Origin of the sequence: Brachybacterium sp. GCM10030252 (assembly GCF_042666535.1) — a bacterium.
Taxonomy (GTDB): domain Bacteria; phylum Actinomycetota; class Actinomycetes; order Actinomycetales; family Dermabacteraceae; genus Brachybacterium.
In genome coordinates, this window is the sequence record NZ_JBHTDM010000003.1 from 166,718 (window position 1) to 222,979 (window position 56,262).

Genomic DNA, 56,262 nt, shown 5'->3' on the forward strand with positions numbered 1-56,262 from the left:
GCCGGGCGCTTCCCGGAGGCAGGTGGTGGTGGCGCGCGCTCGTGCTCGGCACACTCAACATCGGAGCGTTCTTCCCGCTGCTGTTCCTGGCCGCCTACCTCCTGCCGGGAGGGGTGGCAGGGGTCTTCGGCGCCACGGGGCCGCTGCTGGTCGCGGTTCTCGCGGCGCTGGTGCTCGGCGAGCGGCTGTCGGCGAAGCGGGTGGTCTGGGGCGTCCTCGCTGTCATCGGAGTCGCCGGTATGGTGCTCGGACCCGAGGATGCACTGAACCCCCTGGGCGTCCTGGCCGCCGCCGGCGGCGCCGGCTCGATGGCGCTGGGCACCGTGCTGAGCAAGCGGTGGAGCCCGCCCGTCGGCCCCGTCGCGTTCGCCGGCTGGCAGCTCACTGCGGGTGGCGTGCTCATGGTGCCGCTCGCACTGGCCACGGAGGGATCCCCACCGTCTCTCGACGGGTCCGTCCTGCTCGGATATTTCTGGCTCGCTCTCGTAGGCGGACTGCTCGCTTACGTGCTGTGGTTCCGCGGACTCGGGCGCATGCCCGCCGGTGTCGCTGCGTTCCTGCCGGTGCTGTCGCCGCTGGTGGCCGCACTCATCGGACTCGCCGTCGGTGAGCGATTCACGGCGCTCCAAGTGCTGGGCTTCGCTCTGGCACTCGTCGCCGTCGTAGCGGCACAGCATCCCGGCCGGCGGGACGGCGTGGCATGAGGATCCTCGTCATCGGAGGAACCGGGGCGGCTGGTTCGCGGATCGCCGCCGAGGCGCGGCGTCGCGGACATGTGGTCACTGTCGCCTCTCGCAACCCTGCTGTCGAACGCGAACGTGTCGCGCTGGGCGATCGCCGTGACCCCTTCGACGCCGGGTCCCCCCGTGCAGGGCACGCGCCGACGGGGAGCGTGCGTGTCGACGCCGCGGATCCCGAGGCGGTCGCGGCGTACGCGGTCGAGGCCGACGTGCTCCTCTCCGCCACCCGCCCCGCGATCGGCACGGAGGAGGACGTCTCCGCCGTGACCCGAGCGCTGGCCTTCGCCGCGGCAGCCGCAGATACTCGCCTGCTGGTCGTCGGTGGTGCCGCCCCTCTGCGGTCCCCCGCAACCGGGCAGACGGTCCTGGACGATCCGCAGTGGGTGCCGACAGCGATTCGTCCGTTCGCGGCGGCCAGCACGCGTCAGCTCGCGATCCTTCGCGAGGCACCGGCAGAGGTCGCGTGGACCTACCTCGCTCCTGCCGCTGACTTCGCCCCCCGCGAGGCCCGGGGCACGTATCGCCACGACGCAGGAAGCAGGAGCGTGCCGGACCTCGTGATCGGGGCCGATGGGACGTCGAGGATCTCGATGGAGGATTTCGCGCTCGCCGCGTGCGACGAGGCCGAGCATGCCCGTGTGCGGCGAGGTGTGATCGCGGTCGGCTGGTGACGGCTCATGCCCCGCGGAGACACAATCCCTCGCCTCGTTGCGCCGGGGGCGCAGGCGGCGACTGAGCAGGGCTCGACCTCTCGGCCGCGTAGTGGAGGACGAAACTCAGGGGATATCCCGGCGGCTGCACCGTGAGCGAGCGGTGACGCTGGGGGCGTGAGAGCTTCCACGCGACCCGGTGCCCTCGGACTCTGCATTTCCTTGGAGGTGCTGCGCTTCCTCGTCATCCTCGCAGCTCTGGCGATCGCGCCGTTGTTCGGGATCACCGGCTGGTACATGGGCCTGTTCGCCAACGTCCTGTGCGTGGTCTACGCGATCGTGATCGTCAGCGTGCTGGGCCTGTGGCGCGACCAGGGCGTGCTACGGCTGTGGCGGTCGCCGTGGGCGGCGCTGTGGCTGTTGCCATTCGTGGTCGAGGCACTGATCTGGCTGGTCCACCCCGGCGGCTTCTCGATGCAGCCGCCGGGCATTCTCCTGTGGTCGCTCACTCGGCTGTTCGTGGGCGTCAACGAGGAGCTCGTCAATCGCGTCGCCGTCCTCGGCACTCTGCGACGGGCCTTCTCACCAGTGCCCTCCGCGGTGCTCTCCGGCGCGCTGTTCGGGCTGGCGCACCTCTCGCTGCTGGTGACCACGCCGGGGCGCGCCACTGATGACGTACTGCTGAACGTGCTGGCCTCTGCCACGTACGGCTTCGCGCTCGCCGCGTCCCAGCTGCGGTTCCGCTGGTTGCTCCCTCTGGTGTTCATCCATGCCACGGCGGACATGACGGTGATCATGACCGGCGGGCAGGTCCCGCTGTGGACGGACATCGCTATCCACGGCGGCTTCGTGGTGCTCGGAGTGCTCTTGCTGCGGTCTCCCGGGCATGGGGTCGATCCGGCTCCCGACGCCGCCGCGGCCAATGCCGGGCAGCGCTGACACGTACTCAGGCGGGGAGTGCCTTGGGATTCACCGTGTCTCCACGCCCACCTCGGGCCAGGCATCCGACGGCCCATCCAGCAGAGGCGCCGCCTCATCCTTCAGGGTGCGGTCGAAGAAGGCCCGGCTCCACGTGGTCACGAGCGCCGCGCCGCGTTCGGGGTCGATGGGCCCGGCCAGTCCTCGCCACCGGAACAGCGGCGACCACAAGGGCAGGTCGGACCAGTTGAGGTGGTGGAAGTCGTTGAGCGTGAGGTACCACGCCGGGCCGGTCGAGTTCGCGAACAGGCCGCGCTGAGCTGTCACGGTCTGTCGGATCTCCGCCTCCGGCCAGCCGCCGGCACGGTCGCGCTCGCGCCGCATCGACGACGCCTCCCGCGTCATGACCATCAGCGGCTGCTCGATGCCGTCGGTGGCGACGGGAGCCGTCTGGCCGGCGTCGGCCTCCAGGCAGGCGCGGAAGCGGGTGTCCTGGCGGCAGGTCTCCGGGGCCGTGTATCCGCCCAGTGACAACCCGAACACCCCGGCTCGGTCCGTCGCCAGGTGGCCGGCCAGGGGGCCGTCGCCCGCATCGAGTGCCTCCGCCCGATCGAGGGCGAACCGCGCGTCCCGGGCGAGGAAGGGCACGATGCCGCCGGGCAGCTCCTCACCGTTGACCACCGGTGCGGGGTCATCCTCCGTCACGGACTCCGGCATCAGCGGGCCCAGCTCGTCCCGGGAGATGGCCGTGACGGCATCGCCGCTCGGCAGAATCGTGCGGGCGGCGGTGCCGGGCTGATCGAGGCTGATCACCACGTAGCCGTGGGAGGCGAGGTCCTCGAACCAGGCCTGCGCCTCGCCACGGAAGCTCTGGAAACCGGAGAGATGGATCAGGACGGGGAATCGCCCGTCGGCTGCCGACGCATCCGGGTGCGCATGGGTCGTGGCACCGGGAACGCGGGTCAGAAGCGCAGCGGGCACGCCGAGGACGTCAGCGAGCCCGACCGCGGTTCCGCGATTCATGTACGGCGCTGTGGGAGCATCCGGTGCCGGTCGAGCCGGATACCAGATCTGGGCGATGACGGACCGGTGGTCGTCGGGATCACTGGTGAACGGTTCGGGCCGGGAGGAGTCACTCCACGTGCGGGTCGTGGTCCCGACGTCATAGGGACCGGTGGGCTCGGGCAGCCGGGGCCGCGGCGCTACGGCGATGACGGCGACGCTCGCGAGAAGTCCTGCCGCGATGACCGCCGCCAGCGCGCCGCCCAGTGCTCGCCGGCGCGACGGCCGACCCGTCAGCGCGTCGCGGTGTTCGAGATGGTCCGACGGGGATCCAGTGCTGGGTGCTGGCATGCGTCCAGGCTGGGGCGGACCCGACCGGATGGCCAGGGGGATGTCCCCCGAGTTCGTCGGGGGACGGCCCTGGGCGAGAGGATGGGTCCGTGAACTCGCAGCATCCATCCCCGAAGGACCGCTCCCACCAGGGGCATCCGTCGTCTCCGCGTCGCCTGCTATCCCGTGACGATCGGTCGCAGCGCACCGATCGTCTCCTCCTCGACGTCCCCACCATGGAGGACATCGAGCCCCTGCATGAGATCTACGCGGACCCGCGCGTGTGGACGCACTTCCCCTCCCTGCGCCATACGGAACCGTCCACGACGGGCGCGATGCTGGGTCGCTGGATCACAGCGTGGGAAAGCGACGGCCTTGGTCCGTGGATGGTGCGGGAGGCGGAGAGCCGCACCTTCCTCGGGCACGCCGGCTGCCGCCTGCTGGGCGCGCCTGCCGCGGGTGCCTTCTGGAACCTCGGCTATCGCTTCGCGCCGGAGGCCCATGGACATGGGTACGCCACGGAGGTATCGCGGGCAGCGCTGGAGGCGGCGAGGGCGCATCGCCCCGAGATCCCGGTGGTGGCATACCTGCTCGAGCACAACACGGCCTCGCGCCGGGTGGCCGAGAACGTCGGCCTCACGCTGCGCCATCGTGCGCCGGACGCCGGGAACCCGGATCCGGACGCTATCCGCCTCGTGCTGGCCGACCGCGAGCTGACGGCGGCACAGCTCGCCGAGACCCTGCGCTGAGTCAGGAAGCCTTCTTCTTCGAACTCTTCGACGAGCCCTTGGAGCCGGAACTCTTGGAGCCGGAGCTCTTCGATGTGGACTTCTTGGACGTCGAGCTCGAGTCCGACTTCTTCGAGCTGGAGCTGGAGCTGTTAGATCCGGACTTCCTGCTGCCGGAACTCTTGGATCCCGAACTCTTGCTGCTCGAGCTCTTGTCCCCAGAGCTCTTGCTCCCAGAGCTCTTGCTGCTCGAGCGCTTCCGGCCCCGGCTGGAGGAGCCCTTGCTCTCGTCGGAGTCGGCGCCGTCCTTATCGTCTCCGGCCTCATCACCCGAGTCCTCGCCGGCCGTCCCGCCGCCGCGTCGCTTCTGCACGCTGCGCTCCAGAGCGTCCATGAGGGAGAGGACCTTCCCGTCCTCCTTCTCCTCCTGCTGCGCGCGCTCCTCACCGAAGGTCTCGTCAGTATCGACGGTGTCGCCCTCCTCGAGCTTGGCGTCCACCAGCTCCTGCAGCTGAGCCTGGTACTCGTCGGTGAACTGCTCGGGCTCGAAGTCGCCGCTGAACTGCTCGACCAACGCGGCGGACATCGTCTTCTCCTTCTTGCTGACCTTCGACTTCGAGGGGCCGAAATCCGCCTCGCGCAGGTCCTCCGGCCAGCGCAGCGTCTGCAGCACCAGCAGGTCATCGCGAATACGCAGCACTCCCAGGCGCGTCCGGGTGCGCAGCGTGAACGTCACCACCGCGGTGCGCTCGGTGTCCTCGAGCGTGCTGTGCAGCAGCACGTAGGCCTTCGATGAGCGGCCGACGGGCTCGAGGAAGTAGGAGGTGCCCAGCAGGATGGGATCGATCTGCTCGTCGGGCACGAACTGGACCACGTCGATCTCGTCGTTGTCCTCGGCCGGCAGGGAATCCAGCTCCTCGTCGGTGAGGATCACGGTCTTGTCGCCGTCGTCGTAGGCCTTCTCGATGTGGTCGTAGTCGATCTCGCGGCCGCACACCTCGCACACCCGCTTGTAGCGGATCCGGCCGTGGTCCTCATCGTGAACCTGGTGCAGGGAGACGTCGTGCGACCGGGTCGCTCCATACAGCTTCACCGGCACGTTCACGAGCCCGAACGTGATCTCACCGCTCCATATCGCGCGCATACTCCATCACACCACGACGTCGGCGCACCGGACCAGTGACGGTCGGTAGGTCGGCCGAGGCCATCAGTCCTCCGCCCGGGGCGTCTGCCTCGCCCAGCGGCTGCTTGCCGCTGCCTGCTGCCCGACGATCGCTTGCCAGGCCCATCGATAAACGATAGATTGTTGCCGTCGTCCGATAAGGGAGGTGTCATGGGCACGATCAGCGTCCAGGTCCTACGGGTCATCATCTGGCTCGCGCTCGCCGGAGCGCTCGCGGTCCAGTTCGTCATCGTGCCGCTGCTGTGGCGGGACATGACCGGATCGGGGGTCTCCGCGCTCACGGCGACGCTCCTGACCGGGATCGCCGTGCTGGCCGTGCTCGCGCTGCAGGTCGTAGGCGTGAGCATCCTGCGGCTGCTGACACTGGTGCGCCGCGGCCGGGTCTTCTCCCGCCGCTCGTTCCGCTACGTCGACCTCATCATCGGCGCCATCGCCGTCGAGGCACTCTTCCCGTTCGCGATCGCGGTGATCGCCGCCGTCGCCAACCGCACCACGCCCGGGGACGAGGTGGCTCCCGGCCTCGTGGGCCTCCTGTGCGGCGCGTCCCTGGTGATCGCCGGGGTCGCGCTGGTGGTCTACGTCCAGCGCCAGCTGCTGGCCCAGGCCACCGAGACCCTCGCCAGGGCGCGGAATCTGCAGTCCGAGCTCGACGAGGTCATCTGATGGCGATCGTCGTCGACATCGACGTGATGCTCGCGCGCCGCAAGATGTCCGTCGGGCACCTCGCCGAGCGCATCGGCATCACCCCCGCCAATCTCGCCGTGCTCAAGAACGGCCGCGCCAAGGCGGTGCGCTTCTCCACGCTGGAGGCGCTGTGCGAGGTGCTTCAGTGCCAGCCCGGGGATCTGCTGCGATGGGAGCCCGGGCCCGAGGAGCCGGCCGACGCGGACTCGTGAGCGGGCAGTTCGCCGGGGATCTTCGTGACGGATCGCATGACCTGCGGCACAGTGTCCCCATGGCTACCGGAGAACAGCGGGTCGAGGTCGAGGGGCGCGAGCTGCGCCTGTCCAATCTCGACAAGGTCTTCTATCCCTCCACGGGCACCACCAAGGGCGAGGTGATCGACTACTACCGGCGCGTCGCCCCGGTGCTGATCCCGCAGGCCACGCGGCGTCCGGCGACCCGCAAGCGATGGGTCGACGGGGTCGGCACCGAGGACGATCCCGGCAAGGTCTTCTTCCGCAAGGACCTGGAGGACTTCGCGCCCGACTGGATGCCGCGGGCGGATATCGAGCACAGCGACGGGCCCTCGACCTACCCCTTGGTCGACGAGACCGCGGTGCTGGTCTGGCTCGCCCAGCTGGCCGCCCTGGAGATCCACACCCCGCAGTGGCGCTTCGACGACGACCTCGAACCGGCAAACCCCGACCGCCTGGTGCTCGACCTCGATCCCGGCAAGGGCGCGGAGCTGGCCGACTGCGCGCGGGTGGCCCAGTGGTGCCGCGAGATCCTCACCGACATGGGCCTGGACGCCTTCCCGGTCACCTCCGGGTCCAAGGGCATCCACCTGTACGCGCCCCTGGATGGCGCCAGCACCTCCGAGGAGGTCTCCGACGTCGCCCACCAGCTGGCCCGCGCCCTGGAGGCGGATCATCCCGACCACGTCGTCAGCGACATGAAGAAGTCCCTGCGCGAGGGCAAGGTGCTGGTGGACTGGTCCCAGAACAACGGCAAGAAGACCACCGTGTGCCCCTACTCCCTGCGCGGGCGACTGCGGCCGACGGTCGCCGCGCCGCGCACCTGGGAGGAGATCGAGGACCCGGACCTCGACCACCTCGAGTTCGAGGAGGTGCTCGAGCGCGTCGAGGACGGCCTCGACCCGATCGCCCCGCTGGGCTACGGCGAGGACGCCGGCGACGACGGGTCCGGCGAGGACGACTCCCCGTCGGCCGATCGCGCCCGGGACCGGCTGGAGGTCTACCGCTCCAAGCGGGACCCGGACAAGACGCCCGAGCCCGTGCCCGAGGCGAGTCCGGGCGCCTCCGAGGATGCCCAGGACGCTCTGGATGCCGACGAGCCGATGTTCGTCATCCAGGAGCATCACGCCTCCCGCCTGCACTGGGACTTCCGTCTTCAGCACGAGGGCGTGCTGGTCTCCTGGGCGGTGCCCAAGGGTCCGCCGCTCGAGGTCGACGTGAACCGTCTCGCCGTCCAGACGGAGGACCACCCCCTGGAGTACGGCACCTTCGAGGGCACGATCCCGAAGGACGAGTACGGCGGGGGAGAGGTCACGATCTGGGATGCCGGCACCATCGAGATCGAGAAGTGGCGCGAGGGCAAGGAGGTCATCGCGATCTGCCACGGCCGTGAGGACGGTGGTCTCGGCGGGGTGCCCCGGCGCTACGCGTTCATCCAGACCGGCGGCATGGGCGGGAAGAAGAAGACGCCGGCCGCGAAGGAGGAGGCCGACTCCAACTGGCTGCTGCATCTGATGAAGGACCAGCCCGACGAGGACGACGCGGCGGGCTCGAAGCGAGCGTCCACGAGCAAGGGCAAGGACAAGGGCAAGAGCACCGACAAGCCCGGGAGCAAGAGCAAGAGCAAGAGCAAGAACAAGGACGATCGCGAGAGCACGAGCACGAGCACGAGCACGAGCACGAGTAAGGGTAAGCGCACGAGGAAGGCCGAGGAGGGCGACGCGGCCAAGGGCTCGTCGACGAAGGGTGCCTCCCGGGGCCGCTCCTCGACCGTGACGGAGATGAGCGAGCCGATCTCGCCCATGCTCGCCACCCTGGGAAGCCGCGACGACATCCGCGACGAGGACGAGTGGGCCTTCGAGATGAAGTGGGACGGCGTCCGCGTGATCGCCACCGTCACCGAGGACGCCGTGCGCCTGACCAGCCGCAACGGGCACGACACGACCGATGCCTTCCCCGAGCTCCAGGAGCTGCGCGGGGTCGTCGACCCCGATGTCCTCGCCGCGGGCGAGACCGTCTTCGACGGCGAGATCGTGGCCCTGGACGCCCAGGACCGCCCCTCCTTCTCCCGCCTGCAGCAGCGGCTCGGGCTCACGCGCGAACGGGACGTCGAACGCGCCCGGCAGGAGGTCGAGGCCCACGTGATGCTGTTCGACCTGCTGGTGCGCGGCGGCGAATCCCTGCTGCGTGCCCCGTACCGCGAGCGCCGCGACGCGCTGTACGAGGTCGCCGAACCCGCCGAGCACGTCCAGCTGCCCCACGCCGACCACGGCGACGTGGACCACGCGATCCAGCTGTCCAAGCAGCTGCAGCTCGAAGGCGTGATGGCGAAGAAGGAGGACGGCACCTACCGGGCCGGAAAACGCAGCCGCACCTGGATCAAGATCAAGAACGAGCGCCACCAGGAGGTGGTCGTCATCGGCTGGCGGGAGGGGAAAGGGGCCCGCTCGGGCACCATCGGATCGCTGCTGATCGCCGTGCCGGACGCCGACGGCGAGCTGAGCTACGCCGGGCGCGTCGGCACCGGTTTCACCGAACGCGATCTCGAGAAGGCCGCCGGCACACTCCGCTCCCGCACCCGCAAGACTCCACCCGCGGACGACGTGCCCGCGGCGGACAGCCGCGACGTCCAGTGGGTGCGCGCGGATCTCGTCGGCGAGGTGCAGTACACCGAGCGGACCGGGGACGGCCGGCTGCGCCACCCCGTCTGGCGAGGGTTCCGGCCCGACAAGGACGCCGACGAGGTGCGCTGGGAGGAGTGAGACCCAGCGCCGCGTTCCCGCCTGACCAGGGGGTCCAGGTGTCCTCCGTCCGATGGATCACACGCGTGCACGAGCATCCCCGTCCATGCCGTAGGCTCAATGCAGTTGTTCGCACGATCCCGCCTCACGGCGGGGGAAGCACGCGCCGCACCTCCGGGTCGCGGAGATCGGGTGCTCCGGGAGCGGATGATCGCACGGCGCGTGACGTCTCGTTCTCGAGGCGGACCGACGACGGTCGCGTCGCACTATCTACGAAATTGGTACTTCATCACCTCCTCCGCACTTTCCCCGCACGTCGACGTCCCCACGTCACCCCTCACGTCCGCGCCGACGGCCGCCTCCGCGACCGTTGCAGCGCACCCCACCCTCTCCTGGCTCCGAGCCGATCACGACACCCATGTCGCCACGCTCGCCGGAGAGTACGCCGGCCACGTCGTCAGCAGCGCTGACGCGCCGGTCCACACGGCCTACGGGCCCCAGTTCGGCCGCATCGGCGACTTTCTGTCGCTGGCCGCGGCTCAGGCGGCCCTGGAGGCCGCACCTGCACCCCGCACGGGCAGCGCCGACCGCATCGGTCGGCGCGACGCCCGGGGTGCCACCCATCCGCGGCGGCGCCGTCGCCACGGATACACGGGTCACGAACGTGGCTCACGACAACGAAGGAATATCGCCATGGCTACTGGCATCGTCACCTGGTTCAACTCCGACAAGGGCTACGGGTTCATCGCCCCCGAGGACGGCTCCGCCGATGTGTTCGCGCACTTCAGCGCGATCGCCGGCACCGGCCGCCGCGACCTCGAGGAGAACCAGCGAGTGGAGTTCGAGACCGAGCAGGGCCCCAAGGGCATGCAGGCAGTGAACATCCGCTCCATCTGAGCGCTCCGGCCGGTCACTGACCGGCCCTGACGACCGGCGGGTCCGCCTCGCGGATCTCGGTCACGACCACGACGCCCGTCGGGTCCGGCACATGCCGGCACCGGCGGGCGTCGTCCGTGTCACGGTGCCGGGCGCCCGATGGTATGCCGACCGGCCTCGAGGACCTGCTCGATCCCTGGCAGCACCACTCGGGCGCGGGTCCCGGCGGGCACGGTCACGGTCACCGTCGCGGCCTCGCGATCCACCTCCACCGCGATCTCGCCATGGCGGGTGCGGCGGGTCAGTGCGATGCGGCCGACGGGGACATCGGGATCGGGGGCGACCAGGAACTCCCGCCAGCCATCGCGCCCGCGCCGCAGCCCGGCCACGTGCTCGTGGATCCAGGTCACCGGCGTGCCCATGAAGTAGTGCGAGCACGAGCGCGGGTTCTCCCACATCTCCATGAAGGTCGAGTTGCCCGCCTCCAGCCAGGCTCGCCATCCCGGCGCGGTCGGGGCGCACAGCACTCGATATGCCAGGTCACCGTGCCCGTGTGCGGAGAGTACCGGCAGCAGATACCGCACCCCGATGTGTCCGCAGTCGTGATGGCCCCCGCGCGCCTCGATGTCCGCGACCAGGCCCGCCACCACGTGCTGTACGTGCTCCTCGGGCACGATCCCGAAGGCCAGGGGCAGCAGATTGCTGGTCTGGTGGTATTCGCTCGAGCTCGGATCGCGGTAGATGCCATGAGCAGTGTCGAGGAAGGCCGCGTTGACCGCGGCCTCGAGCTGTGCGGCATGCCGGCGCAGACGATCGGGCGTGTGCAGTGTGCCGGCCGCCGCACCCTCGTCCCCGGTTGCCCCGCTGCCGTCGGCGGCGCGCGCGAGCTCGAGGGCGTGGGCGAGGGACCGCAGTGCCCTCGCGACGAACAGGGTCGCCGTCAGCCGCTTGTCCTCCGGTGCCGGACCGGAACTGCCGGGCGTGAGGTAGTCACCGAGCACACCGGAGATGAGACCGTCCTCGTCGCGGCGTGAGAGCTCGTAGTCCAGATACGCCGCGGCCGCCTGCCCGTGCTCGCGCACCGCCTCCGTGTCCCCGTACTCGACGGCCAGCTCTTCGAGCAGCACGGGCAGCAGTGTGGTCCACTCCGGGGCGGGGGAGAGCTCCTCGTAGCCCCATCCGGGGGTCGGCGCGATCACGGCCAGCGACCCGTCGGCGCGTTGCGTGTCTGCCTGGTCTCTGGCCCATTTCCGCAGCATCCGATGCATGTCGAAGCTCGTGACCATCGCCGCCAGGGAGGTCAGTGCGTCCCCGGTCCACCCGTTCTTCTCGTGCATCGGGGTGTCGGTGGGCACATGGTGCATGTTGTTGGCCAGCGAGGCCCTCATCGCCGTATCGAACCGCTCCAGGTAGGTGTCGGAGGAGCTCAGCGTGCTGGCGGGGGCGAGGTCCGCGTGGGCGAGCACGCCGGTGACTTCGAGACCGCCGAGGTCACCGCGAAGCGGCTCCAGCTGGACGAACCGGAATCCCTTGTAGCTGTGCTGTGGCTCGAAAGACCGGGCGAAGGCCGGTTCCAGGCGCACCCGGTCCTCCTGGAACCGGTCGGTGTAGATGTGCTCGTTGTCGTCGTCGACCGTGCCGTCATCGCGCAGCTTCTCTCCGTGCCGGGCCACGAACTCGACCGGTTCCGCGTCGAGGCCCACCTCAGCTGCGAGCTGGTACCGGCTCCAGCCGGCGAGCACGCGGCCCATGTCCAGGACGATGCGCTCGGGGCTCGAGGAGACCACGGCCGGGGTGAACTCGCCCTGGACGACCACCGGCTCCTGCTCCTGGACCTGCAGGAGCGGAGCCGGCGCGGCCGTCCCGATCCGGGAACCCGTGCCGGGCGAATCCACGAGCACCGGGTGCCACGCGGAATCGTCGTAGTCCGGCAGCCGCCACGCCTCGGGCGCCTCCTCGGGGGCGAACGTCTCGCCCTCGTACATCGAGTCCTCGACGATGGGCCCCGGCCGGGTCCGCCACCCCTCGTCGGTGGCGATGGAGCGGGAGCTGCCGTCGGCGAGCCCGATCTCCAGATGCGCCCAGGCCCGCACCGGACCGCGCCAGGGCGCCTGCTCCCAGCGCCAGACGTTCGGCGTGCGCATCCCGTGGAAGCCGCGCCCGAGCTCGATGCCCAGCGCGTTGGGGCCCGCTGCCAGCAGCGTGGTGACATCGAGGTCACACACCTGCACCCGGCGTCGCGGGTCCGTCAGGCCCGGATCCAGGCGGGCCCCGGAGGTCGGAGCACCGTTGAGATAGGCACGGAACGTACCGAGCCCCGTGACCAGCAGACGGGCAGAGACCGGCGGCGCGGGCAGGTCGAACACGGTACGGAGCAGAGGATTCTGCGGATCCTCGCCCGGTGCCGTGATCCAGCGGGCGAGAGCGGGGTCGAGATCCGGCATCGCGGGGGCCACCTGGTTCCTGGGATGGGCGCCGATCGGTCGGCGTCGACGGATCGGCACAGTGTGCCATGGTGCCGCGCGGACGGGGCGGCAGAAGTCCCCCGACGGTCCCGACGCGGCCGCTGCTGAGGCCGAACTCCGGCTCCCAGGTACCCCCTCGGCGCGACTGGCACCATGGCCGGATGGATCTGCAGAACCTTGCCGGTGAGATCTGGGAGCGCGTCGCCCCCGGCACGGCACCCGAGCCGGGCTGGTGGATCATGCTCTCCCTCGCCGCGGCGCTCGCCGCCGTGGTGCTGCCGCCCGTGTGGCGCCTCGCGCGGCTCGCAGTGACCATCGTCCACGAGCTCGGCCATGCCGCCATCGGCATCCTCGCCGGCCGCCGCTTCACCGGCTTCGTCGTCAGCGCCGACATGTCCGGCCATGCCGTGACCGTCGGCCCCCGTCGCGGCCTGGGCCGACTCGCCTCGACCTGGGCCGGCTATCCGGCCCCCGCGATCCTCGGGACGCTGCTGATCCAGATCGCTCTGCACGGATGGGCCCGCACCGCCCTGTTCGCCGCTTTCGTGGTGCTGGTCCTCTCGCTCGTGTTCACCCGCTCAGGCCACACGCTGCTGGCGGTGCTCGTCACGGCCGCCGGCGTCGGTGCCGCCTGGTGGTGGGGCGGCGCGGCGCTGAATGCCCTGATCACCCTCGCCGCAGGCGCGTTCCTGCTGATCGGCGCGTGGCGCCACCTGGGCGCCGTGATGAGCTCAGGCGGCCGTTCGGATGACCCGGCCCAGCTCGCCCAGCTCTCGCCGCTGCCGGCCTGGCTGTGGAACCTCACGTTCGTCCTCGTGCTGGCCGCCGCCACCTGGTGGGCCTGGACGGCGGTGTCCCCGCATCTGTCCGTGCCGTCATTGCCCGGCCTGACCGGATAGCGGACGGCCGCAGATCACCGCGCTGCCGCGGATCACGGCCGCGACCGTGGCGAGCCGAGTGCGGTCCGGGGTGCCCTTGCGCAGGGACCGCCGACCAGAAATTCCGTTGCTCCCACCCGCACTCGTTCGTACCGTCGTCTTCATGAGTGCCTCGATATTCGTTCGGATCCGCCGCCGCTGACGGCGCGGATCCCGACTACCCTCTGACGATTCCGCGCCGCCCCCGGTCCACCGCCGGGCGGCGCTTCATGCTGCCCGGCTCCTGCCTTTCCCCGAGGAGCCACCGTGCATCGTCACCATCCCGGAGCCCATGAACTGGGTCAGAACTTCCTGCGCGACCGCCGTGTCATCGGCCGCATCGTCGAGCTCGTCGCCGCCACCGACGGCGCCATCGTCGAGTGGGGCGCCGGCGACGGCGCCCTGACCCTGCCGCTGTCCCGTCTGGGCCGACCGCTCGAGGCGGTCGAGATCGACGAGCGCGCCGTACACGCGCTGTCCCGGCGAGTCCCGGCACACGTCACGGTCCGGTGCGGCGACATCCTGCGCCATGCCCCGCCGGCGGGGTCCACGCTCGTGGCCAACCTGCCGTACCACCTCACCACTCCCGCCCTGCGGCATCTGTTCCGCGCCGGCGGCTGGAGCGACGCCCTGCTCATCACGCAATGGGAGGTCGCGCGCAAGCGCGCCGGCGTGGGCGGGGTGACCATGATGACCGCGCAGTGGTGGCCGTGGTTCGAGGTCTCCCTGGACCGCCGGATCCCCGCGACAGCCTTCAGGCCCCGGCCCAGCGTCGACTCCGGCCTGCTGATCATCCGCCGTCGGCGGGAGCCGCTCGTCCCGGCTGCGGACCGTCGGGCATACCACCGGCTGGTACGGGACGTCTTCACCGGGCCCGGCCGCGGGATCGAACAGATCCTTCGCCGCAGCGGGGGACTGACCGCCCGGCAGGCCCGTACCTTCTGCGACCGCTTCGGCTATCACCCTCGCGCCCTTCCCCGGGACGTGGACCCCGCCGACTGGGCCGAGGCCTTCGCGCTGTCCGGGCCGGAGCGGCGCCGAGGCTGACCCGGCACCGTGGAACCGGTCGGACGGGTCAGCTGACGTCGGCCGCCGACCGGGGCACAATCAAAGAGCATCCGAGACCCGGAGGTGAGCACCGTGGAGTGGACGAACTGGCTGGCACTGCTGGACGGGCACGACTACACGATCGCCCGCGAGGTCATCCTGCGCGGCGTCGCCGCCGTGTTCGTGCTCGCCTTCCTCTCCACCCTGAACCAGTTCCCGGCGCTGCTGGGGGAGCGGGGCCTGCTGCCCGTGCCGGAGTATCTCGAGCGGGCCGGCGCGCGTCACGCGCCGAGCCTGTTCCACTGGCGGCGCACCCCCTACAGCGACCGGCTGCTGCGGATCATGTGCGTGGTGGGCATCGTGCTGGGCCTGTCCGTCGTGCTCGGCATCGCCCAGCTGGGGCCGGCGTGGACCACGATCCCGGTGTTCCTGATCATGTGGGGTCTCTACCTCTCGATCCACTCCGTCGGCCAGACGTTCTACAGCTTCGGCTGGGAGTCGATGCTGCTGGAGTGCGGCTTCATCGTCGGTTTCCTGGGCTCGCACGAGGTCGCGCCGCCGCTGCTGATCCTGTGGTTCCTGCGCTGGATGCTGATCCGGCTCGAGTTCGGTGCCGGGATGATCAAGATGCGCGGGGATCAGTCCTGGCGCGATCTGACCGCGATGGACCATCACCACCAGACCCAGCCGATGCCCAACCCGCTCAGTCGCCGGGCGCATCTGACACCCCACTGGTGGCACCGCCTCGAGGTACTGGGCAGCCACGCGATCCAGCTGGGCGTGATCTGGCTGGTGCTCCTGCCCCAGCCCATCGCCTCGATCGCGGCCGTCCTGGTCATCCTCAGCCAGCTGTTCCTGGTGGTCACCGGCAACTATGCCTGGCTGAACTGGCTGACGATCATCGTCGCCTTCTCGGCGATCAGCGATTCCTTCCTGCGCTGGATCGTCGGCGGCCCCTGGCCGGGCTGGGGCTGGCAGAACCTCCCGATCGGGCCCGACGGCACGACGGGCACGGAAGGCGGCGAGGCCTCGCCGCTGTGGTGGCACCTCCTGATCATCGCCGTGTTCGCGTTCCTCGCCGTGCTGAGCTGGAAGCCGCTGAAGAACCTCTTCTCCCGGTACCAGCTGATGAACGCCAGCTTCAACCGCTTCCATCTGGTCAACGCCTACGGCGCCTTCGGCTCCATGACCGAGCGCCGCTTCGAAGTGGTCATCGAGGGCACCCTGGCCGAGGATCCGGAATCGGCCGACGACGAGGCCTGGCGGCCCTACGAGTTCAAGGGCAAGCCCGGCGACGTGCGACGGCGCTCGCGCCAGTTCGCGCCGTATCACCTGCGCTTGGACTGGCAGATGTGGTTCCTCGCGCTGCGCCCCGGCGCCCAGGCCTGGTTCGTGGCGCTGCTGGAGAAGCTGCGCGAGGGTGACCCCGCGATCCGCCGGCTGCTGCGCACCGACCCTTTCAACGGCGCCGCACCGACCGCCCTGCGCGTGAAGTACTACGAGTACCGCTACGCCACCGCCGCCGAACGGCGGGAGACGGGGAACTGGTGGACCCGCACCGAACTCGGCGTCATCGCGCGACTGTGATCACGCCACGCGAACCGCGCGGGCGAGGGATCCGCGGCGTACTGCGGGCAGGTGAGCGTGAGAAGTCGGTGAGTCCCCGCGTGTTCTAGGCTGTCCTCTTCCGCCGACCATCACCCTGAGGAGCCCGATGTCCGCGATCGCCGTCCCGGCCCGCCGTCCCGTCCTGGCCGATGCCCTGACCCCGCACCGCACCCGCCTGCGCGATGCCGTCCTGGTCCTGGCGGGAACCGCCGTGGTCGCACTCCTCGCGCAGGTCACGATCCCGCTGCCCCTGGTCCCGATCACAGGGCAGACCCTCGGGGTGATCCTCGTCGGTGCCGCCCTGGGCTCCCGCCGCGGCGCGGCCGCGATGCTCACCTACCTGCTCGCCGGCCTCGCCGGAGCCCCGATCTTCGCGGAGTTCACCGGCGGCCCCGCCGCGGTGCTCTCGCCCAGCTTCGGGTTCATCCTGGGCTTCGTGCCCGCGGCCTTCGTGGCCGGCTGGTTCGCCGAGCGCGCCTGGGACCGCAGGCCGCTCGGGGCCATGGCCGGCTTCATCGCCGCCAGCGCCGTCCCGTTCCTGATCGGCGTGCCCTACCTGGCGATGATCCTCAACGCCGTGATGGGTGCGGAGCTCGGCCTCGGTGGCATCCTGGCCGCGGGAGTGTGGCCGTTCATCCCCGGCGGCGTGGTCAAGGCGCTGCTCGCCGCCCTGCTGATCCCCGCCGCGTGGCGGGGCGTGCGCGCCCTGGACGAGCGCGGCTGAGCGACTGTCGGGTCCGACCAGTTGCCGTGAGGGAGCGTTCGGCCCGCCGCAGGGCTTCGGCCCGCAGCGGGACCGTGCTCTCCTCAGGGCGCCAGGAAAGCTGCTCTGACCAGTAGGGCCACGAACGCCAGAGACGGGAGCAGCAGCACCGCGTTCCACACCTTGTGGTACGACATCACTGCGATGAACTCGCGCAGGGTGGCGCTGGGTACGTAGTAGAAGGCAGTGCGCCCGCCGACGGCTTCATCGGCGAAGCCCAGCCGTCGCGCCAGCAGGGCGGCGCGGAAGGCGTGGTACCGAGAGGTCGCGACGATGTACGGCCCCTGGTGGCCGGCCTCGTCGAGGATCCGGTGGGAGAGGATCACGTTCTCCTCGGTGGTGCGGGATTCGGTCTCGGCGTGCACCCGATCGGCGGGGATCCCGGCCTCGTCGATCAGGTATTCGGCCATCGCCTCGCCCTCCGGGCGCAGCTCGTCCTCGCCCTTGCCGCCGGAGGGAACCAGCAACGGATCGAGACCCGCCGCCAGCAGCCGGTCCCGCTCGGCGACCGCACGATCAAGGCGTCCCCGCAGCAGCTTGCTGACCTTCCCGTTGATCAACCCCGAGCCGTGGATGATGATGCCCGTGGTGCTGAGCTGGCGGGGGAAGAGCTGATAGGGGACCGAGGCGCACAGGAAAACCAGGAACGCGATGCCCACGTGCAGCGAGACCAGGGCCAACAGGGCGCCGGCGCCGATCGCGAGCGGCGCCATCGTCAGCACCAGGGCGGCCGCGATCCAGGGAGCGGCGAGCAGAGCAGCCCCGGCCAGACCCGACAGCAGGTTGCCCAGCGAGCGCCCCTCCTTGCGCACCATCGTCAGCCCGTTGGCGACCATGAACACGCCGAGGGCGAGCACGCCCAGCAGCGAGACGATCCCCACGGCGAGGGCGAACAGATTGCCCAGAGGCAGCGTGGAGACGAGCTGAGTCACCAGCGAGACGCTCGCGTTCAGGGCGATCAGCAGCAGCACACCATTGCGCACCCGCCGACGGTCCTGCCGGAACACCAGCAGGTACACCGCCCACCACAACGCCGTCCAGATCAACGATCCCAGCACCACCGTCTCCTTCCGACGCTCGTACCCTCATCCTGGCACCTACCGCTCGGCCTCGCGCTCCATGACCACCGTCCCTACACTGACGGCCATGCGCGCGGAGCAGGAGTCATCCGAGGTCGGCTGGGGATACAGCCGTGACGAGACCGAGGCCCAGAAGCTCGATCGGAACTGGAACGAGCTGCTCCAGGAGATCCGCGTGCTCCAGACGGGGTCGCAGATCCTCGCCGCCTTCCTTATCGTGCTGCCCTTCCAGTCCCGCTTCGACCAGCTCGACCAGTTCCAGATCTACCTGTACCTCGGACTGCTGCTGCTGGCGCTGGTGATCGTCGCCCTGCTGCTCACCCCGGTCGGGATCCACCGGCGCCTGTTCCGCCAGCGCGTCAAGGACGAGATGGTGCGCATCGCCAACCGGCTGCTGATGGCGGCGATCGTGCTGCTGGCGCTGTTGCTGACGGGCGTCGCCGTGTTCGTCGTCGACGTGGTCCTGGGCCGCGTGGAGGCCGCCGTCATCGGGGCGCTGCTGGCGACGCTGCTGGTCATCCTGCTGGTCGTGGTGCCGTGGACGATGCCCAAGCGGTCGATCTCCTGACCTGCGTGGCCTGACCCGCGCAGCCCACCCTGCGCGGTGCACAGCGTGGGGGCCGGTCCTGCTCGACGGCACGGCGCCGCGGGCCGGTGGCAAAAAGGTGTAGCTGAGCGGCCCGCGACCCCTGTGAGGGGAGGGCGCGTGCCGCTCAGCTACAAGTTCGTGCCACCCTCCCTCAGCAGCCAGCAGCCAGCAGCCAGCAGCCAGCAGCCAGCAGCCAGCAGCCGGCCGGTGGCTCGGGGTCAGCGTCCGGCGGTTCCCGCGGCGAACGGGGCGAGGTGCCTGCCGATGTGCTCGGCGACGATGTCGGTGTGCTGCTCCTGGTGCGCGGTGACCACCTCGAGGAAGCGGTCGTGGATCGAGGCGCCGGCGGCGTCGGTCCCGTTCAGCGAGTCGCCGTAGCCGACGTGGAGGATCTGGCGGGCGTCGTCCGAGCGGATCAGCTCCACGAGGTCCACGCCGTCCAGCGAGGTCGGGGTGCGGTCCTCCTGGGCGGAGACCTGGTAGCTCGCGCGGGCCTTGACGTAGGAGGCGCGGGAGATGTCCCAGATCGCCGCGAACAGCTCCGGATCGTGCGCGGCGACGATCTCGAGTCCGCACAGGTAGCTGGTGCCCGAGGTCTTCAGGTGCACGTGTCCGTCGGTGGCCTCGACGCACAGCGGGTAGATCGAGAACTTGTCCGAGCCCGAGTGCAGCGAGATCTTGTAGCCGCCGAACTGCTCGGAGATCGCGTGGTGGGCCTCGAGGTTGGTGCGCAGTTCCTCGGTGTCGCCCAGGAAGTCCAGCCCCTTCTCGAAGCCGTCGACGTAGCGCGGGGCGAAGCTGAACCATGAGGCCCCCAGGCGCTTCAGCTCCGAGGCCAGGTAGTAGTGCTCGAAGAACGTGGTCAGCCACGCGGTCTCGTCGACGGCGAACTCGATCTCGATCTCGTGCTGGGCGTTCTCGGTGGCGTGGCGGTACAGGCGGATCGCCTCCACCACCGCGCGGCCGTACTTCACCGCGGCCGTCAGCACGTCCTCCTCGGTGACCTCGATCTGGGAGTGGCCGACGTCCACGGTCATCCCGACGTACCGCGTCCTCACGGCGGCCAGGGAGTCCTCGAGCTGGTCCCAGGGGAGGGCGGCGGCGTCGGCCTCGCTGACGCCGCCGGTCACGTCGGCGACGAGGTCGCCCGGATCGAGGGTGAACATCGTGAAGCCGGCTGCGAGCCCGCGGTCGATGCCGTCGGTGCTCTTGATGTGGTCGCAGTCGGCCCCGAAGCCGCGGTCCCAGCCGGCCTCGAGCAGTCCGAAGACCGCTTCGTCCATGACGGACTGGGCGCTGCGGCCCAGGCGGTCCATCTCGCGGATCGACTGCTGGGCGAGCACGGGCATCACGTCTCCGCCGACGGCACCGAAGGCGCGCGCCTGGCCCGGCGTCGCCAGGCCGGTGCGGTCGCCGGTTCCCACGGAGGTGCGATGCCCGGAGATCAGCTGCGGGCGAAGCACGGGGAATGCGGCCTGCAGGGCCTTCGCGTTGGTGGTGGACAGCGGGCCGGTCAGCTCGTGCACGTCCCCGGCGGCCGTGGTCTCGCCCTCGAAGGGGGCGAGGGCGTCCGAGGAGCGAGCTGTCAGGTGCAGGTGGCGGGCAGATCCGTCGTAGCGGATGCCGGCCTCGAGGGAATCGGTGCGCAGGGTCATGGGTGTCTCCGATCGAGCACGGGTCGAGGGTGGGCGAGGTCTGCCGAGGCGTTGGCAGGGAACGTGTGGCGAGGTCTGCGGACGTCAGCGTTCCGAACCCTCACACCGTAAACGATTGCATATCCCGTGCCTGCGCGACAGGGCATTCCGCGACGTAGGATGCGGTGAGACTGCAAACTTTGCAGATCGGGCCGACGTGCCCGGGCGGAGGAGACGGAGGCACCGGATGGCGATCACGCTGAAGGACGTGGCGGCCCGCGCCGGGGTCTCGATCGCGACCGTCTCCCGCGTGTTCCAGCGCCCCGAGATGGTCGGCGAGAGCACTCGCGAACGGGTCCGCGCCGCCGCGGCCGACCTCGGATACAGCCCCAATCGCACTGCGCGTGCGCTGATCACCGGCCGGTACGGCGTCTACGGGGTGATCGTCCCGGACCTGGAGAACCCGTTCTTCCCGGCCGTGCTCAAGGGCGCCCAGGCGCGTGCGCACCACGTGGGTGCGCAGCTGCTGATCACCGACGCGGGCGAGAGCCCGGAGGGGGAGCTGCCGCTGGTGCGCACCTTGGCCGGCCAGGTCGACGGCATCGTGCTCTGCTCCAGCCGGATGGACGAGAGCGCACTGGAGGAGGCTGCCTCCATGACGCCGCTCAGTCTCGTCAACCGTGTCTCCCCGGACCTGCCAGGCGTGTTCGCCGACGTGACCCCGGGCATCCCCGCCGCGATCCGGCACCTGCGCCGGATGGGCCACCGCCGCCTCGGTTACGTCGGCGGCCCCAGGGTCAGCCGCTCCGACACCGTCCGGCGCGCCGTGATCGAGGAGATCTGCGCCGAGATCGGTACCGAGTGGACCGACCTGGGCTCGTTCGCCCCGACGGTCGAGGGCGGCAGACAGGGGGCCGAGGCCGTCCTGCAGACGGATGTCACCGCGGTGCTGGTCTACAACGACCTGATGGCACTGGCGCTGATGGAACGGCTGCGGGGCTTCGGCGTGGCGGTGCCCGGCCAGATCAGCGTCGTGGGCTGGGACGACATCGAGTTCGCCGCGCTGGTGACTCCCGGCCTCAGCACGGTGCGCGTCCCGCGCTACGAGATGGGCGTCCAAGCGATCGACCTGCTGCGACGGGATGGCGGCACGTCCGACGGGCCCGCACGGATCGGCCTGCCCACCCGGTTCGTGCCGCGAGGATCGACGGCGACTGCGGCCGAGCACTACGGTGAGCTCCATGAGCGGTCCGGACGGCCTGATCGGTGACATCCCGGGAGTGGGGCGGCCGGCTGCTCGCGCGCTCGCCGAGCAGGGCCTGACGACGCTCCGATCACTCGCAGGGGCGGACTGGCCCGATCTGGCGCAGCTGCACGGCGTCGGGCCCGCCGCCGGCAGACGGCTGCAGTCGGCGCTCGAGGAGCACGGCATGAGCATGCGCGAGCCCCCGGCCCCGCAGCGGCGCACCGCCACCTTCACCGTGACCGATGCAGGCGCCCCCGCGGCCACGGGCGGTCGGCGGACCACCGGCACGCGCGCTTCGGGATCCACGCGCCCCACCGACATCTCCCCGCAGCAGTTCCTGGAGGGCCTCGGGGACCGTCGCCGACGGGAGGGGGCAGAGCTGCTGGAGCTGTTCACCGGTGTCACCGGGGAGCAGGCGAGGATGTGGGGCCCCAGCATGATCGGCTTCGGGCAGTACCACTACGTCTATGCCACCGGTCGGGAGGGAGACAGCTTCCGCGTCGGTTTCAGCACGCGCGCGGCGGATCTCGCCCTGTACGGACTGCAGAACGGCCCGCGCGCTGGTGAGCTGCTGGACCGGCTGGGCACGCACCGCCGAGGGGCCGGGTGCGTGTGGGTGAGGAAGCTCGAGGACGTGGACAGCGACGTGCTTCGTGAGCTGGTCGCGCACGCGTGGCAGAGCGGGCCCGGGGGCTCCTGATCCCCGGCTGATCCCGAGTCGCACGCCCCGGCCCGGGGCTCCGTGCGGCTGCGATCATCACGATCACGACACGGAAATGACCTCCACCGGGGCGAAGCTGGTGGTCTTGGGCTCATCGTCCGACCAAGCGTTATGTGCCGCCGTCGCAGCGGGCCTACGCTTTCGCCTGGTGCGGGGAGAGGCCCCGCAGCGTCGGAGCCGAACTGTTCTCGAGAGGAATCGCATGGGCGCGTGGAAGGCGGAGCGCAGGCGCGGGGACCGTGTCCCGATCGCCCGTCGGCGATCTCGCGCCGGTGTGGTGATCGTGGCCATCGGGCTCGCGATGGTGGTCGGCTACGCCGCCCTGTTCAAGGGCCTCATGCACATCGAGGGGCAGGAGCACTCCTGGGTCAGCGCCGTGTACTGGGCGATCACGACCATGTCGACGCTCGGCTACGGCGACATCACCTTCGACACGGACCTCGGGCGCCTGTTCTCCCTGGGCGTCCTGCTGAGCGGTGTCGTCTATCTCCTGGTCCTCGTCCCGTTCTTCGTCATCCAGTACATCGTCACCCCGTGGCTGGACCGTCGCCGCACCTCGCGCACCCCGCGCAAGGTGCCGCCGCAGTTGCACGGCCATGTCCTCCTGGTCGGCTCCGACGCCGTCACCCAGGCCTTCGCCGCTCGCGCCGAGCGCTCCGAGGTGCCCGCCGTCGTCGTGCTCGAGGACCCGATCGAGGCAGGGCAGCTGCACGACCAGGGCCGCCACGTCGTCGTCGGCCCCCTCGACTCCGCCCTGACGTACCGCAACGCCGGTGCCGACCGGGCACGGCTGGTGGTCTCGACGCTCTCGGACACCGCGAACACGAACGTCGCTTTCACCGTCCGTCAGTGCGCGGGCGACGTGCCGATCGCGGTCACCGCCAGCAAGCCCGTCTCCGTGGACGTGCTGGGTCTGGCCGGCGCCGACCACGTCCTCGAGCTCGGAGCCGTGCTGGGTCAGGAGATGGCCGGCCGTGTGCTCGGCTCCACCGGGCGCGTCCACCGCATCGGCAGCTTCGGGGACACGATCGTCGCCGAAGCCGCCGCGCGCGGCACCGCGCTGGTCGGCAAGACGCTCGGAGAGGCGATCTCCAAGCTGCGCTCGTGCGTGCGCATCCTCGCGATCATGCGCAAGGGCCGGCTGCGCCCCCTGAAGCCCGAGCTGAAGATCACCGACACCACCGTGCTGATCCTCGCCGGCGAGAAGGACGAGCTGGCCGCCTACGACGAGCAGTTCCAGGTCCAGGAGCAGTCCGAGGATCCCGTCATCATCATCGGCGGCGGCCGCGTCGGCCGTGCCGCCTCGCGCGGACTCACCGACGAAGGCGTGCCCAACACCATCGTCGAACAGCTCCCGGGCCGCGTGCAGAACTCGTACTCCGCCCTGGAGGGCACGGCCAGCTACGACGTCGTCGAGGGCGACGCCGCCGACGTGCGGATCCTGCGCCGGGCCGGGCTCGACAAGGCCTCCGCCGTGCTGGTCACCGCTCGCGACGACGACCTGAACGTCTATCTCACCCTGTTCTGCCGGCGGCTGCGGCCCGAGCTGCAGGTCGTCTCCCGCGCCACCTACGAGCGCAACGTCGCCACCCTCTATCGCGCCGGCGCCGACGGGGTGCTGTCCTACGCGACCATCGGCGCCACCGACCTGTGGAACCACGCCGGGCTCAGCCACCGCGTGCTGGTGGCCGAGGGCAACGAGCTGTTCCTCGTGCCGCGGCCGTCCTCGCTGGTGCGGCGCTCGGTGCGCAACTCCGAGGTCCACCGCCGCACCGGCTGCCTGATCGTCGCTGTCGCCGACGAGGACGGCACCCTGAGCTACGACACCGAGTCCATTCCCTCGGCGCCCGGCAAACTGCTGCTGCTCGGAGACCGCCACGCCGAGCGCCGCTTCCGCGAGACGTACCTCGGGCGGCGCCGTTCCCGCGGGAGCGGCCGCGACGGGCCGGCCGGTCCGCGCCGCTGACGCCGCCCCGACCACCTCCCAGGAGAGACATGCCTGCCGCACCCGTGAAGCTCGCCGTCGGCGACGCCGCTCCCGACTTCGACCTGCCGACCGCCGGGGGAGGCCGAGTCAGCCTGGCCGAGCTGCGCGGGGCCCCGGCGCTGATCTGGTTCTACCCCGCGGCGAACACCTCGCTGTGCACGACCCAGGCCTGCGACCTGCGCGACAACCATCAGCTGTTCCTCGACGCCGGATACCGCGTGGTGGGCATCTCTCCGGACCCGGTGCCGGAACTGGACCGCTTCGTCGCCGAGCAGGACCTGCCGTACACCTTGGCCTCGGACGAGACCCACGAGGTCATGGAGGCCTACGGCGCCTGGGGCGAGAAGAACATGTACGGCAGGCTCGTCGAGGGGACGATCCGCTCGAGCTTCGCGATCGATGCCGACGGGATCCTCACGTTCGTGAAGTACCGCGTCGGCACGCCCAAGCACATCACGCTGCTGCGGGAGAAGCTCGGGCTGTGAACCGGTAGAGCACCTGTGAACCGGCAGAGCAGCTGTGAACCGGCAGAGCAGCTGTGAACCGGCGGAGCGGGAATCCTGCGCCACGCACGCTGACGTGAGGATGATCGACCCGCGCGCCCCGGTGTGACGTGATCGGTGCGCTGTCGCTTTGGCGCACTCCACGTGCTCCCGTATGCTGTATCGGCGTGCCACGCCGCGAGCGTGCGCACCAGGAGACGTGGCAGAGCGGCCGAATGCGCTCCCCTGCTAAGGGAGTAGGCGACTAAAATCGCCTCGGAGGTTCAAATCCTCTCGTCTCCGCCCAAGAAAAGGGCCCTTCACCTGCGGGTTTCTCCGCCGGGAAGGGCCCTTCTCATGCCTCCGTCCCCGCTCAGGCCGGCCCGCCCTCGCCGATCGTGGTCCACTCCGGGCCGGAGCTCTCGAGCAGGTCCGGGTCGCGCACCAGGTCCTCGTCGGCCCCGGCGCGCAGTCGGCCGGCCAGCTCCTGCAGCGATTCACGCAGCAGGGCGCGGGCTCGCGAACCGTCTCCCGAGGAGAGGGCGTCGAGCAGAGCCTCGTGGGTGGCGGTCAGATCCGCGCGCACGCCGAAGCCCAGGGGATCGGAGAAGCTGCCCATCCGCGTGAGGATCACGATGGTGTTCATCGCGGTGCTCAGGAAGCGGTTGCGGGCGATCTCGGCGATCTGCTGGTGCAGGTCGAGGTCCGCGTTGCCGGCCTCGATGACCTCCTCGGCGGCCAGGGCGGCCCGGCTCCGCTCCATCGAGACCCGCAGCGGCGACAGGAGCGCGTCGGCCGCCTCCGGCTTCCCGGCCTCCCGCAGACCGGCGACCCGATCGGCGACGATCGTGGCGGCCTGCATCTCGATGCCGAGGCGGTAGTCGATGAAGTCCGACATGGTCTCGGCGTCCATGTGCGTGACGAACAGACCCCGCCCCGGGATCTGGGTGAGCAGCCCGTCGCGCACCAGGCGCTGGCACGCCTCTCGCAGCGAGGAGCGGGAGATGCCCATCTGCCGCGAGACCTGCACCTCCGGGACCCCATCGCCCGGCCGCAGATCGCCGTAGTAGATGGCATTGCGCAGTTCCAGCTCCGCCTGATCGATGATCGAGGGCCGGCGCAGCGGCTGCATCATCGGCAGCCGGACCCCCTCGTGCCGAGTGGTCATCGCCATCCTCCTGAACTACGCATGGTCACTTCCGCGATGGACATCGTATTCGCCCGTCGGGCCTGGTCGGAGCGCGCCCCAGGCACTGCCCCGGTGCTCGCGCGATGCCCCCGCTGAGCGGGTCCGCACCTCGCGATCCGGCGCGGACGCGGCCCGTCCCTCGGGTCACGACACCATCACGATACGTGGCCTGACCCGCGAACGTCCCTCCCTCACCCCTTAGCGTGGACTGCGATCCGATATCCAAACAGCAGGTTGTCCGACAATCTGAGCGCTTGCGACGCCGTGGGCGCAGTGAGAGGGAGCACTTCATGCACAATCGCCGTACTTTCTTCCAGGGGAGCGGTCTCGTCGTGTCGGCCGCGGCCCTCGGCGGCCTCGCCGCCTGCAGCCGCACCGACACCGGAGGCAGCGGGGACGGCGGTTCCGGCGGCGGCAGCGAGAGCGGCGGCGACCTGCTCAAGCAGCTGCAGGATGCCGGCACGATCACGGTCGGCTTCGCCGGCGAGGCCCCCTACAGCTTCGAGGAGGGCGGCGACCTGCAGGGCGCCACCGTCGCCATGCACCGCGAGATCTTCGGGGAGCTCGGTATCGACACCGTCGAGGGTGTCCAGACCGAGTGGAGCTCGCTGATCCCGGGCCTGAACGCCGGCCGCTTCGACATCATCAGCGCCGGCATGTCGATCCTGCCCGAGCGCTGCGCCGAGGCCGCCTTCGGCGACCCTGAGTTCCAGTACACGACGGCACTCATGGTCCCGGACGGCAACCCCGAGGGGCTCGAGAACATGCAGTCCTTCGTGGACACCGATCTCACGGTCGCCACCATGTCCGGCGCGGTCGAGGCCGGCTACGTCGAGTCGCTGGGGCTGAACGGTCTCGAGGTGGGCGGCCCGCAGGACGGCGTGGACGCCGTCAACAGCGGCAACGCCGACGCCTTCGCACTGACCGCCATCTCCCTGAACTGGCTGGCCGAGAACTCCAACATCGACGTCGAGGTCACCGACAGCTTCGTTGCGGACATCGACGGCGAGAAGCAGTACGGCGCTGGTGCGACCGTGTTCCGCAAGGACGACACGTCCCTTCTGGAGGCCTACAACGAGAAGCTGGCGGAGATCGTCTCGGATCCGGAGCGCTACCTCTCCATCGTGGGCGAGTACGGGTTCACCGAGGGCGAGCTGCCGCCCGAGGAGATGACGACCGAGATGCTCTGCGACGGCGATCTCTCCGCCCTCCAGTGAGGCTTCTTCCGGTGAGCCGCGGCGCCCGAGGCCCCGCGGCGGGACCGGTGCGACTGCCTGGGTCCGGGCGCGGTTCCCCTCATGACCGCCCCGGGCCCGTCCATGCTGCGCGCCGGAAGTGATGCACCCATGAACGACTTCTTCGAGAACTTCGGGGCCAACACCGAGTTCATGATCTCCCGCTGGCCCCAGATCCTCGACGGCATCTGGGTCACCGTCCAGCTCACGGTGCTCGGGGCGCTCGGCGCCCTGCTGGTCGCCCTGACCTTCGGCCTGGCTCAGACGGTCAAGTACGCCGTCGTGCGCGGGATCGCGCGGGTATTCATCGAGTTCTTTCGCGGCACCTCGCTCGTGGTCCAGCTCTTCTGGTGGTTCTTCGTGCTGCCCCAGCTGGGCTGGGAGCTGACGCCCCTGTTCTGCGGCGTGCTCGCCCTGGCCCTGAACTACGGTGCCTATGGTGCCGAGGTGGTCCGCGGTTCGATCGGCTCCGTCCCCAAGGGGCAGTACGAGGCGATCAGCGCGCTCAGCCTGAGCCCGGTGCGCGGCATGTTCCGCGTCATCATCCCGCAGGCGTGGGCTCTGATGATCCCCTCGCTGTCGAACCTCTGGATCCAACTCCTCAAGGGAACCGCGATCGTCTACGCGATCACTCTGTACGACCTCTACTACCAGGTCGATCGGCTGCGCCAGACGACGGGCACCTGGTACGCCTTCGGCTTCGCGCTGCTGGCCTACTTCGTCATCGCGTGGGTGCTGGTGATGATCATGAACGCCCTGGAGATCGACGCCAAGCACCGCATCGGCCGCGGGCCGAGCCTCACCCACTCGCTGGGGTCGCTGTTCAGGTCCAATGCGCGCAGCGCGACGGGAGGGGGTGCAGCATGACCTTCTGGGACTGGGGACACGCGTGGGCATCCCTGCCTGCGCTGCTGGACGGCTTCAAGATCACCCTGCTGGCCACTGTGCTGGGCACGCTCATCGCCGCGGTGCTGGGCCTGGTGGTCGCTATCCTGCGCCGCAGCCTGCCGGCGATCGGGCGCGCCCCGGTGGTCGCCGTGGTCGAGTTCATCCGGATGACGCCGCTGGTCGTGCAGCTGGTCTTCGCGAACCTGGTGCTGTCGCAGTACTTCGACACACTGACCATCGGCATCTGCGTGCTGGGCATCCACTACATGACCTACATGGCGGAGGTGTACCGCGCGGGGATCGACTCGGTGGCCAAGGGCCAGTGGGAGGCGGCGACCGCGCTGTCGCTGCCGCGCGCCCGCACCTGGCGAGCGGTGATCATTCCGCAGGCGATCCGCAACACGCTGCCGGCCCTGGGCAACTACGCGATCTCCATGTTCAAGGAGACGCCGTTCCTGACCGTCATCTTCATCGGGGAGATGGTGCGCGAGGCGCAGCAGTACGGCGGCAACAACTTCCGGTACACGGAGCCGCTGACGCTGGCGGCCCTGATCTTCCTGGCCGCGAGCTACCCGACCTCGCTCCTGATCCGACGACTGGAGAAGAAACTTGCCTGAGAACAACCAGCACCCCGGCGCCCACAGCGGCGGCCTCCAGCAGGGCGTGCCCGACGGCGCCCTGGCGGCGGGGTCCGCTCCGGGCGCCCCGCACATCGAGTTCCGCGACGTGGTCAAGCGGTTCGGGGACAACACCGTGCTGGACGACCTGAACTTCACCGTCTCGCAGGGCGAGCGCGTCACACTGATCGGGCCCTCGGGGTCCGGCAAGACGACGATCCTGCGTCTGGTGATGACCCTCGAGGAGCTCAGCGGCGGCTACATCCACGTGGGCGGGCAGCCCCTGCAGTACGAGGAATCCGGCGGCAAGCGTGTGCGGATCCCCGACCGTCAGCGGCGCCGCATCACCCAGCACATCGGCATGGTCTTCCAGCACTTCAACCTGTTCCCCAACATGACGGTGCTGGAGAACATCACGGAGGCCCCGATCCACGTGATGGGGCTGTCGAAGGCCGAGGCCGCCTCGAAGGCGGAGGGGCTGCTGGACAAGGTCGGCCTGGCCGACAAGAAGAACGCCCGGCCCTCGCAGCTCTCCGGTGGCCAGCAGCAGCGCGTCGCGATCGCGCGTGCGCTGGCCATGGATCCCGAGATCCTGCTGCTGGACGAGGTGACCTCCGCGCTGGACCCGGAGCTGGTCGGCGACGTGCTCGCGGTGCTCAAGGACATCGCCGCGGAGACGGACATCTCGATGCTGATCGTGACCCACGAGATGCAGTTCGCCCGGGACGTCTCCAACCGCGTGATGATGTTCGACCAGGGATCCGTCGTCGAGGAGGGTCACCCGGAGAAGATCTTCAGCGAGCCGGAGAACCAGCGTACGCAGGACTTCCTGCGCGCCGTGCTCTGACCCGCACCGTCCGCCGATCGGCCCGTACCGTGCTGCTGGGACGCTCGCGGTAGTCTGTGCCCGTTCGTTCCGCGCCGAGGCGGTCGCCCCAACTGCCGGCGGCCGTTCCCACGCGCCGCCGACCTCAGGAGGCCCCGTGCCCGAATCTGACGCCATTGCCGTCCCGACGTTGACGAGCGAGTTCCCCGTCGTCGGCGATGATCCGCATATCGATGCGCCGCTGCGTGCCACCGTGCGGCGTCTGTCCACGCTGCTGGGACGCACTCTCGCCGACCAGCATGGACAGGAGCTGCTGGACCTCGTCGAGCAGGTGCGCAAGCTGACCAAGGATGCCAAGGCCTCCGACGTCGAGGCCGACGCCCGCGACGTCCAGAAGCGCCTGGCGGAGCTGCCCCTGGAGCAGGCCACGGCACTGACCCGCGCCTTCACGCAGTACTTCCTGCTCGCCAACGCGGCCGAGCAGGTCTACCGGGTCCGGGCCCTGCAGGAGCGCCCCGCCGCGGACTCCTGGGTCCCGCGCACCGTCCGCGCCGTCCACGACGAGCTGGGGGCCGACGGTCTCCAGCAGGCGGTCGACTCACTCGATGTGCGCCTGGTCTTCACCGCGCACCCCACCGAGGCCTCCCGCCGCGCCGTGCTGACCAAGCTGCGCCGCATCTCCGACCTCCTCGAGGAGGAGACCGAGGAGGACACTCCCGAGCGCCGGCGCCAGGACCGGGATCTCGCCGAGCTGATCGAATCTCTGTGGCAGACGGACGAGCTGCGCCGCCAGCGGCCCACCCCGCAGGACGAGGCCCGCAACGCCCTGTACTACCTGCGCCAGATCTACCGCCAGACGATGCCGGAGATGCTCGATGACCTCCGCGACGAGCTGCGCGCCCACGGCGCCGAGCTGCGTGACGGTCAGGTGCCCCTGCGCTTCGGCTCCTGGATCGGCGGCGATCGCGACGGCAATCCGTACGTCACCGCCGAGGTCACCCGCGAGGTGCTCGCGCTGCAGGCGGAGACCGCGATCGACATCGCCATCGAGGCCATCTCCGATCTGATTCTCGATCTGTCCGTCTCCAGCGCCCTGACGGGCGAGGACGAGCAGCTGCGCGCGAGCCTGGCCGAGGACCTCTCGCACGGCGGCGATGTCGACGTCGACGAGATCCAGCAGGAGATGTACGACGAGGAGCCCTACCGGCTCAAGCTCGGCACCATGCGGGCCAAGCTGCGCGCGACCCGCGAGCGGATCCGCTCCGGGGCGCCGCACGTGCCCGGCAAGGACTACGGCGACAGCGAGGATCTCCAGGCCGACTTCCGCGTCCTGCGCGAGGCCCTGCACCGCCACCGTGGGGTGCGCGCCTCCGACGGCGCCCTGGCCATCACCCAGCACGTGCTGGCCGGCTCGGGCCTGAACCTGGCGGCGCTGGACGTGCGCGAGCACTCCGAGAAGCACCACGAGGTCCTCGCCCGGCTCTTCGACCGCGTCGGCGAGCTGGACCGCCCCTACGCGGAGCTCAGCCGTGCCGAGCGCACCACGGTGCTCGCCGCGGAGCTCGCCAGCCGGCGACCGCTGGTGGGATCGGCGATCACCGAGGACGAGACGATCCTCGACGACGCCACGCGCACCACCTACAACGTGTTCCGCGAGATCCGCGGTGCCCACCGGCTGTACGGGACCTCCGTGATCGAGACCTACATCGTCTCGATGACCCACGGGGCCGACGACATCCTGGCCGTCGCACTGCTGGCCCGCGAGGCCGGTCTGATCAGCATCCCTGGCGGGGACGAGAACCGCGCCGACATCGGCTTCGTGCCGCTGCTGGAGGAGGTGGGCGAGCTCCGCGCCGCCGGCGAGATCCTCGACGAGCTGCTCAGCGATCCCTCCTACCGCGAGATCGTGCGCCTGCGCGGGGACCGCCAGGAGGTCATGCTCGGCTACTCGGACTCCAACAAGGACTCCGGCGTGATGACCAGCCAGTGGGAGATCCACCAGGCCCAGCGCCGCCTGCGCGACGTCTCGGCCCGGCACGGGGTCACCCTGCGCCTGTTCCACGGTCGCGGCGGTTCCGTCGGCCGTGGCGGCGGCCCGACGTACGACGCGATCCTGGCCCAGCCGTACGGCGTGCTCGAGGGCGAGATCAAGTTCACCGAGCAGGGCGAGGTCATCTCCGACAAGTACACGCTGCCCACGCTGGCCCGGGAGAACCTGGACCTGTCACTGGCCGCGGTGCTGGAGGGCTCGGCGCTGCACACGGAGCCGCGCACCACTCCCGAGCAGCTGGAGCGCTTCGGCGACACCATGCAGACCGTCTCGGACGCGGCCTATGCGCGCTATCGCACTCTGGCGGATGATCCGGACCTGCCCGAGTACTTCGTGACCTCCACCCCGGTCGAGCAGCTGGGCGAACTCAACATCGGGTCCCGGCCGTCCAAGCGCGCCACCTCCGACAAGGGACTGGATGGACTGCGGGCGATTCCGTGGGTGTTCGGCTGGACGCAGTCACGCCAGATCGTGCCGGGCTGGTTCGGCGCCGGCTCCGGTCTGAAGGCGGCGCGCGAGGCGGGGCTGGAGCCGGACCTGCACGACATGCTGCGCAACTGGCACTTCTTCCGCACTGTGATCAGCAACGTGGAGATGACGCTGGCGAAGACGGACATGCAGATCGCCGCGCACTACGTGCATTCGCTGGTGCCGGAGCGGCTGTGGCACCTGTTCGATCGGATTCGCGAGGAGTATGAGCTGTCGGTCGCCGAGATCGAGCGGCTGACCGGGGTGCTGGGCCTGCTGGACAACCAGCCGGTCCTCAAGCGCACGCTCGCCGTGCGTGACCGCTACCTCGACCCGATCTCCTACATGCAGGTCGCGATGCTCCAGCGGGCCCGGGCCGTCACCGCGCGCGGCGAGGAGCTCGACCCGGACCTGCAGCGGGCGCTGCTGACCACCATCAATGGTGTGGCCGCCGGCCTGAAGAACACGGGCTGAGCTTCCGGCGGCCGCTCACTCGGGCGGCCGCCGAAGCTCTCCGTCGCCTCGAGATCCCGCGGGTTCGCGACTGCCGAGGTCGTTCAGCGCTTCGGCAGCGGGCGCTCCATGACGTCCATCTCGAGGTCCTGCACCGCCAGGTCGTCCGGATCCCCGGGGAAGGGGACGGCGGTGCCGGTGCGGACGAATCCGTGCCGCTGGTACCAGGCGTGCAGCTCCGGGCGCTCCTGAAGCACCTGGATCACCAGGACCGCCACGCCCGCGTTCGCGAGCAGCGCCGCCTGCGCCTCGAGGAGCCTGCCGCCGAGGCCCTGACCCTGAGCGGGGGGTGGACGGCGAACAAGCCCAGTTCAGCACGTGAGAGCTGTTCGCTGCCGGTGGCTGATCCGGTCTCCGTGCGGGTGTAGCAGCAGCCCACTAGCTCCCCGTCGGCCTCGGCCACCAGCAAGGTCACGGCGGGATCGGACAGCATCGTGCGCACCTCGGCCTCGTCTGCGCGCGCTCCGCGGACGAGGTGGGCCTCGGTCGTCCAACCGCCCTCACCTCGGTAGGCCGCCTGGACGACGTCCACGATCGCCGGGACATCGCCCGTGCGGGCGTCGCGGATCTCCAGGGCAGTACTGGCAACGGTGCCCGCCTGCGGCCCCGGCGCTCGGGGCGTGTCAGCCCGCCCCTGCCAGGCGCTGTTGCGGGTTCGAGATTGCTGAGCGTTCATCAGAGCACTCCATGGCGGTCCAGCTCGGCCAGCAGGCCGTGCCCGTCGGGTGCCTGGACCGTCAGCGGCGCCTCACCCGCGTGGCGATACTGCTCCAGCGGCCGCAGGCTTCCGTGGGCCAGCAGCTGCTCGGACTCGGTCAGGCGGCGGATTGCGATCGCCTCCACCAGCTCGGGGCGGCGGGCGGAGAAGGAGGCGTAGATCGACGGATCGTGCTGGCCGTCGTCGCCGACGAGGATCCACCGCATGTGCGGGAAGGACTCGGCAAGTCGCTCGAGGGCCTGGACCTTGTGGTCGCGGCCGGAGCGGAACAGGCCGGTGTTCGTCGGGCCCCAATCGGTCAGCAGCAGCGGCCCGTCGGGGTAGCCGTTCTTGTACAGGAATCGTTTGAGCACGGGGAACACGTTCCAGGCGCCGGTGGAGAGGTAGACGACCGGCAGGGAGGGATGGCGCCGGGCGATGCGCTGGTACAGCATCGGCATGCCCGGAACGACCTGCCGTGTGGACTGGTGGACGACGAAGGCATTCCAGAACGCCAGTAGCGGCCGCGGCAGCCAGGTCACCATCACGGTGTCATCGATGTCGCTGACCAGACCCACGCGCGCCTCCGGGGAGAACACGGTGATGTCGGCGGTGACCTCGTTGCCCGGGACCGTCCACAGCACTGCGCGGTGGGTGCCCGGCTCCAGCGCGACGTCGAACTCCGCGTCGACGATGCCGGTGCGGTCCGCCCGCACGCGGAACTGACGGTCACCGATCAGGACGTGGACGGTGCGGTTCGGCGCCACCTGGCCGGCGAAGTTGCGCCAGCCGCGCACCGCCATGGTCCGCATGTCATGGACAGGTTGGTCGTGGAAGTCCGCCGGGGTGCCGGGGGAGGCGTAGAGGACCTTGGCCAGCACCCGCACCCGGCCGGAGGTTCCGTACCCATGGAAGGGCTGCAGTCGCAGATCCCAGCCGAGCCGGCGCAGGGCGCTGCCGACCGTGACGTTCTTGGCGTCCTCGAGCCGGGCGGCCCAGTGGGGGCGGCCCCGGTCCGATCTCGCCCCGACGGTGCGCAGCACGGCGCGCGGGGAGGGGACGCGGGAGACCACGCGCCGCGAGAGGGACACCGGGCCTCAGAGGGCGCGGGACATCTTCAGCCAGGCACCATCGGGATCGTCCTCGACGACCTCCCACCGATCACCGGTGTCGACGAAGCCGAGGCTCTCGTACAGCGACTGGGCGACCTCGTTGCCGGGGCCGACGTACAGCGTGACCGTGTCCGCCCCGTCCTGGCGGGCCCAGTCGAAGACGGCCTCGGCGAGATTCTGGGCGATGCCGGACTTGCGGGAGTTGGGGGTCACCCACATCGCCTGCAGCTCGCGCTCGTTGTCGGGGGAGTCCTCCTCGTGGCGCGCGGCCACGACAGCGACCGGCTGCCCGTCCTCGACGGCGAGGAACCAGGCCGCATCGCGCACGCGCTGCTCCCACACGGAGTCCTCGTACGTCGACTCCGTGTCCCAGCTCTGGCCGAAGGCGGCCGGGTCGGTGCTGAGAGACCGGAGCCGGATCTCGCGCACCAGCGGCCAGTCGTCGTCTTGGGCGCGGATGATGTCGGCCATCGCTGTCCTCCTGAGCCGTCGTTGCGTCGTCACGGGCCATCGTGCCCTGGTGATCATGCCCTGGCGAATACGCCGGCGCGGGCCCGTGGCACCGCAAGCACTCCCTCGAGCATTGTAGAGGCCATGGCGAATCGGCGCTCACAGCCGCTGATCGTTGACACAATGGCGCTCATGACGTCCCTCCGAGTCCTGACCGTGTGCACCGGCAATGTCTGCCGATCCCCGGCCGCTGCCGTGATGCTGCGGGAGGCGATCCGGGCCGAGGGGCTCGAGGACAGCGTCGAGGTGGGCTCCGCCGGCACCAGTTGGGAGGCGGAGGGGATGCCGATGGACGACCGCACCGAGCTGGCGCTCGAACATGCCGGGTACACCCGTCCCTTCGAGCACACCGCGCGCACCATCCATCTCACCGAGATGATGGTCTGGGATGTCGTGCTGCCGATGACGGCCGAGCAGGCGCAGGCGCTGCGCCGCATGGCGGACCAGCTGCCCGAGGACAGGGCGGCGCCGGAGATCGTGCTGTGGCGGCGCTTCGATCCGACGGCGGCTCCCGAGCTGCTCGAGACGGATATTCCCGTCCCGGATCCGTGGTACGAGGGCCAGGCGGCCTTCGACCGCACGATCGTGGAGATGGAACGCAGCGTGCCCGAGATCATCGCGCACGTACGGGAGGTTCTCGCCCGGCGCTGAGCCGTCGGGTCCGGGGTACGCAGGGAACGGCTGCCCCGGCGAGGCGTTCGCCCCAGGGTCTCAGCGTCCCGCGCGCTTGGTTCCGCTGACGGAGGCCGCGCGCCGGCTCTGCCACGTGGCGCCGACGAAGCCGGCCGTGGTGAGGAAACCGATGCCGAGTGCGATGATCAGCACCTGCCGCATACGGCCGAACGCCGAGTTCTCATCATTCGAGGAGATGGCGTTGAGCAGCTGGACGACCGGCCCACCCTCTTGCGCGGCCGACGCCGGCTGCGGCTCGGGTGGTGGCGGAGGGCTCTGATCGCCGTTGCCGCCATTCACCTCGGACGTCTCCGGTTCCTCCGACGGGTCTTCGACCTCGGTGGTGCCCGACGAGGTGGATTCGGTGTCCGTGGTCTCCCTGGTGTCCTGGGCGTCGGAGCTGGATGGCTCCTCGCTGGGCGCGGCGGGAGCCGGCTCCTCCGGTTCCTCGTCCTGCGCCCGGGAGCGCTGAGCCGGCTCCTCCGATTCCTCGGTGGACTCTTCCGGAGGTTGCACGGAGGTGCCAGGGCGTTCTTCCTCCGAGGTGCTCTCCTCGGAGGGCTCTGACGTCGGAGTCGAGCTCGGGGACTCCTCCGCCGGCTCGGTCGTCTCGTCTGGATCCGTCGAGGGCGTCGGATCCTCGGTTTCCTCCGGGGTCGAGGGTGAGTCGTTCGGATCCGACGGGGTTTCGCCACCGCCGTCACTGGGTGACCCGGAGGGGTCCTGGGTGCCGGTGGGCTGATCCGAGCCCTCCGGATCGTCCGGAGTCGGAGAAGTGTTCGTCGCCGTGGGCGAGGGGTCAGGGGTCTTCGACGAGGTTTCGGTGACCGTGCTCTCCGAGCCGTCCTCCTCCGTCGTCTCGCCGTCGGTGGCGCCGGTCTCCTCGGCCGGATCGCTCTCCGTGGACTCGGTGCCCTCCGTGGAGTCGCTCTCCGGGGACTCCGGCTCCTGCTCGGTGCTCGTGTCGTCGCCGGTGCTCTTGTCACCGTCCGCCGTCGAGTCGGCGTCCTCGTTCTCGTCGCAGTTCGGATCTTGCAGCAGGCGAGGGATGAGCTCGCCCTCCGCGTCGGTCTCGCATCCGTCGCCGACGATCGCGTCGGGCTGCGTCGGGTCCTCGGCGGTCTGCTCGTCGGAGTCCGCTGTGGCGTCGGTGGCCTCGTCCTCGGTCGTCGACTCGTCCTCGGTCGTCGATTCTCCCTCGGTGGCCGACTCGGCGTCGGCCGTCTCGGAGTTCGGCTCGGGAGACGCCGGATCGTCGATGTCGACAGTTCGCGGGGTCGCGCTCTCGGCGGTCTCATCGGTCTCCGCCATGGCCGGAAGCGTCGCGGTGGGGAGCGCGATGGCGAGGGCAGCGGAACATGCACAAAGGCGTGTTCGCAGTCGCATCAGCGCGGTCCCCCCTCTCCTGGTCGCTGCCCCGCGGGCGCGTTCGACGTCATCTTCGGTGGGTCCGGCCGAGCATATTACCCTACCGAACTTTTACCTTCCGGGATCATCCTCCAAGCCGAGGGGCGGGGCGCGCAAGGGCTTGTGGATGGCGACACCCTAGGGTGACGGTCGCAATATTGACCGTGGCTTTACGCAGCCTTGACCACCCACCTGCGGAAATGCTGAGACTGGACGCGCATGCTCCCAGGGCACGGCGTCACAGCCCGAGACGTCACTCGGCGAGCGCGTCGTCCACGAGTGCCTTCGCCGCGTCCTGGACCTGCGCGAGATGCTCCTCGCCGCGGAAGGACTCGGCATAGATCTTGTAGATGTCCTCGGTGCCGGACGGGCGCGCGGCGAACCACGCGGACTCGGTGGAGACCTTCAGCCCGCCGATGGCTCCGCCCGACGGGGCCTCGGTGATCGCGGAGACGATGGGCTCGCCGGCCAGCTCGGTCGCGGTGACCTGGTCGGCGCTGAGCGCCTTCAGCTTCGCCTTCTGCTCCCGGTCGGCCGGGGCATCGACCCGCGCGTAGGCGCTGGCGCCGAACTCCTCGACCAGCTCGGCGTGCAGCGCACTGGGGGAGCGGCCGGTGACCGCGAGGATCTCCGAGGCCAGCAGGGCGAGGATGATGCCGTCCTTGTCGGTCGTCCATACCGACCCGTCGCGGCGCAGGAACGAGGCGCCCGCGCTCTCCTCCCCGCCGAAGCCGACGGAGGAGTCGATCAGTCCGGGAACGAACCACTTGAAACCGACGGGCACCTCGAACAGCTCGCGGCCGAGGGACGCGGTGACGCGGTCGATCAGGCCGGAGGAGACGAGGGTCTTGCCGACCTTCGCCCCGGCCGGCCAGTTCGGGCGGTGGGCGTAGAGGTAGTTGATCGCGGTCGCCAGGTAGTGGTTGGGGTTCATCAGGCCGGCGTCGGGGGTGACGATGCCGTGCCGATCGGAGTCGGCGTCGTTGCCGGTGGCGATGTCGAACTCGGAGCGCTTCTCGAGCAGGGACGCCATCGCCCACGGGCTCGAGCAGTCCATGCGGATCTTCCCGTCCCGGTCCAGCGTCATGAAGGACCACTGCGGGTCGACCTCGGGGTTGACCACGGTGAGGTCCAGGTCGTGCAGCTCGCCGATCTCGGCCCAGTAGTCCACCGCCGCGCCGCCGAGGGGATCCGCACCGATGCGCACCCCGGCCCGGCGGATGGCGTCGAGATCCACCACGCTGGAAAGGTCCTGGACGTAGGTGTGGAGGTAGTCGTAGCGGCCCGCATCCTGCAGGGCCTTCTGGCGCCCGTGGCGCCGCACTCCGCGCAGCCGGTCCGCCAGCAGCTCGTTGGCGCGGTCCGCGATCCAGCCGGTGGCCTCGGAGTCGGCGGGGCCGCCGTGCGGCGGGTTGTACTTGAATCCGCCGTCGCGCGGCGGGTTGTGGCTCGGGGTGACGACGATCCCGTCGGCCCGACCCGGGTCGCTCGCGGAGCGGTCGCGGTTGTGGACGAGGATGGCGTGGGAGACGGCGGGGGTGGGCGTGTACCCGTCCATCGTGTCGACCTGGGCGACGACGTCGTTGCCGGCCAGCACCTCCAGCGCCGTGTCGAAGGCGGGTCGCGAGAGAGCGTGGGTGTCCCGGCCGATGAACAGCGGACCGCGGATGCCCTGCCCGGCGCGGTACTCGACGATCGCCTGGGTGGTGGCGGCGATGTGGTCCGCGTTGAACGCGGTGTCGAGGGAGGAGCCGCGATGACCGGAGGTGCCGAAGCTGACTGCCTGAGCAGGATCGGCGGGATCCGGATGGAGGTCGTAGTACGCGTCCAGGAGCGCATCGACGTCGACGAGATCCTCGGGAAGGGCCTTCTGGCCGGCACGGGGGTGCATGCTCACCACTCCATCCACGGTTGCGGGGTCTGAGGTCACTCTAGGTCAGGGCGGCGCCGGGGGACCCGGCACGGGTCGTTCCCTGAGACGCGCGGTGACGGGACGGCACCGGCGACGGAGACGCCGCCACGAGGGGCGCCGGGACAAGCGGCACCGGGACAGGTGGCGCCGGGACAGGGAGCACCGGGGTCGTGGCGCGGCAGGTTCAGCCGCGCCGGGTGCGCACCAGCAGCACGATGCCCACGATGACCAGCACGAGGCCGGCCAGCCCGGCGAGCACGCCGATGATCGGTCCGATCAGCAGCGGTCCGGCCATGCCGAGCAGGCTGTACGGGCCGAGATACGCCGGGGCGTCGGTGCCGGTGCAGGAGATCGTCACCGCAGTGTCCTCGGTCGCGACGACGCCCAGCACCTGCTCGTACTCCGTTCCATCGCCGAACCTGGTGCGGCCGGAGGTGGGCACCGACGTGACGGCGTCCGAGCCCTCGGCGGTGCACTGCGCGTTCGCCGCATCCTCCGCGGGGACATAGACGATGACCATCTCGTTGGCGGCGACGTCGATCTCTCCGGTGCCGCCCTCGATCACAGCCGGCCCCTCGTCGGTATCGGCGACGATGGATCCGACGGACCACACGATGCCGCCGACGGTGGCCACGGGGCCGACGATCACCAGCAGGACCAGCCCGATGATCAGCGGCCACAGCCCGCGGCGCTTCGTGGGCCGTTCCGGCTGCGGCGGCTGCGGGGGCAGCGGCCCCGTCCTCGGCGCCGATCCGTCGGGAGCCCCCGGATCGCCGCCGTCACGGTCGAAGGGTCCGGCCGACGGGCTCGATGCGCCCCAGCTGTTGCCGGAGCCGGGAGCATCCGACCCGCTGCGCGGTCCCTGGCCGGGAGCCGGACCGGACGGGGCCGGGCCCGGAAGCCCATAGGTCGGACGCTTCCGCGGGCTGGGCGTCGAGGACTCGCCGTCGGACATCTGGACTCCTTCGCGATTCGGACGCCGCCCAGGATAGCCGCCGTTTCTCCGAGGAGCCCCGGCGCCGGCAGCCGCGGCCGCCGGCGGGCTCAGCCGATCTGCAGCTCGAGCATCACCCCGGACAGGGCGGCCGCGAACACGCCCGTCACCACCGGCGTGGTCAACCAGGTCACGACGATGGAGCGGGCGACCGCCCACCGGACGTGGCGCGGGCCCATGGCCACGCCCGCCCCGACCACGCTGGAGGCGAGGCTCTGGGAGCTGGAGATCGGGGACTCCAGGCCGAAGACGCCCAGCGTCATGAAGGCCACGGCCGAGGATTCCGCGGCCAGGCCCTGGGCGGTGGAGAGATCGGTCAGGCGCCGGCCGATGGTGCGGATGATTCGATGGCCGCCCATGAGCGTGCCGGCCGCCACGGCGACGGCCACGGGCAGCATGAGGGCCAGGGAGTCTCCGATGTGCAGGCCGGCGCTGGAGGTCGCGACGACGACCACGGCCAGGGGGAGGCGCGCGTCGCTGAGCCCGTGGCCGGTGGCCACCGCACCGGCGGAGACGGTCTGGGCGAAGCGGAGGTGCTCGATCCGCAGCCGCTCGCCCCTGCCCAGGGCGAGGATCCCGTGCATCAGCAGATAGGCGGCGAGAGCGGCGACCACGGGGCCCACCACGGAGACGACGAGGATCGCCGCCAGCCGGTCCCAGGCGGCGGCCGCGCCGATCGCGAGCGAGGCCCCGATGGTGCCGCCGTAGAACGAGTGCCAGGTCGAGGACGGCATCCCGTACCACCACGTGATGATCTCCCAGCTGAGCGTGGCGACGAGGATGGAGACCAGGGCCATCCCGAGCACATCGGGTGCCCCGCCGGCCTGCTCCGCCAGTTCGCCGAGCCCCAGCAGGCTGACGGCCCAGTGTGCGGTCACGGCGAGCAGCAGCATGCCCAGCAGGGCTCCGAGGAGGTTGAGGACCGCGGCCATGGCCAGCGCGGTCGACTCCTTCAGCGAGCGGGTCGTGATGGCCGTGGAGACCGCGTTCGAGGCGTCGTGGAAGCCGTTGACGTACGCCATGACCAGTGCCAGGACGAGGACGATCGCAAGCAGGGCCGGCGACACTCAGGCGTCCTTGACGCGCAGCAGATCCGCGAGCCGGGCGGTGTGCTCCTGCAGGGCGATGGTGCGGCCGACGGATTCGATCACGTCGTGCAGGGGCAGCACCTCGGTCATCGCGCCGCCGCGCTTGTAGACCTCGGCCAGGGACTGTCGCACCAGCCGGTCGCCCTGGCGCTTGAGCTTGCGGATCTGGGTGTAGTAATCAGCCAGCTCCTGCACCCGGCTCAGCGACCAGGTCGCCGTGACGGTCAGCTCCGAGGCGCGCTCGATGCCCGTGGCCGCCTCGAGCAGCGGAGCGGGCAGGGCGCCGACGCGCGAGAGGACCAGCAGCTCAGCGGTGTGGTTCATCGCATCGACGGTGTCCGCGATGGTCAGGGAGATGTCGTAGAGCAGCTCCGCCTCATAGGGCGTGATCAGCGAGCGCGCCAGACGCTGGGCGATGCGCCGGCCGAGCTCCTCGGCGCGGGTGGACTGGTCGTGCAGCTTCGGGGCGATGCGGGTGCGCTCGCGGTAGCCGTGGCCGACCAGCTTGGAATGGGTGTCGGCGGCCTGCACCAGGAGTTCGGCGAGATCGCCGAACAGGTCGTACATCGGGCGTTCGGTCCGCCGTGGGAAGAACTGCACCAACTCAGGCCGCCTCCCCGCGCCCGTCGGCGCAGTACCTGCATCCGCCGTGCCCGAGAGCGGGGCGCTTGCTGTCCGTGTGAAGCTGGGGCGCCGGACCGGGATGCGCCTGTCGGCGCGAAGGCCGCTCGAAGCGGCAAATGTTGGAGCCCGGGGCAACCGCGGCCCGGCGCCTGACCATCGTAGGACACGGCGGTCGGGTGGACGCAAGCAGGGCCGCGGCGGACATGGCGCGTGCCACGTCCGGCCGGATCCTGCCGGCCACGGACCTCAATCCAGCTGACCGGCCTCGGCGTGCCGTCCCGCGGCGGCCAGCTCCTCGCCTGTCCGCAGCAGCCGTTCGGCCTGCCGGGTGCGCTCGTCGTCGCGGTCGTCGTCGGCCAGATGGGCGGTGCCGTGGGCGACGAGCGTGGCCACCGCTCCGGCCCGGGTCAGGGCCAGGGCGAGGTCGCCGGTGAAGGCACCGCGCAGGATCTCGTCCATCGTGCGACGCACCTGGTCGACGTCCGGCGGCTCGGCGAACCCGGAGAGGTAGCGCAGACCGGGAATGGTGCGGGAACCGGCGCGGTAGCGGTGGACGACGTCCTCGCTGTGGTGCTGGACCCAGGTGTGCAGCACGTACAGGCGCCACAGCGCTCCCGGGAGGGTGGTGGCGGGCGAGCTCGACCACAGCGCGGCCAGGTCCGCGAGTCCGCCGTCGGCCGCGAGGTGCATCACGCGCTGGACCACCTCCGGGTCCGAGCTGTGGAAGACGCCGTCCAGCAGCGCCTGCGCGGAGTCGTGCGCCATCTCGGTCGAGGCCGACGGGTCCGGTTCTCCGGGGATGGCGTCCGCGGTGGCGGGGAACAGGGGGGCCGGGCGACGGAAGCGGGGAGAGTTCGATCCGTGGGAGGGCATGGACGAAACTGTACGCACCGTCCTGCCTGCGCGCACGGGCCGATGGGACGGGCAGACGGGGCGGGACGCAGGGGTCGACGGGCATGGCGCGGGCGGGCTCGAGCATCGAGGCGCATGGGTCACGGGCATGGGTGACGGGCATGGGTCGTGGGCATGGGGAGAAGGGCCCATCGACCTGGTTCGCCGCGAGCATTAGCCTGGCTTCATGACCATTCCCCGGCAGATCGGCCCCGAGACGGGGCCGCGCACCGTGTTGCCCGACTACTCCCGCAGCAGTGCCACGGTCCAGCGGATGGTCTCGGACCTGTCGGGCGCGAAGCGCGGTCGTCAGACCGCCCGTCACGGTGGCGGAGAGATCCGAGCGCTGTTCCCGGCCGCCGCGACCCGGGATACGGCCGTGCGCGCCGTCGTGTCCGCCGCCGCCCTGGGGACGGCGCTCGTGCTGGCGGCGATCGGCGTCGCGCTCTGGCTGACGGTCGAGGAGGGCCACTCACCGGGGATCGGCCGGCTGTTGGTCATGCTCTGCGTCGCTGTGGCGGCGCTGGTCCTGGGCCTGCTGGGACTGCGCTTCGGGGCCGTGGCCCTGGGGACGGCCCGTTCCCGCGTGGAGATCACCGAGGCCGGGCTGCGGGTGGTCGGCGCCGTGCAAGCCCGGGAGGTGCCGTGGGAGCGGATCCTCGCCGTCGAATCGCGAGTGGTCCACCCGGTGCACTGGCTGACAGCAGCGCTCCGACTGCGTGACGGCTCCCGCGTGGTGATGCCCGCGTTCGATCGCCACATCTGGACCTATGGTCAACCCTCCGGGCAGGACATCCGCTCCCTGCGCCGGGAGCTGCACCGCCGGCAGCGGGCGAGCGCCGGCCCGCTGTGAACGGCTGCGGCACGGGGCCGTCGGCGCTCTGCGCCCGGGCCGGCGAGCCCGGGCCGGCGCTCTGAGCCCGGGCCGCCGGCGGTCCGGATCGCCTCAGGCGTCAGGAGCCGAGGGGGCACGGCTGACGCCGTCCTCCCACAGCAGCCGGACCGCCTCGCCGATGTCCTCGCGGGCGACGTGGGAGACGTTCAGGATCCCCTCGTCGTCCAGCGGCAGATGGCCGATCCGCCATGAGCCGTCCTCCTCGGCGTGGAACATCATCGGCACCGCCTGGTCAGGGGCGGAGATATCGGTGCGGCGCAGCGACACGGTGCGCTCGTGGCCCTCGTCGAGGAAGGCGATGACGATGTCGGCGACGGAGGCCGGCACGTGCGAGCGGTCGGGCAGCGCGGAGACCGCGAAGGAGTCCAGCTCGTCCTGGGTGAGCATCAGGATCGCGTCGTTCGCCTTGATCACGAACGCCATCCGCATCGCCTCGCCCTCGGCCAGCGCGATGCCCAGCCACCGATCCGCGGCGGTCAGGGCCGTCGCCACCACCTGCCCCTCCTCGCCCAGAACCCACTGTCCATCGGTGGAACGCTCCACCTTGCCGCGCGCCCGCAGGCCCGAGGTGACTGCGGCGGTCACGAATTCCCTGGCCTCCTCGGGGGCGCTGCGGAGCCCGATCTGCTCCCGCGTGATCGCACCGTTCTCGGTCGCGCGCAGGCCCAGCATGAACTCGATCTCGTAGGCCGTGTAGATGGTGATCTGCTCGTCCGTCGCGGTGCCGGCAGTCGTCTCGCTCATGGAATCCCCTCGATGCTCGGTCCCGGGGCGCTGGCTCGCGCCGGGGTCGTTGACACCGGAAGCATGTCAGAGACCGGGCCCAGGACGCACGTCTCTGCCCGTCGGCGCGCACGGAACCAAGGGCGCCGCCTCAGCGTGAGCACGCCGCCTCAGCGTGAGCACGCCGAGTCAGAGTGAGCGCACGGCGCAGCCGGCGCTCTGCACGGCGTCGGTCAATGCCTCGCCCCGGACCATGGACCGAAGCCTCTCGATGTCCTGGTGGACCGGCCGATCGCGCTCGATCAGGACGTTCTCGCCGCTGCGTGCCGATCGGGCGATAAGGTCGCAGAATGACGGAGCGAGGCGCGGACCGAGAGGCGGGATCGCTCGCGGTCGATGATCTCGGCAGTGACAGCGTCCGCGCGGTCTACCGCGATCTGCTGCGGTTCGGGCCCCGCTCTCGCAGCGAGCTGACCTCCCGGCTCGGGCTGTCCGCCCCCACGGTCACCCGGGCGACACGCGAACTGCTGGACGCCCACCGTCTGCGTTCGCTGGAGAGCGTCGTGCGCCCCAAAGGGCGCCCGCACCAGCCCCTCGACATCGAGGAGAACCTCGGCCCTCGCTTCATCGGGGTCAAGGTCACCGCCGACGAGATCCACGCCATGGTCACCACGGTGCGCGGCAACGCTCTCGAGACCCTGGTGCTGCCGTTGGCCGATACCTCCCCCGAGACCGTGCTGACCTCGATCGCGACGCCCGTCGCCGCTCTCGCCGAAGCGCATCCGCGCCTGACCGTGGTCGGGGTCAGTCTCGGCGGCCGCGTCGCCGATCGCCGCACCGTCCTCTCCTCCACCCTGCTGGACTGGAGCGAACCGGTGGAACTCGCCGCGGCGCTCGAAGCGCGCCTGGACCTCCCGGTGGTCGTCGAGAACGACCTGCTGGCGATGGTCCACGGGCTGCACTGGTTCGGCATCGGCCGCGCGTATCGTTCCTTCGCCGTGCTCACGATCGGTGCCGGGGTGGCGATCGGCACCGTCCTGGACGGCCGGGTGGTCGAGGGGCACACCCGCCTGGCGGGACTGACCGAGCGGCTCCCCGTCGGCCTCGACCGGGACGGCGCGCTGCTGACGGTCGGCCGGGCGGCCCGCACCGACCAGGTGCTCGCGCGCGCTCGCGAGGCGGGGATCCTCACCGCCGAGCAGGGCGTGGACGATCTGCGCCGGCGCGTGGCCGACGGTGACCGGGACGCCCTCGATCTCGTCCGGGGCCTGGCCCGCGCGCTCGCCTCCACCGCGGCCACCATCACCGCCCTGGTGGATCCCGAAGCCATCGTCCTCGGCGGGGAGACCCTCGACCTGGTCCGAGCCGCCGATCCGCTCTTCGAGGACGTGCTGCGCACCGACCTCGCCCCGGCCCAGCGCGACATCGTGGTGCGTGACCTGCCGGGCGACTTCGACGAGTGGGCACGGGGCGCAGCCGTGATCGCCATCCAGGAGTTCGTCGGCCCCGACGCCTGATCCGCGGGTGGCGGCGGCCGGGGCCGGGAGTCACTCGAACAGAGCGTTGACCCTCTCGTTGTACGCGGCGAAATCCGCCCCGTCGATCCGCCGCATCCAGCACTGGTCGAACGCCGGCTGCATGATCGACATGATCGAGGCGGAATTCTCCACCAGCGGGTACAGGCCCGTCTCGCCGTTCTTCACGCGGTCGGTGAACGGGGTGACGTCCAGCCCGTCGGCGGCGTAGCTGTCGATCGCGGTCTGCGTGCCCACATCGGTGGAGGGGAAGAACGGGGCGCGCTCGCCGATGATCCGCTGGGCCTCATCGGACGCGAGGTAGGCGATCAGGCGCGCCGCCTCCTCCTTGTTCTCCGATTGCGCGGAGATCGAGTCCCCGAGCCCGTTGAACATCGAGACCGGGTGCCCGAGCGGCCCGGCCGGCAGCGGGGCGATGCCGAGGTCGATGCCCTCGACGTTGTTGTAGGTGGTGATCATCCAGGAGCCGTCCGTGGCCAGGGCGGAGGAGCCGGACTGCAGCTGGGTCTGGGGAGGGCTGGAATCCCCGAACGTCCCGAACGGAGCCATGAAGCCCTTGTCGACCAGCCCGAAGTACCAGTCGATCGCAGCCACGAAGCGCTCGTCGTCGTAGTTGAATCGGGTGCCCCAGGTCTCCTCATCGGTGAACGTCCATCCGGTCATGAGCGCGAAATGCCCCCACGTGGTCTGGCCGACGTAGTCGGTTCCCGGCGCCACGGCCAGGCCGTACCGGGCCACGTTCGCCGGATCGAAGCCGTCCTGGTCCCCGCGCACGCCGTTGGCGTCCACGCTCAACCGCGCCAGCATCTGTTCGAAGCTGCCGCCGTCCTCGGGGTTCCAGTCCAGGTCCTCCAGGTCCTCGGGGCTGAGCCCCTCCTCCTCGATCATGGCGCGGTCGTACATCACGGCGATCGTGTCGTAATCCTTGGGGATCCCGTAGCGCGCACCGTCCGGGCCGGTCCACAGCTCCTGCAGGCCCTCCTGGAACCGGTCGGCCGGCAGGTCGTCGAGGGGCCCGATCCCGTCCAGCGGCGAGATCACACCGAGCTCGAGGAACTCGGGATACCTAGCCAGGTGATCCGCGAAGGCGTCGGGGCCCGCTTCGGCCACGAAGCTGGCCGTCAGCTTCGTCCAGTAGTCCTCCCAGCCCAGCTGGGTCACCCGCACGAAGACGTCGGGATTCTCCGCCATGAAGGCGTCGATCGCCGCGGAGTAGGCGGGCAGTTGGTTGGCATCCCACAGCCAGTAGTCGATCTCGGTGGCGCCGGCGGGGGCAGCGACACCTCCGCACGCGGTCAGCGTGCCGGTGCCGGCGGCGCCTGCGGCGAGGGCAGCTGATCCCTGCAGCAGACGGCGGCGGCTGACGGCACCGCCGCCGCGGGCCGCGGACGGGGTGCGGGAGACGGGGTCGCGGTGGTTCCTGATACTCATGCCGGGGTACCTCACTTGATGCCGCTGAAGCCGATGGAATTGACGATCTTCTTCGCGAACAGCGCGAACAGGATCAGCATGGGCGCGGCCGCCACCAGGGTCGCCGCCATCAGTCCGGACCAGTCGGGGCCGGTCCCGGGGGCCTGCGCCCGGAAGACGCCGAGGGCGACGGTGAGCACTCGGGACTGGTCGGTGTAGGAGACCATCAGCGCCCAGAAGTACTCGTTCCACGCCGTCATGTACGTCAGCAGGGCCAGCGTGGCCAGCGGAGCGCTGGACATCGGCAGGATGAGAGTGAAGAACACCCTGACCTTGCTGGCGCCGTCGATCAGAGCGGCTTCCTCGACCTCGCGGGAGATGTTGTTGAAGAACTGGCGCAGGAAGAAGATCGCGAAGCTGGAGATGAACAGGGTCGGCAGCATGATCCCCAGCAGCGTGTCCACCAGGCCCAGGTTCTTGATGAGGATGAAGTTGGGCAGCAGCGTGAAGATCTGCGGGATCATCAGCGAGCCCAGGAAGATCATGAACACGGTGTCCCGCCCGCGCCAGTGCAGACGCGAGAAGGCGTAGGCGGCCATCGCGCACGAGAACGTCTGGACCACGGTGATGGTGGTCGCGACGATCACCGAGTTCAGCAGGTAGCGCCAGAAGTTGATCGAGGCGCCCGAGCCTCCCTCGGAGATCGCGGTCTCCACGTCCTGCATGCCGAAGACTCGCTCGAAGCCGCCGGTGTTCAGGCCCACGGGAAGCAGGCTGGCCGGATCGGTGCCCAGGGCGTTGTTGCTGGAGAGCGCTGTGCGCAGCATCCAGTAGAAGGGGAACAGGGTGATCAGCAGGAAGATCACCATCACGGCCCAGGCGAGGATCTTGCCCCAGGGGATGCCGCGGCGGGGCCTCGTGATGGCGGAGTCGGCGGCGCGCGGCCCGGTGGGGGAGCCCTCGCGGACGTCGTCGGTGACCGGATGCGGTGCGGTGGTCATGATGTCCTCCCTCAGTCCAGGTCCGACTGGCCGGCACGGGTCATGCGGTATTGGGCGAAGGTGATCACCATGAGGATCACCAGCAGCGCCATGGACAGCGCCGCGGCGTACCCGAACTGGTACTGGCCGAAGGCGTTCTCGTAGATGTACATCTGCAGCACCTTCGAGGCGTCGGCGGGGCCGCCCTGGGTGGTCACCGAGACGGTGTCGAAGACCTGGAAGGACCCGATGATCGACATGATCAGCACGAGCGCGAGGATCGGTCGCAGCAGGGGCAGCGTGATCCGGCGGAACAGGCTGATCTCACCGGCCCCCTCGGTGCGGGCGGACTCGTAGAGGTGTCCGGGGATCGACTGCAGTCCGGCGAACAGCAGCAGAGCGGTGTACCCCATGTGGCGCCACACGTTGACCAGCGCCACGGTGGGGATCACCCAGGTCTCGCTGGACCAGAACGCGACCGGATCGAAGCCGATCCACTGCAGGAAGATGTTGAAGATGCCCAGCTGGGTGTCGAGGATCCACAGGAAGACGATCGCCGCGACGACGTTCGAGACCAGGTACGGGGCCAGCACCAGCGAGCGCAGGATCGTGGACTGGGTCAGGCGCTGCATGAGCACGGCGATCACCAGCGCCACCACGGTCTGGACGCCGATGTTGATGACCACGTACAGCACCGTGACCTTCAACGAGTTCCAGAACACCGGGTCGCTGAGCATGGCCCGGTAGTTCTCCAGCCCCACCCACGTGGGCGGGGTCAGCGTGGTGTACTCCGTGAAGGAGTAGTAGATCCCGGTCAGCAGCGGCCACACCAGGAACACCAGCAGGCCGACGGAGGCCGGCGCGATGAACAGCAGCGCCAGCTTCGTATCGTCCGGATGCCGGCGGCGGGTGGGGGCCGACCGCGTCGACGTCGTCGCGGTGGACATGGCTACCTTCTTTCGATCGGGTCGCCCGGACCACCTGGCCCGGGCAGATGGTCAGTGCATCGGGCGCGGGAGATGTCGATCAGCAGGGCCTGCTCGGGATCGAGCAGGGGAGCGGCGAGACCCGAGTGGGTCAGAGCGGCGCCGGGGACGAGCAGGCCGTCCTCCTCGGCGGCTCGGGTCATCCACGGCGGCATGGTCAGCCCCGACGGCCGCGGGCCGATCCGGACGGGGCGCAGACGATAGGTGGCCGCCGGATCCAGGCCGGGGAACCGGAGCCGCTCGTGCTGGGACTCGGCGGACCGGCCGACGGCGGCGAGCGAGAACACGGCGCTGCCGCGGTCGGCCGCGACGACCCCGTGGACCCACAGGGCGCTCTCGCCACGATCGGCCCGCACCAAGTCACCGGTCAGCAGCAGCTCGCGGCGAGAGGTGTAGAAGGCGATCCACTCGCGCAGCTCCTCCAGCTCCTCCTCGGTGGCGGCCGCCAGGTCCCATTCGATGCCGAGGTGGCCGAACACGGCGGTGGCGGCGCGGAAGCCGAGGGTGTGCAGGCGGCCGGTGCTGTGCGACCGGCCGGAGGCGATGTGGCTGCCCATCAGCTCCAGTGGGATCAGCTGGGAGGTCCAGCGGTTCATCTGCTGGCGCTCGAGCGGGTCGATGCAGTCCGAGACCCAGACCCGGTCGGTGCGTTCGAGGATCTCGAGGTCCACGCGGGCGCCGCCGGACGAGCACGATTCGATCTCCAGGCCCGGATGAGTCGCCTTCAGCTCATCCATCAGCCGGTACGTCGCGAGGGTCTGCTCGTGGACGGCGGCGCGGCCGGTGGCGCGGGTGGCCGCCTCCAGCAGGTCGCGGTTGTGGTCCCACTTGAGGTAGTCGATGTCGTAGGTCTCCAGCAGCGCCGACATCTGGTCGCGCACGTGGGCGTAGGCGGCGGGGATCGACAGGTTCAGCACCTGCTGGTGGCGTGATTCCAGCGGGATCCGGTCCGGAGCGGGGGCCATGATCCACTCCGGGTGGGCGCGGGCGACGTCGGAGTCCTCGTTGACCATCTCGGGTTCGAACCACAGTCCGAATTCCATGCCCAGGCCGCGCACGTGGTCGATCAGCGGGCCCAGCCCGTCGGGCCAGACGTCGGCCGACACGATCCAGTCGCCCAGCCCCGAGGTGTCGTCGCGCCGGGACCCGAACCAGCCGTCGTCCAGGACGTAGCGCTCGACGCCCAGCGCGGCGGCCCGGTCGGCCAGATCCGTGAGCCGGGCCAGGTCGTGGTCGAAGTAGACGGCCTCCCAGACGTTCAGGGTGACCGGCCGCCGGGGATCGACATGGTGCGGGCGGGAGCGCAGATGGCGGTGGAAGCGGTGGGCCACGTCGTCGAGCCCGGCCCCGTAGGAGGCGTACAGCCAGGGGCCGACGTACTGTTCGCCGGCTCCCAGCCGTACCTCGCCGGGTAGCAGCAGCTCGCCGCCGCCGAGGAGACGGGTGCCGGTGTTGATCTGTTCGGCCAGGTGGCGATGGTTGCCGGAGTGGGCGGTGTGGACGGCCCAGGCTTCGCCGGTGCGGAACCCCAGGCCGGGCCGGGCGGCGTGCAGGACGTGGGTGGCGTCTGCGCCGGTGCGACCGCGCCGGTTCTCACGCAGGTGGGTGCCGACGGTGAAGCGACTGCGCTGCGGGGTGCGCTCCTTGCCCCAGCGGCCCGCGAAGTCCAGCAGCTCGTCGGCGTCGCCCGGGACCGGCAGGGCGAGGGTGAGCTCGTCGAGGTCGTACGGCGTCTCGAGGGTGTTGGTCAGGGCGGCGCGCAATCGCAGCAATCCGGACTCGAGCAGCTCGATGTCCAGGGCGACGGCCAGGCCGAGGTTCTCGTCGGCCAGATCGACACGGAGCCGGGCAGGACCTGTCTCCACGTGCGGCTCGGTGAGCGGCCGGCCCTCGAGGTGCAGCGACCGCGTGACCAGGCGCGGCGCCCATCCGGAGCCGTCGGCCCGTGAGCCGGTCAGGCCGGGGCGCCCGATCCAGCCGTCGCACTGCTGAGGGATGATCCCGAGGCGCACCGGGACGTCCACGGCGTTGTTGGGCACGACGTCGACGGCAGCCTCGCACAGCGCGTCGAGTGCGGCCGCGCCCAGAGCTGCCGACCGGTTCGGAGGTTCCGGTCCGCCCGCGGTGCCCGGCTCTCCCGCAGTTCCCGGTTCGCGCGCAGTTCCCGTCGGCCCGTCGCCGCCACTGACGCCGAGAGCCGCGCCCCAGTGGACGATCGCCGGGATCCGGCCGTCGGTGACATCGAGGACCAGCGAGACCCCGGCCGCGGTGAGATGGACTCGGTGGGTGGCGCCCGCTCGGGGAGCGGTCACGGCGGTGTCCACGGGCGTCCGGCGTGGGGACATCATCGGCCTCCAGATGGGGCGGCGGCACGGTCCGGCGGGGTGGATGTCGACGGCGACAAGGACGGACCGTTAATTGAAACTATGAAACTAAACCTGCCGACGGACGTCAAGAGCCCGGCGGCACGCGATGCGGTCATGTCCTCGCCGAGGGGGCGTGCGGCGCTACGCTGGCGCTCACCCGATCCGGCCCCAGGAGTCCCAGATGATCTTCACCCAGTCCTCGAAGCTGCGCGACGTGTGCTACGAGATCAGGGGACCGGTGCCCGCCGAGGCCGCCCGGATGGAGACCGAGGGTCACAAGATCCTCAAGCTCAACATCGGCAATCCGGCGCCGTTCGGTTTCGAGGCGCCCGACGAGATCCTCGTCGACATGATCCGGAACCTGCCCACCGCACAGGGCTACTCGGACTCCCGAGGCATCCCGGCGGCGCGCCGGGCGGTCGCGCAGTACTACCAGACGCGCAGCATGCCGGGCATCGAGCTGAACGACGTCTACCTCGGCAACGGGGTCTCCGAGCTGATCCAGATGGTGTGCCAGGCCCTGGTCGACGACGGGGACGAGATCCTCATCCCGCAGCCGGACTATCCGCTGTGGACCGCCGCGGTGTCGCTCGCCGGGGGCCGGCCCGTGCACTACCGCTGCGACGAGGAGTCCAGCTGGTGGCCCGACGTCACCGATCTCGCCGACAAGGTCACCCCGCGCACCAAGGCGATCGTGGTGATCAACCCCAACAACCCCACCGGGGCCGTCTACCCCGAGCACGTGCTGCGCGACATCGTCGAGGTCGCGCGCAAGCACGGACTGATGATCCTGGCCGACGAGATCTACGACAAGATCCTCTACGACGACGTGGTCCACACCCCGGTCGCCTCGCTCGCCCCCGACCTGTTCACGATCACCTTCAACGGACTCTCGAAGGCCTATCGGGTGGCGGGATTCCGCGCCGGCTGGATGACGCTGTACGGACCCAAGGACGACGCCACCAGTTTCATCGAGGGCCTGGACGTGCTGGCCAACATGAGGCTGTGCCCCAACGTGCCCGCCCAGCACGTGGTGGCCACGGCGCTGGGCGGCTACCAGTCGATCAATGACCTGCTGCTGCCCGGCGGCCGGCTGCGGGAGCAGCGGGACGTGGCCTACGAGGGCCTGAGCCAGATCGACGGGGTCAGCGTCGTCAAGGCCCAGGGCGCGCTGTACATGTTCCCCAAGATCGACCGCGAGATGTACGCGATCGAGGACGACGAGCAGTTCGCCTACGACCTGCTGCGTTCACAGAAGCTGCTGGTCACGCACGGCACCGGCTTCAACCTCGACACCTCGGACCACTTCCGGCTGGTCACGCTGCCCCACGCGGAGCTGCTGGCCGACGCCGTCGACCGCATCGCCGACCACCTCGCCTCGATCCGCCGCTGACCGCGCCGGCCGGCCCAGCGGCACGGCGGACCGTGCCTGCGTCCACAGCGGACCGTGCTTCTGGCCGGACCGTGTCCGTCAACGGGACGCTCATCGCATCTGCCGTGCACATCTCACGGCAGATGCGCCAGGCGTACCGCGCGTGGACAGTCGGCGGCGCGAGCGGGCTCGGACGGGCTGGTAGGTGGCCGCGGCCAGCCCAGGCAGGCTGGAAGGTGCGGCCTGCCGCGGGCAACCCGGGCACGTGGTGCCTGGCGCGAGCGTCCCGGGCGCGGTGCGCCGGATCCGGCACTTCGTCAGGCGCGGGAGGGCTCCTGCATGCCTTCGCGGGAGACGCGGACCATCTCCTCGCGCTCGACGACCTTGATGCGGGCACGGGGCTCGCCGTCGGCATCGACCGCGGCGGCGCCGAGGCTTCTCTCGTGCTCGTCGAGGCTGGTCCAGCCCTCCCAGGTCGTGTACTGCACGCCCCGGTCCTCGAGCAGGCGCAGGATCGCGTCCTCCTCCCGTTCGGGCGCGGCGGAGAGAGTGCCGGCGGCGATGTCCTCGTGCAGCGAGTTGATGGTCTCGATCGCGTCGGACTTCGTGGCGCCGATCAGGCCCACCGGGCCGCGCTTGATCCAGCCGTTGGCGTAGACGCCGGGCACCACGGTGCCGTCGGCCTCTGTGACGCGACCGGCGACGTTGTGGATCACGCCGCGCTGGGGGTCGTAGGGGACGCCCGGCAGCTCGGAGCCGAAGTACCCCACGGCGCGGTAGACGGCGCCCAGCTCGTAGTCGATGTACTCGCCGGTGCCCTCGACGCGACCGTCGGCGTCCAGGCGGGTGCGCTCGAAGCGCATGCCGGTGACCTTGCCGTCCTCGCCGAGCACCTCGACGGGGCGGTGCCAGAAGTGCATGTGCAGCCGGCGCTGGACGGGGCCGCCGTGCATGTCGGTGGGCTCCTCGCCGGCGGCCTCGCGGCGCTGCTGCTCCGAGAGCCACCCGGCGAAGGTCGAGACGACCTGGTCGGTGCGCTTGTCCGCCTTGATCGCCTCCCACTCGGCCTCGGTGATCTGCTCGAGGTCGCGGGGGTCCATGACGACCTGCAGGCCCTTGGGGTGGGCGAGCTCGCGGGCCTCCAGCGGCGAGAACTTGGTCTGCGCGGGGCCGCGACGGCCGAAGATGTGCACGTCGGTGGTCGGGGCGGCGCGCAGACCCTCGTAGACGTTGGCGGGGATCTCGGTGCGCAGCAGCTCGTCGGCGCTCTTGGAGAGCACGCGGGAGATGTCGAGGGCGACGTTGCCGTTGCCGATCACCGCGACCTGCTCCGCCTCGAGCGGCCAGGTGCGCGGGTAGTCCGGGTTGCCGTCGTACCAGGCGACGAAGTCGGCGGCGCCGTAGGAGCCCTCCAGCTCGATGCCGGGGATGTCGAGGTCGGCGTCCTTGAGGGCGCCGGTGGCGAAGATGACCGCGTCGTAGTGGGCGCGCAGGTCGTCGGCCGTGAGGTCCGTGCCGAACTCGACGTCCCCGAGGAAGCGGATGTCGCCGCGTCCCAGGATGCGGTGCAGGGCGGTGATGATGCCCTTGATGCGCGGGTGGTCGGGGGCGACTCCGTAGCGGATCAGGCCGAAGGGCGCGGGGAGGCGGTCGAAGAGGTCGATGCTGACCTCGAGCTCACCGCTCTTGACCGGCTCTGAGCGCAGCAGGGTCTCGGCGGCGTAGACGCCGGCCGGGCCGGAGCCGATGACTGCCAGACGGAAGGGCTGCTGGGAGAAGGACATCTCACCTCGGTCTCGTGGCGCAGGAGCGCCGGGTCGGGTGCGTCGTCGAGCGCGCGAAGATTTCCGCACCACTGTATACGCGAAAATCGTGGCGTTCCCGGCCGGTGTGAGCTGGCAGACGCCTCGTGGCCCGGCCCGCGTCGCAGGGACGCGATCCGAGCCCATGCGAGCCGATGCGGTCAGCGGGCGTGACCTGGACCTTCGCCGCCGCGCCGTCCAGGACGCCGGCCGACGCAGCGGTTCTCGGCGCCGTGAAGGCCGAAGTCGGCGGATGACGCCGCGTGACGGGCGCGCTCAGCATCGCCGGGCTCGATCCGCCTCGCCCGATGCCGCGCCACGGGCTCCCGCCCCTCAGGGATCAGCCGCGCCCGTCCTCGCGCCTCTCGTCCTCGCGCCTCTCGTGCGCGCGACGCTGGTCCTCGGCCACCAGATCGTCGTCGCCGCGTCGGTAGGAGGCCCAGAAGTAGGCCGCCACGAGCACCGCGCCGCCGACGATGTTGCCCAGGATCACCGGGATGAGGTTGTTCCACAGGGCGGAGCCGACCGTCAGGGATGCGTAGGTGCCGACGTCGACGCCTGCGTCCTGCAGCGCCTGCCCGGCCCAGAAGAAGTCCCCGGCGGCCGCCTTGATCAGCAGCCCCATGGGCAGGATGAACATGTTGGCCACGGAGTGCTCGAAGCCGGTGGCGACGAACAGGGCGATGGGGCCGATGACCGCGAGGATCTTGTCCGTGACGGTCTTGCCGGCGGTGGCGACCCACACCGCCAGGCACACGGCGAAGTTGGCGAGGATCGCCAGGAAGAACGCCTGATGCCAGTCGTAGGAGACCTTGGCCTGTGCCGTGTCCAGGACGACCAGGCCCCACGCGGAGTCGTTGCCGGTGTGAGTGCCGGCGAACAGCAGCAGCAGGGCCACGGCGAGCGACCCGATGAAGTTGCCTCCGGCCGACATGCCCCAGTGCCCCAGCATGCGGCCGGTCGGGATCCGCTTGGACAGCCACGGCATGAACGTCATGGTGGTCCCGGTGAACAGGTCCGAGCCGCTGATGACGACGAGGCCCAGGCCGACGGAGAACGCGATGCCGCCGATGAGCTTCGCCGCCCCGGCGGGCCAAGCGTCCATGCCCTGCTGGGTGGTCACCATGAACACGAAGCCCAGGGCGATGTAGGCGCCGCCGCTCAGGGTCAGCAGGAACATCCGGCCCAGCGGCGCGGTGGCTTTGGCGACGAGGCTGTCCTCGAGCACGTCCGCCAGGGCGTCGGGCTTGGGGATGACGGGCGAGGGCGGTTTCGCGGCGGCGTCCGCCGGCTCGGGGGAGGAGGTGGAGGCCATCGGGAGTCCTTCTCGGGCGCGGCACGAGCTCGGTCACGGGCGGTGGGGGCGCGGTGCGATGGCCTGCCTCTGCCCGACAGGCCACGGCGCCGACGCAGCGTCAGGCTATGTCGCCGCCGGCCCGGCGGGCTACGTTTCCACCGCCCGGTCGGCCGGAGAGTTCGCCCTGCGCTCGCAGGCCTGTCGTCGACCTCGCGTCCCTCATTCCGACCTGGCAGCCCCGCTATGGGCCCGTAGCCCTCTCCCTCATCGCGTGCCCGGCAGCCCCGGCCGCGGGCTCGTCGCCCTCACTCGGCGCTCGAGGCCTCCGGGGTCACGGGCACGACGCCGACGGCGACCTCGAGCGTGCTGGTCGCTCCGGGCGGGCCGACGACGATGCCCTTCAGCGGCGGCACGTCGCCGTAGTCGCGGCCCCAGGCGGTGGTCACGAAGCGCTGATCGACGAAGGTGCGGTTGGTGGGGTCGATGTCCACCCAGCCGGTGCCGGGGACCAGCACGCTGAGCCAGGCATGGGAGGCCGCCGAGCCGATCATCTCCCCGGCCGGCTGGGTGACCAGCGCAC

Annotated in this window: 49 protein-coding genes and 1 tRNA gene (2 of these 50 only partly in view); 27 read left to right on the forward strand and 23 right to left on the reverse strand. The window is 70.5% G+C overall.

The window, feature by feature from the left end:
* The 3 genes from ACFQRJ_RS00785 to ACFQRJ_RS00795 all read left to right on the forward strand — a co-directional run.
* On the forward strand, positions 1-704 hold the 3' portion of the coding sequence (locus tag ACFQRJ_RS00785) for an EamA family transporter (protein ID WP_377016017.1). 142 nt of this gene lie to the left of the window's left edge; 704 of the gene's 846 nt are visible here — the last part of the coding sequence; the start codon falls outside the window, past its left edge; it ends in the stop codon at positions 702-704.
* Positions 701-1,411 (forward strand): NAD(P)-dependent oxidoreductase, encoded by a 711-nt coding sequence (locus tag ACFQRJ_RS00790; RefSeq protein WP_377016019.1) that lies wholly within the window; start codon positions 701-703, stop codon positions 1,409-1,411. Before ACFQRJ_RS00785 ends, ACFQRJ_RS00790 begins: the two co-directional genes overlap by 4 nt.
* A gap of 156 nt (positions 1,412-1,567) precedes the next feature.
* Positions 1,568-2,329 (forward strand): CPBP family intramembrane glutamic endopeptidase, encoded by a 762-nt coding sequence (locus tag ACFQRJ_RS00795; RefSeq protein ID WP_377016021.1) that lies wholly within the window; start codon positions 1,568-1,570, stop codon positions 2,327-2,329.
* Between the two features lie 30 nt (positions 2,330-2,359).
* On the opposite strand, the gene ACFQRJ_RS00800 is transcribed toward ACFQRJ_RS00795, so the two are convergent.
* Entirely contained in the window at positions 2,360-3,661 is a 1,302-nt protein-coding gene (locus ACFQRJ_RS00800) for an alpha/beta hydrolase family protein (RefSeq protein WP_377016023.1), read from the reverse strand.
* Positions 3,662-3,750: 89 nt separating this feature from the next.
* Here ACFQRJ_RS00800 and ACFQRJ_RS00805 point away from each other — a divergent pair, with 89 nt between their 5' ends.
* Positions 3,751-4,389, forward strand: coding sequence for a GNAT family N-acetyltransferase (locus ACFQRJ_RS00805; RefSeq protein WP_377016025.1), 639 nt, complete (start codon positions 3,751-3,753; stop codon positions 4,387-4,389).
* 1 nt (position 4,390) lies between these two features.
* Here the strand turns inward: ACFQRJ_RS00805 and ACFQRJ_RS00810 are convergent, their stop codons facing one another.
* Entirely contained in the window at positions 4,391-5,512 is a 1,122-nt protein-coding gene (locus ACFQRJ_RS00810) for a Ku protein (RefSeq protein WP_377016027.1), read from the reverse strand.
* A 189-nt stretch (positions 5,513-5,701) separates the two neighbouring features.
* Here ACFQRJ_RS00810 and ACFQRJ_RS00815 point away from each other — a divergent pair, with 189 nt between their 5' ends.
* From ACFQRJ_RS00815 to ACFQRJ_RS00830, 4 genes are all read left to right on the forward strand, one after another.
* Positions 5,702-6,214 carry a DUF2975 domain-containing protein gene (locus ACFQRJ_RS00815; RefSeq protein ID WP_377016029.1) on the forward strand — a complete coding sequence of 171 codons (513 nt, stop codon included), beginning with the start codon at positions 5,702-5,704 and terminating at the stop codon, positions 6,212-6,214.
* A complete protein-coding gene (locus ACFQRJ_RS00820; RefSeq protein WP_377016031.1) occupies positions 6,214-6,447 on the forward strand; it encodes a helix-turn-helix domain-containing protein in 234 nt (77 codons plus the stop codon). The genes ACFQRJ_RS00815 and ACFQRJ_RS00820 overlap by 1 nt, the downstream gene beginning before the upstream one ends.
* 59 nt (positions 6,448-6,506) lie before the next feature.
* The gene (locus ACFQRJ_RS00825; protein ID WP_377016033.1) at positions 6,507-9,230 is read left to right on the forward strand and encodes an ATP-dependent DNA ligase; all 2,724 of its coding nucleotides are present in this window, start codon (positions 6,507-6,509) and stop codon (positions 9,228-9,230) included.
* 672 nt (positions 9,231-9,902) lie between these two features.
* Positions 9,903-10,106, forward strand: coding sequence for a cold-shock protein (locus ACFQRJ_RS00830; protein ID WP_377016035.1), 204 nt, complete (start codon positions 9,903-9,905; stop codon positions 10,104-10,106).
* A gap of 119 nt (positions 10,107-10,225) precedes the next feature.
* On the opposite strand, the gene ACFQRJ_RS00835 is transcribed toward ACFQRJ_RS00830, so the two are convergent.
* On the reverse strand, positions 10,226-12,529 hold the full coding sequence (locus tag ACFQRJ_RS00835) for a family 78 glycoside hydrolase catalytic domain (RefSeq protein ID WP_377016037.1): 2,304 nt from the start codon (positions 12,527-12,529) through the stop codon (positions 10,226-10,228).
* 182 nt (positions 12,530-12,711) lie between these two features.
* Between ACFQRJ_RS00835 and ACFQRJ_RS00840 the strand changes: the two genes are divergently transcribed.
* The 4 genes from ACFQRJ_RS00840 (at position 12,712) to ACFQRJ_RS00855 (ending at position 16,846) form a co-directional block, all read left to right on the forward strand.
* A complete protein-coding gene (locus ACFQRJ_RS00840) occupies positions 12,712-13,449 on the forward strand; it encodes a M50 family metallopeptidase (RefSeq protein ID WP_377016039.1) in 738 nt (245 codons plus the stop codon).
* A 285-nt stretch (positions 13,450-13,734) separates the two neighbouring features.
* Entirely contained in the window at positions 13,735-14,514 is a 780-nt protein-coding gene (gene erm, locus ACFQRJ_RS00845) for a 23S ribosomal RNA methyltransferase Erm (RefSeq protein ID WP_377016041.1), read from the forward strand.
* Between the two features lie 93 nt (positions 14,515-14,607).
* The gene (locus ACFQRJ_RS00850) at positions 14,608-16,101 is read left to right on the forward strand and encodes a lipase maturation factor family protein (RefSeq protein WP_377016043.1); all 1,494 of its coding nucleotides are present in this window, start codon (positions 14,608-14,610) and stop codon (positions 16,099-16,101) included.
* Between the two features lie 127 nt (positions 16,102-16,228).
* Positions 16,229-16,846 carry a biotin transporter BioY gene (locus ACFQRJ_RS00855; RefSeq protein WP_377016045.1) on the forward strand — a complete coding sequence of 206 codons (618 nt, stop codon included), beginning with the start codon at positions 16,229-16,231 and terminating at the stop codon, positions 16,844-16,846.
* Positions 16,847-16,929: 83 nt separating this feature from the next.
* On the opposite strand, the gene ACFQRJ_RS00860 is transcribed toward ACFQRJ_RS00855, so the two are convergent.
* Positions 16,930-17,943, reverse strand: a complete 1,014-nt coding sequence (locus ACFQRJ_RS00860) for a YdcF family protein (protein WP_377016047.1) — start codon at positions 17,941-17,943, stop codon at positions 16,930-16,932.
* An 88-nt stretch (positions 17,944-18,031) separates the two neighbouring features.
* On the opposite strand from ACFQRJ_RS00860, the gene ACFQRJ_RS00865 reads away from it, so the two are divergent.
* Entirely contained in the window at positions 18,032-18,532 is a 501-nt protein-coding gene (locus ACFQRJ_RS00865; protein ID WP_377016049.1) for a DUF6328 family protein, read from the forward strand.
* A gap of 239 nt (positions 18,533-18,771) precedes the next feature.
* On the opposite strand, the gene ACFQRJ_RS00870 is transcribed toward ACFQRJ_RS00865, so the two are convergent.
* Positions 18,772-20,208 (reverse strand): tagaturonate epimerase family protein, encoded by a 1,437-nt coding sequence (locus tag ACFQRJ_RS00870; RefSeq protein ID WP_377016051.1) that lies wholly within the window; start codon positions 20,206-20,208, stop codon positions 18,772-18,774.
* 226 nt (positions 20,209-20,434) lie between these two features.
* Here ACFQRJ_RS00870 and ACFQRJ_RS00875 point away from each other — a divergent pair, with 226 nt between their 5' ends.
* The 5 genes from ACFQRJ_RS00875 (at position 20,435) to ACFQRJ_RS00895 (ending at position 24,926) form a co-directional block, all read left to right on the forward strand.
* A complete protein-coding gene (locus tag ACFQRJ_RS00875) occupies positions 20,435-21,457 on the forward strand; it encodes a LacI family DNA-binding transcriptional regulator (protein ID WP_377016053.1) in 1,023 nt (340 codons plus the stop codon).
* Positions 21,429-22,133 (forward strand): helix-hairpin-helix domain-containing protein, encoded by a 705-nt coding sequence (locus tag ACFQRJ_RS00880; RefSeq protein WP_377016055.1) that lies wholly within the window; start codon positions 21,429-21,431, stop codon positions 22,131-22,133. Before ACFQRJ_RS00875 ends, ACFQRJ_RS00880 begins: the two co-directional genes overlap by 29 nt.
* Before the next feature lie 223 nt (positions 22,134-22,356).
* Positions 22,357-24,120 (forward strand): potassium channel family protein, encoded by a 1,764-nt coding sequence (locus tag ACFQRJ_RS00885; protein WP_377016057.1) that lies wholly within the window; start codon positions 22,357-22,359, stop codon positions 24,118-24,120.
* A gap of 29 nt (positions 24,121-24,149) precedes the next feature.
* Positions 24,150-24,626, forward strand: a complete 477-nt coding sequence (locus tag ACFQRJ_RS00890) for a peroxiredoxin (RefSeq protein WP_377016059.1) — start codon at positions 24,150-24,152, stop codon at positions 24,624-24,626.
* Between the two features lie 211 nt (positions 24,627-24,837).
* Positions 24,838-24,926, forward strand: a tRNA-Ser gene (locus tag ACFQRJ_RS00895).
* 70 nt (positions 24,927-24,996) lie between these two features.
* Here ACFQRJ_RS00895 and ACFQRJ_RS00900 read toward each other — a convergent pair.
* Entirely contained in the window at positions 24,997-25,791 is a 795-nt protein-coding gene (locus ACFQRJ_RS00900) for a GntR family transcriptional regulator (protein WP_377016061.1), read from the reverse strand.
* A 311-nt stretch (positions 25,792-26,102) separates the two neighbouring features.
* On the opposite strand from ACFQRJ_RS00900, the gene ACFQRJ_RS00905 reads away from it, so the two are divergent.
* From ACFQRJ_RS00905 to ppc, 5 genes are all read left to right on the forward strand, one after another.
* On the forward strand, positions 26,103-27,029 hold the full coding sequence (locus ACFQRJ_RS00905; protein ID WP_377016063.1) for a transporter substrate-binding domain-containing protein: 927 nt from the start codon (positions 26,103-26,105) through the stop codon (positions 27,027-27,029).
* A 129-nt stretch (positions 27,030-27,158) separates the two neighbouring features.
* Positions 27,159-27,914 (forward strand): ectoine/hydroxyectoine ABC transporter permease subunit EhuC, encoded by a 756-nt coding sequence (ehuC, locus tag ACFQRJ_RS00910; RefSeq protein WP_377016065.1) that lies wholly within the window; start codon positions 27,159-27,161, stop codon positions 27,912-27,914.
* On the forward strand, positions 27,911-28,552 hold the full coding sequence (gene ehuD, locus ACFQRJ_RS00915; protein WP_377016067.1) for an ectoine/hydroxyectoine ABC transporter permease subunit EhuD: 642 nt from the start codon (positions 27,911-27,913) through the stop codon (positions 28,550-28,552). Before ehuC ends, ehuD begins: the two co-directional genes overlap by 4 nt.
* Positions 28,553-28,661: 109 nt before the next feature.
* Positions 28,662-29,399 carry an ectoine/hydroxyectoine ABC transporter ATP-binding protein EhuA gene (gene ehuA / locus ACFQRJ_RS00920; protein ID WP_377016373.1) on the forward strand — a complete coding sequence of 246 codons (738 nt, stop codon included), beginning with the start codon at positions 28,662-28,664 and terminating at the stop codon, positions 29,397-29,399.
* Between the two features lie 136 nt (positions 29,400-29,535).
* Positions 29,536-32,370, forward strand: coding sequence for a phosphoenolpyruvate carboxylase (gene ppc, locus ACFQRJ_RS00925; protein ID WP_377016069.1), 2,835 nt, complete (start codon positions 29,536-29,538; stop codon positions 32,368-32,370).
* Between the two features lie 83 nt (positions 32,371-32,453).
* On the opposite strand, the gene ACFQRJ_RS00930 is transcribed toward ppc, so the two are convergent.
* From ACFQRJ_RS00930 to ACFQRJ_RS00940, 3 genes are all read right to left on the reverse strand, one after another.
* Positions 32,454-32,645 (reverse strand): hypothetical protein, encoded by a 192-nt coding sequence (locus ACFQRJ_RS00930; RefSeq protein WP_377016375.1) that lies wholly within the window; start codon positions 32,643-32,645, stop codon positions 32,454-32,456.
* Between the two features lie 439 nt (positions 32,646-33,084).
* A complete protein-coding gene (locus ACFQRJ_RS00935) occupies positions 33,085-34,197 on the reverse strand; it encodes an App1 family protein (protein ID WP_377016071.1) in 1,113 nt (370 codons plus the stop codon).
* Between the two features lie 6 nt (positions 34,198-34,203).
* Positions 34,204-34,689: a GNAT family N-acetyltransferase gene (locus tag ACFQRJ_RS00940; RefSeq protein WP_377016073.1), complete on the reverse strand. Its 486-nt coding sequence runs from the start codon at positions 34,687-34,689 to the stop codon at positions 34,204-34,206.
* Positions 34,690-34,860: 171 nt separating this feature from the next.
* On the opposite strand from ACFQRJ_RS00940, the gene ACFQRJ_RS00945 reads away from it, so the two are divergent.
* Positions 34,861-35,379: a protein tyrosine phosphatase gene (locus tag ACFQRJ_RS00945; RefSeq protein ID WP_377016075.1), complete on the forward strand. Its 519-nt coding sequence runs from the start codon at positions 34,861-34,863 to the stop codon at positions 35,377-35,379.
* A 60-nt stretch (positions 35,380-35,439) separates the two neighbouring features.
* Here the strand turns inward: ACFQRJ_RS00945 and ACFQRJ_RS00950 are convergent, their stop codons facing one another.
* The 6 genes from ACFQRJ_RS00950 to ACFQRJ_RS00975 form a co-directional block, all read right to left on the reverse strand.
* Positions 35,440-36,711 carry a hypothetical protein gene (locus tag ACFQRJ_RS00950; RefSeq protein ID WP_377016077.1) on the reverse strand — a complete coding sequence of 424 codons (1,272 nt, stop codon included), beginning with the start codon at positions 36,709-36,711 and terminating at the stop codon, positions 35,440-35,442.
* Between the two features lie 349 nt (positions 36,712-37,060).
* On the reverse strand, positions 37,061-38,698 hold the full coding sequence (gene pgm, locus ACFQRJ_RS00955; protein WP_377016377.1) for a phosphoglucomutase (alpha-D-glucose-1,6-bisphosphate-dependent): 1,638 nt from the start codon (positions 38,696-38,698) through the stop codon (positions 37,061-37,063).
* Between the two features lie 205 nt (positions 38,699-38,903).
* Entirely contained in the window at positions 38,904-39,674 is a 771-nt protein-coding gene (locus tag ACFQRJ_RS00960) for a hypothetical protein (protein ID WP_377016079.1), read from the reverse strand.
* Between the two features lie 89 nt (positions 39,675-39,763).
* Positions 39,764-40,780, reverse strand: a complete 1,017-nt coding sequence (locus tag ACFQRJ_RS00965) for an anion permease (protein WP_377016081.1) — start codon at positions 40,778-40,780, stop codon at positions 39,764-39,766.
* On the reverse strand, positions 40,781-41,368 hold the full coding sequence (locus ACFQRJ_RS00970; protein ID WP_377016083.1) for a hypothetical protein: 588 nt from the start codon (positions 41,366-41,368) through the stop codon (positions 40,781-40,783).
* Between the two features lie 303 nt (positions 41,369-41,671).
* The gene (locus tag ACFQRJ_RS00975) at positions 41,672-42,298 is read right to left on the reverse strand and encodes a hypothetical protein (protein ID WP_377016085.1); all 627 of its coding nucleotides are present in this window, start codon (positions 42,296-42,298) and stop codon (positions 41,672-41,674) included.
* 205 nt (positions 42,299-42,503) lie between these two features.
* On the opposite strand from ACFQRJ_RS00975, the gene ACFQRJ_RS00980 reads away from it, so the two are divergent.
* Complete coding sequence (locus tag ACFQRJ_RS00980) at positions 42,504-43,169, forward strand: PH domain-containing protein (protein WP_377016087.1); 666 nt, start codon at positions 42,504-42,506, stop codon at positions 43,167-43,169.
* Positions 43,170-43,262: 93 nt separating this feature from the next.
* Here ACFQRJ_RS00980 and ACFQRJ_RS00985 read toward each other — a convergent pair whose 3' ends face one another.
* Entirely contained in the window at positions 43,263-43,955 is a 693-nt protein-coding gene (locus ACFQRJ_RS00985; RefSeq protein WP_377016089.1) for a hypothetical protein, read from the reverse strand.
* Between the two features lie 329 nt (positions 43,956-44,284).
* On the opposite strand from ACFQRJ_RS00985, the gene ACFQRJ_RS00990 reads away from it, so the two are divergent.
* Positions 44,285-45,451, forward strand: a complete 1,167-nt coding sequence (locus ACFQRJ_RS00990; protein WP_377016091.1) for an ROK family protein — start codon at positions 44,285-44,287, stop codon at positions 45,449-45,451.
* Positions 45,452-45,481: 30 nt separating this feature from the next.
* Here the strand turns inward: ACFQRJ_RS00990 and ACFQRJ_RS00995 are convergent, their stop codons facing one another.
* The 4 genes from ACFQRJ_RS00995 to ACFQRJ_RS01010 are packed head-to-tail and all read right to left on the reverse strand — an operon-like array spanning position 45,482 to position 51,190.
* Positions 45,482-46,900 carry an ABC transporter substrate-binding protein gene (locus tag ACFQRJ_RS00995; protein WP_377016093.1) on the reverse strand — a complete coding sequence of 473 codons (1,419 nt, stop codon included), beginning with the start codon at positions 46,898-46,900 and terminating at the stop codon, positions 45,482-45,484.
* An 11-nt stretch (positions 46,901-46,911) separates the two neighbouring features.
* Positions 46,912-47,880 (reverse strand): carbohydrate ABC transporter permease, encoded by a 969-nt coding sequence (locus ACFQRJ_RS01000; protein ID WP_377016095.1) that lies wholly within the window; start codon positions 47,878-47,880, stop codon positions 46,912-46,914.
* A gap of 11 nt (positions 47,881-47,891) precedes the next feature.
* Positions 47,892-48,806, reverse strand: a complete 915-nt coding sequence (locus ACFQRJ_RS01005) for a carbohydrate ABC transporter permease (RefSeq protein ID WP_377016097.1) — start codon at positions 48,804-48,806, stop codon at positions 47,892-47,894.
* A 2-nt stretch (positions 48,807-48,808) separates the two neighbouring features.
* Positions 48,809-51,190 carry an alpha-galactosidase gene (locus ACFQRJ_RS01010; RefSeq protein ID WP_377016099.1) on the reverse strand — a complete coding sequence of 794 codons (2,382 nt, stop codon included), beginning with the start codon at positions 51,188-51,190 and terminating at the stop codon, positions 48,809-48,811.
* A 202-nt stretch (positions 51,191-51,392) separates the two neighbouring features.
* Here ACFQRJ_RS01010 and ACFQRJ_RS01015 point away from each other — a divergent pair, with 202 nt between their 5' ends.
* Positions 51,393-52,604 (forward strand): pyridoxal phosphate-dependent aminotransferase, encoded by a 1,212-nt coding sequence (locus ACFQRJ_RS01015; protein WP_377016101.1) that lies wholly within the window; start codon positions 51,393-51,395, stop codon positions 52,602-52,604.
* Positions 52,605-52,900: 296 nt separating this feature from the next.
* Here ACFQRJ_RS01015 and ACFQRJ_RS01020 read toward each other — a convergent pair whose 3' ends face one another.
* From ACFQRJ_RS01020 to ACFQRJ_RS01030, 3 genes are all read right to left on the reverse strand, one after another.
* Positions 52,901-54,367, reverse strand: coding sequence for an FAD-dependent oxidoreductase (locus tag ACFQRJ_RS01020; RefSeq protein ID WP_377016103.1), 1,467 nt, complete (start codon positions 54,365-54,367; stop codon positions 52,901-52,903).
* A gap of 358 nt (positions 54,368-54,725) precedes the next feature.
* Positions 54,726-55,700 carry a formate transporter FocA gene (locus ACFQRJ_RS01025; RefSeq protein ID WP_377016105.1) on the reverse strand — a complete coding sequence of 325 codons (975 nt, stop codon included), beginning with the start codon at positions 55,698-55,700 and terminating at the stop codon, positions 54,726-54,728.
* Positions 55,701-55,987: 287 nt separating this feature from the next.
* Positions 55,988-56,262 carry the final stretch of a transglutaminase N-terminal domain-containing protein gene (locus ACFQRJ_RS01030; RefSeq protein WP_377016107.1) on the reverse strand. It continues 805 nt past the right edge of the window, so the window shows 275 of its 1,080 coding nt (coding positions 806-1,080); its start codon lies beyond the right edge, outside the window; it ends in the stop codon at positions 55,988-55,990.

Bases quoted from the DNA above. Each gene is read 5' to 3' on its own strand.
- ACFQRJ_RS00790 (WP_377016019.1), top strand. From the start codon at position 701: ATGAGGATCCTCGTCATCGGAGGAACCGGGGCGGCTGGTTCGCGGATC.
- ACFQRJ_RS00800 (WP_377016023.1), bottom strand. From the start codon at position 3,661: ATGCCAGCACCCAGCACTGGATCCCCGTCGGACCATCTCGAACACCGC.
- ACFQRJ_RS00810 (WP_377016027.1), bottom strand. From the start codon at position 5,512: ATGCGCGCGATATGGAGCGGTGAGATCACGTTCGGGCTCGTGAACGTG.
- ACFQRJ_RS00815 (WP_377016029.1), top strand. From the start codon at position 5,702: ATGGGCACGATCAGCGTCCAGGTCCTACGGGTCATCATCTGGCTCGCG.
- ACFQRJ_RS00820 (WP_377016031.1), top strand. From the start codon at position 6,214: ATGGCGATCGTCGTCGACATCGACGTGATGCTCGCGCGCCGCAAGATG.
- ACFQRJ_RS00825 (WP_377016033.1), top strand. From the start codon at position 6,507: ATGGCTACCGGAGAACAGCGGGTCGAGGTCGAGGGGCGCGAGCTGCGC.
- ACFQRJ_RS00830 (WP_377016035.1), top strand. From the start codon at position 9,903: ATGGCTACTGGCATCGTCACCTGGTTCAACTCCGACAAGGGCTACGGG.
- ACFQRJ_RS00835 (WP_377016037.1), bottom strand. From the start codon at position 12,529: ATGCCGGATCTCGACCCCGCTCTCGCCCGCTGGATCACGGCACCGGGC.
- ACFQRJ_RS00840 (WP_377016039.1), top strand. From the start codon at position 12,712: ATGGATCTGCAGAACCTTGCCGGTGAGATCTGGGAGCGCGTCGCCCCC.
- ACFQRJ_RS00855 (WP_377016045.1), top strand. From the start codon at position 16,229: ATGTCCGCGATCGCCGTCCCGGCCCGCCGTCCCGTCCTGGCCGATGCC.
- ACFQRJ_RS00865 (WP_377016049.1), top strand. From the start codon at position 18,032: ATGCGCGCGGAGCAGGAGTCATCCGAGGTCGGCTGGGGATACAGCCGT.
- ACFQRJ_RS00870 (WP_377016051.1), bottom strand. From the start codon at position 20,208: ATGACCCTGCGCACCGATTCCCTCGAGGCCGGCATCCGCTACGACGGA.
- ACFQRJ_RS00875 (WP_377016053.1), top strand. From the start codon at position 20,435: ATGGCGATCACGCTGAAGGACGTGGCGGCCCGCGCCGGGGTCTCGATC.
- ACFQRJ_RS00880 (WP_377016055.1), top strand. From the start codon at position 21,429: ATGAGCGGTCCGGACGGCCTGATCGGTGACATCCCGGGAGTGGGGCGG.
- ACFQRJ_RS00885 (WP_377016057.1), top strand. From the start codon at position 22,357: ATGGGCGCGTGGAAGGCGGAGCGCAGGCGCGGGGACCGTGTCCCGATC.
- ACFQRJ_RS00890 (WP_377016059.1), top strand. From the start codon at position 24,150: ATGCCTGCCGCACCCGTGAAGCTCGCCGTCGGCGACGCCGCTCCCGAC.
- ACFQRJ_RS00900 (WP_377016061.1), bottom strand. From the start codon at position 25,791: ATGACCACTCGGCACGAGGGGGTCCGGCTGCCGATGATGCAGCCGCTG.
- ACFQRJ_RS00905 (WP_377016063.1), top strand. From the start codon at position 26,103: ATGCACAATCGCCGTACTTTCTTCCAGGGGAGCGGTCTCGTCGTGTCG.
- ehuC (WP_377016065.1), top strand. From the start codon at position 27,159: ATGAACGACTTCTTCGAGAACTTCGGGGCCAACACCGAGTTCATGATC.
- ehuD (WP_377016067.1), top strand. From the start codon at position 27,911: ATGACCTTCTGGGACTGGGGACACGCGTGGGCATCCCTGCCTGCGCTG.
- ACFQRJ_RS00940 (WP_377016073.1), bottom strand. From the start codon at position 34,689: ATGGCCGACATCATCCGCGCCCAAGACGACGACTGGCCGCTGGTGCGC.
- ACFQRJ_RS00945 (WP_377016075.1), top strand. From the start codon at position 34,861: ATGACGTCCCTCCGAGTCCTGACCGTGTGCACCGGCAATGTCTGCCGA.
- ACFQRJ_RS00950 (WP_377016077.1), bottom strand. From the start codon at position 36,711: ATGGCGGAGACCGATGAGACCGCCGAGAGCGCGACCCCGCGAACTGTC.
- pgm (WP_377016377.1), bottom strand. From the start codon at position 38,698: ATGCACCCCCGTGCCGGCCAGAAGGCCCTTCCCGAGGATCTCGTCGAC.
- ACFQRJ_RS00960 (WP_377016079.1), bottom strand. From the start codon at position 39,674: ATGTCCGACGGCGAGTCCTCGACGCCCAGCCCGCGGAAGCGTCCGACC.
- ACFQRJ_RS00970 (WP_377016083.1), bottom strand. From the start codon at position 41,368: ATGTACGACCTGTTCGGCGATCTCGCCGAACTCCTGGTGCAGGCCGCC.
- ACFQRJ_RS00975 (WP_377016085.1), bottom strand. From the start codon at position 42,298: ATGCCCTCCCACGGATCGAACTCTCCCCGCTTCCGTCGCCCGGCCCCC.
- ACFQRJ_RS00980 (WP_377016087.1), top strand. From the start codon at position 42,504: ATGACCATTCCCCGGCAGATCGGCCCCGAGACGGGGCCGCGCACCGTG.
- ACFQRJ_RS00985 (WP_377016089.1), bottom strand. From the start codon at position 43,955: ATGAGCGAGACGACTGCCGGCACCGCGACGGACGAGCAGATCACCATC.
- ACFQRJ_RS00990 (WP_377016091.1), top strand. From the start codon at position 44,285: ATGACGGAGCGAGGCGCGGACCGAGAGGCGGGATCGCTCGCGGTCGAT.
- ACFQRJ_RS00995 (WP_377016093.1), bottom strand. From the start codon at position 46,900: ATGAGTATCAGGAACCACCGCGACCCCGTCTCCCGCACCCCGTCCGCG.
- ACFQRJ_RS01000 (WP_377016095.1), bottom strand. From the start codon at position 47,880: ATGACCACCGCACCGCATCCGGTCACCGACGACGTCCGCGAGGGCTCC.
- ACFQRJ_RS01005 (WP_377016097.1), bottom strand. From the start codon at position 48,806: ATGTCCACCGCGACGACGTCGACGCGGTCGGCCCCCACCCGCCGCCGG.
- ACFQRJ_RS01010 (WP_377016099.1), bottom strand. From the start codon at position 51,190: ATGTCCCCACGCCGGACGCCCGTGGACACCGCCGTGACCGCTCCCCGA.
- ACFQRJ_RS01015 (WP_377016101.1), top strand. From the start codon at position 51,393: ATGATCTTCACCCAGTCCTCGAAGCTGCGCGACGTGTGCTACGAGATC.
- ACFQRJ_RS01020 (WP_377016103.1), bottom strand. From the start codon at position 54,367: ATGTCCTTCTCCCAGCAGCCCTTCCGTCTGGCAGTCATCGGCTCCGGC.
- ACFQRJ_RS01025 (WP_377016105.1), bottom strand. From the start codon at position 55,700: ATGGCCTCCACCTCCTCCCCCGAGCCGGCGGACGCCGCCGCGAAACCG.